56 protein-coding genes and 11 pseudogenes (1 of these 67 only partly in view) are annotated in these 54,336 nt (G+C 69.2%); 31 read left to right on the forward strand and 36 right to left on the reverse strand.

What is annotated here, in order from left to right:
* The 6 genes and pseudogenes from BIV25_RS54150 to BIV25_RS50185 all read left to right on the forward strand — a co-directional run.
* Window positions 1-82, forward strand: a pseudogene (locus BIV25_RS54150) (TetR family transcriptional regulator); the annotation flags it as partial.
* A gap of 154 nt (window positions 83-236) precedes the next feature.
* Window positions 237-776 (forward strand): annotated as a pseudogene (locus tag BIV25_RS49030) (transposase); the annotation flags it as partial.
* Window positions 777-1,388: 612 nt separating this feature from the next.
* The gene (locus tag BIV25_RS00980; RefSeq protein ID WP_071370147.1) at window positions 1,389-3,488 is read left to right on the forward strand and encodes a YcaO-like family protein; all 2,100 of its coding nucleotides are present in this window, start codon (window positions 1,389-1,391) and stop codon (window positions 3,486-3,488) included.
* A gap of 60 nt (window positions 3,489-3,548) precedes the next feature.
* The gene (locus BIV25_RS00985) at window positions 3,549-4,319 is read left to right on the forward strand and encodes a class I SAM-dependent methyltransferase (RefSeq protein WP_071370194.1); all 771 of its coding nucleotides are present in this window, start codon (window positions 3,549-3,551) and stop codon (window positions 4,317-4,319) included.
* 14 nt (window positions 4,320-4,333) lie between these two features.
* Complete coding sequence (locus tag BIV25_RS00990) at window positions 4,334-4,732, forward strand: hypothetical protein (RefSeq protein ID WP_143076560.1); 399 nt, start codon at window positions 4,334-4,336, stop codon at window positions 4,730-4,732.
* A complete protein-coding gene (locus BIV25_RS50185) occupies window positions 4,729-5,574 on the forward strand; it encodes a hypothetical protein (RefSeq protein WP_071370149.1) in 846 nt (281 codons plus the stop codon). Before BIV25_RS00990 ends, BIV25_RS50185 begins: the two co-directional genes overlap by 4 nt.
* Window positions 5,575-5,765: 191 nt before the next feature.
* Here BIV25_RS50185 and BIV25_RS46195 read toward each other — a convergent pair whose 3' ends face one another.
* The 5 genes and pseudogenes from BIV25_RS46195 to BIV25_RS01015 form a co-directional block, all read right to left on the reverse strand.
* Window positions 5,766-6,365, reverse strand: coding sequence for a zinc-binding dehydrogenase (locus BIV25_RS46195; protein ID WP_218158435.1), 600 nt, complete (start codon window positions 6,363-6,365; stop codon window positions 5,766-5,768).
* 217 nt (window positions 6,366-6,582) lie between these two features.
* Window positions 6,583-6,756 (reverse strand): annotated as a pseudogene (locus tag BIV25_RS54155) (transposase); the annotation flags it as partial.
* Between the two features lie 531 nt (window positions 6,757-7,287).
* Window positions 7,288-8,913, reverse strand: a complete 1,626-nt coding sequence (locus tag BIV25_RS01005; RefSeq protein ID WP_071370151.1) for a transglycosylase domain-containing protein — start codon at window positions 8,911-8,913, stop codon at window positions 7,288-7,290.
* Window positions 8,910-9,578: a hypothetical protein gene (locus BIV25_RS50190; RefSeq protein WP_143076561.1), complete on the reverse strand. Its 669-nt coding sequence runs from the start codon at window positions 9,576-9,578 to the stop codon at window positions 8,910-8,912. Before BIV25_RS50190 ends, BIV25_RS01005 begins: the two co-directional genes overlap by 4 nt.
* A complete protein-coding gene (locus tag BIV25_RS01015; protein WP_071370153.1) occupies window positions 9,575-10,036 on the reverse strand; it encodes a sigma factor-like helix-turn-helix DNA-binding protein in 462 nt (153 codons plus the stop codon). The genes BIV25_RS50190 and BIV25_RS01015 overlap by 4 nt, the downstream gene beginning before the upstream one ends.
* A 93-nt stretch (window positions 10,037-10,129) precedes the next feature.
* Here BIV25_RS01015 and BIV25_RS01020 point away from each other — a divergent pair, with 93 nt between their 5' ends.
* Together BIV25_RS01020 and BIV25_RS01025 are read left to right on the forward strand one after the other, a co-directional pair.
* Window positions 10,130-10,651 carry a SigE family RNA polymerase sigma factor gene (locus BIV25_RS01020; RefSeq protein ID WP_071370154.1) on the forward strand — a complete coding sequence of 174 codons (522 nt, stop codon included), beginning with the start codon at window positions 10,130-10,132 and terminating at the stop codon, window positions 10,649-10,651.
* Window positions 10,641-11,297 (forward strand): L,D-transpeptidase, encoded by a 657-nt coding sequence (locus BIV25_RS01025; protein ID WP_071370155.1) that lies wholly within the window; start codon window positions 10,641-10,643, stop codon window positions 11,295-11,297. The genes BIV25_RS01020 and BIV25_RS01025 overlap by 11 nt, the downstream gene beginning before the upstream one ends.
* 524 nt (window positions 11,298-11,821) lie before the next feature.
* Here the strand turns inward: BIV25_RS01025 and BIV25_RS52285 are convergent.
* Window positions 11,822-12,109, reverse strand: a pseudogene (locus BIV25_RS52285) (transposase); the annotation flags it as partial.
* Between the two features lie 180 nt (window positions 12,110-12,289).
* Window positions 12,290-13,762, reverse strand: a complete 1,473-nt coding sequence (locus BIV25_RS01030) for an FAD-dependent monooxygenase (RefSeq protein ID WP_071370156.1) — start codon at window positions 13,760-13,762, stop codon at window positions 12,290-12,292.
* A 41-nt stretch (window positions 13,763-13,803) separates the two neighbouring features.
* On the opposite strand from BIV25_RS01030, the gene BIV25_RS52290 reads away from it, so the two are divergent.
* Window positions 13,804-13,968 (forward strand): TetR/AcrR family transcriptional regulator, encoded by a 165-nt coding sequence (locus BIV25_RS52290; RefSeq protein WP_256255504.1) that lies wholly within the window; start codon window positions 13,804-13,806, stop codon window positions 13,966-13,968.
* A gap of 682 nt (window positions 13,969-14,650) precedes the next feature.
* Here BIV25_RS52290 and BIV25_RS01035 read toward each other — a convergent pair.
* Window positions 14,651-15,043: a nuclear transport factor 2 family protein gene (locus BIV25_RS01035; RefSeq protein ID WP_071370157.1), complete on the reverse strand. Its 393-nt coding sequence runs from the start codon at window positions 15,041-15,043 to the stop codon at window positions 14,651-14,653.
* A gap of 104 nt (window positions 15,044-15,147) precedes the next feature.
* Between BIV25_RS01035 and BIV25_RS01040 the strand changes: the two genes are divergently transcribed.
* The 4 genes and pseudogenes from BIV25_RS01040 to BIV25_RS54165 form a co-directional block, all read left to right on the forward strand.
* Window positions 15,148-15,591 (forward strand): MarR family winged helix-turn-helix transcriptional regulator, encoded by a 444-nt coding sequence (locus BIV25_RS01040; RefSeq protein WP_071370158.1) that lies wholly within the window; start codon window positions 15,148-15,150, stop codon window positions 15,589-15,591.
* A gap of 299 nt (window positions 15,592-15,890) precedes the next feature.
* The gene (locus BIV25_RS50705) at window positions 15,891-16,136 is read left to right on the forward strand and encodes a hypothetical protein (protein ID WP_071370159.1); all 246 of its coding nucleotides are present in this window, start codon (window positions 15,891-15,893) and stop codon (window positions 16,134-16,136) included.
* Window positions 16,088-16,207: pseudogene (locus tag BIV25_RS54160) on the forward strand (IS110 family transposase); the annotation flags it as partial. The gene BIV25_RS50705 and the pseudogene BIV25_RS54160, both read left to right, overlap by 49 nt.
* Window positions 16,208-16,217: 10 nt before the next feature.
* Window positions 16,218-16,820: pseudogene (locus BIV25_RS54165) on the forward strand (transposase); the annotation flags it as partial.
* Between the two features lie 249 nt (window positions 16,821-17,069).
* Here BIV25_RS54165 and BIV25_RS49040 read toward each other — a convergent pair.
* The 3 genes from BIV25_RS49040 to BIV25_RS01065 form a co-directional block, all read right to left on the reverse strand.
* A complete protein-coding gene (locus BIV25_RS49040) occupies window positions 17,070-17,420 on the reverse strand; it encodes a transposase family protein (RefSeq protein WP_071370160.1) in 351 nt (116 codons plus the stop codon).
* A gap of 120 nt (window positions 17,421-17,540) precedes the next feature.
* Window positions 17,541-18,473, reverse strand: a complete 933-nt coding sequence (locus BIV25_RS01060) for an alpha/beta hydrolase (RefSeq protein WP_071370161.1) — start codon at window positions 18,471-18,473, stop codon at window positions 17,541-17,543.
* Window positions 18,474-18,532: 59 nt separating this feature from the next.
* Window positions 18,533-19,543, reverse strand: a complete 1,011-nt coding sequence (locus BIV25_RS01065) for a zinc-binding dehydrogenase (RefSeq protein WP_071370162.1) — start codon at window positions 19,541-19,543, stop codon at window positions 18,533-18,535.
* Between the two features lie 114 nt (window positions 19,544-19,657).
* Between BIV25_RS01065 and BIV25_RS01070 the strand changes: the two genes are divergently transcribed.
* Window positions 19,658-20,257: a TetR-like C-terminal domain-containing protein gene (locus BIV25_RS01070; RefSeq protein ID WP_107485845.1), complete on the forward strand. Its 600-nt coding sequence runs from the start codon at window positions 19,658-19,660 to the stop codon at window positions 20,255-20,257.
* An 89-nt stretch (window positions 20,258-20,346) separates the two neighbouring features.
* Here the strand turns inward: BIV25_RS01070 and BIV25_RS50195 are convergent.
* The 5 genes and pseudogenes from BIV25_RS50195 to BIV25_RS50720 all read right to left on the reverse strand — a co-directional run.
* A pseudogene (locus tag BIV25_RS50195) lies at window positions 20,347-20,562 on the reverse strand (transposase); the annotation flags it as partial.
* An 83-nt stretch (window positions 20,563-20,645) separates the two neighbouring features.
* Window positions 20,646-21,512, reverse strand: a pseudogene (locus BIV25_RS01075) (AMP-binding protein); the annotation flags it as partial.
* 6 nt (window positions 21,513-21,518) lie between these two features.
* The gene (locus tag BIV25_RS01080) at window positions 21,519-21,722 is read right to left on the reverse strand and encodes a hypothetical protein (protein WP_071370164.1); all 204 of its coding nucleotides are present in this window, start codon (window positions 21,720-21,722) and stop codon (window positions 21,519-21,521) included.
* 416 nt (window positions 21,723-22,138) lie between these two features.
* A pseudogene (locus tag BIV25_RS51980) lies at window positions 22,139-22,456 on the reverse strand (transposase); the annotation flags it as partial.
* A gap of 223 nt (window positions 22,457-22,679) precedes the next feature.
* Complete coding sequence (locus BIV25_RS50720; protein ID WP_079176360.1) at window positions 22,680-22,877, reverse strand: PLDc N-terminal domain-containing protein; 198 nt, start codon at window positions 22,875-22,877, stop codon at window positions 22,680-22,682.
* Between the two features lie 423 nt (window positions 22,878-23,300).
* On the opposite strand from BIV25_RS50720, the gene BIV25_RS01095 reads away from it, so the two are divergent.
* From BIV25_RS01095 to BIV25_RS01115, 7 genes are all read left to right on the forward strand, one after another.
* Window positions 23,301-24,230 (forward strand): ATP-binding cassette domain-containing protein, encoded by a 930-nt coding sequence (locus tag BIV25_RS01095; RefSeq protein WP_071370166.1) that lies wholly within the window; start codon window positions 23,301-23,303, stop codon window positions 24,228-24,230.
* A complete protein-coding gene (locus tag BIV25_RS01100) occupies window positions 24,227-24,958 on the forward strand; it encodes an ABC transporter permease (protein ID WP_071370167.1) in 732 nt (243 codons plus the stop codon). Before BIV25_RS01095 ends, BIV25_RS01100 begins: the two co-directional genes overlap by 4 nt.
* Window positions 24,959-24,993: 35 nt before the next feature.
* The gene (locus BIV25_RS01105) at window positions 24,994-26,175 is read left to right on the forward strand and encodes a sensor histidine kinase (protein ID WP_071370168.1); all 1,182 of its coding nucleotides are present in this window, start codon (window positions 24,994-24,996) and stop codon (window positions 26,173-26,175) included.
* Window positions 26,172-26,816, forward strand: a complete 645-nt coding sequence (locus tag BIV25_RS01110; protein ID WP_071370169.1) for a response regulator transcription factor — start codon at window positions 26,172-26,174, stop codon at window positions 26,814-26,816. The genes BIV25_RS01105 and BIV25_RS01110 overlap by 4 nt, the downstream gene beginning before the upstream one ends.
* A gap of 255 nt (window positions 26,817-27,071) precedes the next feature.
* Window positions 27,072-27,275, forward strand: a complete 204-nt coding sequence (locus tag BIV25_RS46230; protein WP_371272974.1) for a hypothetical protein — start codon at window positions 27,072-27,074, stop codon at window positions 27,273-27,275.
* Between the two features lie 116 nt (window positions 27,276-27,391).
* Window positions 27,392-27,562, forward strand: coding sequence for a hypothetical protein (locus BIV25_RS50725; RefSeq protein ID WP_177235114.1), 171 nt, complete (start codon window positions 27,392-27,394; stop codon window positions 27,560-27,562).
* 60 nt (window positions 27,563-27,622) lie between these two features.
* Window positions 27,623-28,273, forward strand: a complete 651-nt coding sequence (locus BIV25_RS01115; protein ID WP_071370170.1) for a nitroreductase family protein — start codon at window positions 27,623-27,625, stop codon at window positions 28,271-28,273.
* Between the two features lie 335 nt (window positions 28,274-28,608).
* Here BIV25_RS01115 and BIV25_RS01120 read toward each other — a convergent pair whose 3' ends face one another.
* The 11 genes from BIV25_RS01120 to BIV25_RS01170 are packed head-to-tail and all read right to left on the reverse strand — an operon-like array spanning window position 28,609 to window position 40,016.
* Window positions 28,609-30,018 carry an alpha/beta fold hydrolase gene (locus tag BIV25_RS01120; protein WP_071370171.1) on the reverse strand — a complete coding sequence of 470 codons (1,410 nt, stop codon included), beginning with the start codon at window positions 30,016-30,018 and terminating at the stop codon, window positions 28,609-28,611.
* A complete protein-coding gene (locus BIV25_RS01125) occupies window positions 30,015-30,539 on the reverse strand; it encodes a GNAT family N-acetyltransferase (protein ID WP_071370172.1) in 525 nt (174 codons plus the stop codon). Before BIV25_RS01125 ends, BIV25_RS01120 begins: the two co-directional genes overlap by 4 nt.
* A gap of 2 nt (window positions 30,540-30,541) precedes the next feature.
* Entirely contained in the window at window positions 30,542-32,062 is a 1,521-nt protein-coding gene (locus BIV25_RS01130) for an MFS transporter (RefSeq protein WP_071370173.1), read from the reverse strand.
* The gene (locus BIV25_RS01135) at window positions 32,059-32,751 is read right to left on the reverse strand and encodes a PIG-L deacetylase family protein (RefSeq protein ID WP_071370174.1); all 693 of its coding nucleotides are present in this window, start codon (window positions 32,749-32,751) and stop codon (window positions 32,059-32,061) included. The genes BIV25_RS01130 and BIV25_RS01135 overlap by 4 nt, the downstream gene beginning before the upstream one ends.
* A complete protein-coding gene (locus BIV25_RS01140) occupies window positions 32,748-33,431 on the reverse strand; it encodes a WbqC family protein (protein WP_071370175.1) in 684 nt (227 codons plus the stop codon). Before BIV25_RS01140 ends, BIV25_RS01135 begins: the two co-directional genes overlap by 4 nt.
* Entirely contained in the window at window positions 33,428-34,366 is a 939-nt protein-coding gene (locus BIV25_RS01145) for a GNAT family N-acetyltransferase (protein WP_071370176.1), read from the reverse strand. The genes BIV25_RS01140 and BIV25_RS01145 overlap by 4 nt, the downstream gene beginning before the upstream one ends.
* Window positions 34,359-35,630, reverse strand: coding sequence for a DegT/DnrJ/EryC1/StrS family aminotransferase (locus tag BIV25_RS01150; RefSeq protein ID WP_071370177.1), 1,272 nt, complete (start codon window positions 35,628-35,630; stop codon window positions 34,359-34,361). Before BIV25_RS01150 ends, BIV25_RS01145 begins: the two co-directional genes overlap by 8 nt.
* The gene (locus BIV25_RS01155) at window positions 35,621-36,616 is read right to left on the reverse strand and encodes an NAD(P)-dependent oxidoreductase (protein WP_071370178.1); all 996 of its coding nucleotides are present in this window, start codon (window positions 36,614-36,616) and stop codon (window positions 35,621-35,623) included. The genes BIV25_RS01150 and BIV25_RS01155 overlap by 10 nt, the downstream gene beginning before the upstream one ends.
* A gap of 52 nt (window positions 36,617-36,668) precedes the next feature.
* A complete protein-coding gene (locus BIV25_RS01160) occupies window positions 36,669-37,838 on the reverse strand; it encodes a DegT/DnrJ/EryC1/StrS aminotransferase family protein (protein WP_079176365.1) in 1,170 nt (389 codons plus the stop codon).
* Entirely contained in the window at window positions 37,831-38,769 is a 939-nt protein-coding gene (locus tag BIV25_RS01165) for a TIM barrel protein (RefSeq protein ID WP_177235115.1), read from the reverse strand. Before BIV25_RS01165 ends, BIV25_RS01160 begins: the two co-directional genes overlap by 8 nt.
* Window positions 38,766-40,016: a nucleotide sugar dehydrogenase gene (locus tag BIV25_RS01170; protein ID WP_071370180.1), complete on the reverse strand. Its 1,251-nt coding sequence runs from the start codon at window positions 40,014-40,016 to the stop codon at window positions 38,766-38,768. Before BIV25_RS01170 ends, BIV25_RS01165 begins: the two co-directional genes overlap by 4 nt.
* Before the next feature lie 694 nt (window positions 40,017-40,710).
* Here BIV25_RS01170 and BIV25_RS01175 point away from each other — a divergent pair.
* Window positions 40,711-41,814, forward strand: a complete 1,104-nt coding sequence (locus tag BIV25_RS01175; protein WP_256255510.1) for an MsnO8 family LLM class oxidoreductase — start codon at window positions 40,711-40,713, stop codon at window positions 41,812-41,814.
* Window positions 41,815-41,967: 153 nt separating this feature from the next.
* Here BIV25_RS01175 and BIV25_RS01180 read toward each other — a convergent pair whose 3' ends face one another.
* Window positions 41,968-42,312: a hypothetical protein gene (locus tag BIV25_RS01180; RefSeq protein WP_071370181.1), complete on the reverse strand. Its 345-nt coding sequence runs from the start codon at window positions 42,310-42,312 to the stop codon at window positions 41,968-41,970.
* A 147-nt stretch (window positions 42,313-42,459) separates the two neighbouring features.
* On the opposite strand from BIV25_RS01180, the pseudogene BIV25_RS46235 reads away from it, so the two are divergent.
* Together BIV25_RS46235 and BIV25_RS01185 are read left to right on the forward strand one after the other, a co-directional pair.
* Window positions 42,460-42,639: pseudogene (locus tag BIV25_RS46235) on the forward strand (helix-turn-helix domain-containing protein); the annotation flags it as partial.
* 136 nt (window positions 42,640-42,775) lie between these two features.
* Window positions 42,776-42,973: pseudogene (locus BIV25_RS01185) on the forward strand (sigma factor-like helix-turn-helix DNA-binding protein); the annotation flags it as partial.
* Window positions 42,974-43,289: 316 nt separating this feature from the next.
* On the opposite strand, the gene BIV25_RS01190 reads toward BIV25_RS01185, so the two are convergent.
* Window positions 43,290-43,925 (reverse strand): DUF3995 domain-containing protein, encoded by a 636-nt coding sequence (locus BIV25_RS01190; protein ID WP_218158436.1) that lies wholly within the window; start codon window positions 43,923-43,925, stop codon window positions 43,290-43,292.
* Window positions 43,926-43,940: 15 nt separating this feature from the next.
* Window positions 43,941-44,507, reverse strand: coding sequence for a hypothetical protein (locus BIV25_RS01195; RefSeq protein WP_071370183.1), 567 nt, complete (start codon window positions 44,505-44,507; stop codon window positions 43,941-43,943).
* A gap of 41 nt (window positions 44,508-44,548) precedes the next feature.
* Between BIV25_RS01195 and BIV25_RS50730 the strand changes: the two genes are divergently transcribed.
* From BIV25_RS50730 to BIV25_RS01210, 4 genes are all read left to right on the forward strand, one after another.
* Window positions 44,549-44,950: a hypothetical protein gene (locus tag BIV25_RS50730; RefSeq protein ID WP_177235116.1), complete on the forward strand. Its 402-nt coding sequence runs from the start codon at window positions 44,549-44,551 to the stop codon at window positions 44,948-44,950.
* 62 nt (window positions 44,951-45,012) lie between these two features.
* Complete coding sequence (locus tag BIV25_RS01200; protein ID WP_071370184.1) at window positions 45,013-45,963, forward strand: hypothetical protein; 951 nt, start codon at window positions 45,013-45,015, stop codon at window positions 45,961-45,963.
* A gap of 99 nt (window positions 45,964-46,062) precedes the next feature.
* Window positions 46,063-46,947: an NAD(P)/FAD-dependent oxidoreductase gene (locus BIV25_RS01205; RefSeq protein ID WP_079176369.1), complete on the forward strand. Its 885-nt coding sequence runs from the start codon at window positions 46,063-46,065 to the stop codon at window positions 46,945-46,947.
* Between the two features lie 218 nt (window positions 46,948-47,165).
* Window positions 47,166-47,603 (forward strand): transposase, encoded by a 438-nt coding sequence (locus BIV25_RS01210; RefSeq protein WP_071370199.1) that lies wholly within the window; start codon window positions 47,166-47,168, stop codon window positions 47,601-47,603.
* Window positions 47,604-47,782: 179 nt separating this feature from the next.
* Here the strand turns inward: BIV25_RS01210 and BIV25_RS01215 are convergent, their stop codons facing one another.
* Window positions 47,783-48,613 (reverse strand): class I SAM-dependent methyltransferase, encoded by an 831-nt coding sequence (locus tag BIV25_RS01215; protein WP_079176370.1) that lies wholly within the window; start codon window positions 48,611-48,613, stop codon window positions 47,783-47,785.
* 73 nt (window positions 48,614-48,686) lie between these two features.
* On the opposite strand from BIV25_RS01215, the gene BIV25_RS01220 reads away from it, so the two are divergent.
* Window positions 48,687-49,295 carry a TetR/AcrR family transcriptional regulator gene (locus tag BIV25_RS01220; RefSeq protein WP_071370186.1) on the forward strand — a complete coding sequence of 203 codons (609 nt, stop codon included), beginning with the start codon at window positions 48,687-48,689 and terminating at the stop codon, window positions 49,293-49,295.
* Between the two features lie 504 nt (window positions 49,296-49,799).
* The gene (locus BIV25_RS01225; RefSeq protein ID WP_071370187.1) at window positions 49,800-50,378 is read left to right on the forward strand and encodes a GNAT family N-acetyltransferase; all 579 of its coding nucleotides are present in this window, start codon (window positions 49,800-49,802) and stop codon (window positions 50,376-50,378) included.
* Between the two features lie 67 nt (window positions 50,379-50,445).
* On the opposite strand, the gene BIV25_RS52310 is transcribed toward BIV25_RS01225, so the two are convergent.
* The 3 genes from BIV25_RS52310 to BIV25_RS01235 are packed head-to-tail and all read right to left on the reverse strand — an operon-like array spanning window position 50,446 to window position 52,800.
* Window positions 50,446-50,691 carry a non-oxidative hydroxyarylic acid decarboxylases subunit D gene (locus tag BIV25_RS52310; RefSeq protein WP_079176371.1) on the reverse strand — a complete coding sequence of 82 codons (246 nt, stop codon included), beginning with the start codon at window positions 50,689-50,691 and terminating at the stop codon, window positions 50,446-50,448.
* A 35-nt stretch (window positions 50,692-50,726) separates the two neighbouring features.
* A complete protein-coding gene (locus tag BIV25_RS01230; protein ID WP_071370188.1) occupies window positions 50,727-52,154 on the reverse strand; it encodes a non-oxidative hydroxyarylic acid decarboxylases subunit C in 1,428 nt (475 codons plus the stop codon).
* 52 nt (window positions 52,155-52,206) lie between these two features.
* On the reverse strand, window positions 52,207-52,800 hold the full coding sequence (locus BIV25_RS01235; RefSeq protein WP_071370189.1) for a non-oxidative hydroxyarylic acid decarboxylases subunit B: 594 nt from the start codon (window positions 52,798-52,800) through the stop codon (window positions 52,207-52,209).
* A 147-nt stretch (window positions 52,801-52,947) separates the two neighbouring features.
* Between BIV25_RS01235 and BIV25_RS01240 the strand changes: the two genes are divergently transcribed.
* Window positions 52,948-53,868, forward strand: a complete 921-nt coding sequence (locus tag BIV25_RS01240; protein WP_071370190.1) for an AraC family transcriptional regulator — start codon at window positions 52,948-52,950, stop codon at window positions 53,866-53,868.
* 36 nt (window positions 53,869-53,904) lie between these two features.
* Here the strand turns inward: BIV25_RS01240 and BIV25_RS01245 are convergent, their stop codons facing one another.
* The gene (locus BIV25_RS01245) at window positions 53,905-54,255 is read right to left on the reverse strand and encodes a hypothetical protein (RefSeq protein ID WP_071370191.1); all 351 of its coding nucleotides are present in this window, start codon (window positions 54,253-54,255) and stop codon (window positions 53,905-53,907) included.
* Window positions 54,212-54,336 carry the 3' portion of a hypothetical protein gene (locus BIV25_RS01250; protein WP_071370192.1) on the reverse strand. Its footprint extends 151 nt past the window's final position, so the window shows 125 of its 276 coding nt (coding positions 152-276); the start codon falls outside the window, past its right edge; the stop codon is at window positions 54,212-54,214. The genes BIV25_RS01245 and BIV25_RS01250 overlap by 44 nt, the downstream gene beginning before the upstream one ends.

Below are 54,336 nucleotides of genomic sequence, written 5' to 3' on the forward strand. Positions count from 1 at the left end.
CCTGACCCGAGCCCAACGACTCCCCCCGGAGCACACCGAACAGAGAGTGGAACTCCTGGTCGACCGCCTCGCCATCCTCTGACACACCATCCCGGCGGGCAGGCGGGGCGGTCGTCAGTCGCACGTATCGGCCGGTGGGCACCGGCCTGCCATTTTCGGCAAGCGGTTCGCCCGCATGCGGAGAACCGGCCCCATAAGACCGTGTCCTACATGGTGAGGCGGTCGTTGGGCTGTGTATGGGGCGGGGTACGTGGAGTTGGATCGTTCCGGACGGGCTGTGGGAGATCGCGAAGCCGCTGATCCGTCCGTCGAGGGTTCGGCCGCAGGGTGGTGGGACGCAGGACACGCCTGGTGAGACCCTGTTCGCCGGGATCGTCTATGTATTGGTCAGCGGCTGCGCCTGGCAGGCGTTGCCGCCGTGCTTCGGCGTCTCGAAGCCGACCGCTCACCGCCGTCCGAGCTCCGTGGACCGGGGCAAGCCGGGTTCCACGATGCACGTCCTGTCGGACGCGAACGGACTGCCCCTGGTCGTCGGCGTCTCGGCAGGCAACACCCACGACAGCGAAGGTCTGAAGCCCATGGCGGCGGGTTACCAAACGAGACACGACCCGCACCGCGGCAGGTAGTTCAAACCCCTGCGCCTCCACGCGGACAATGCCTACGACTGCCAGGACCTGTGGAAATGGTTACGAGGCAAGCGCATTGGAGTCCGCATCGCCCGCGAAATCGCCCGCGAAGTCATCGAGTCCAGCGAACGGTTGGGCCGTCGCAGGTGGGGTCTGCGGCTGTTGGGGCGGACTGCGCGCGCTGGGCAGCGGCTCCCGGATTACGTTCAGTGGTGGTGTCAACGTGCAGGCGTGTTCTGGAAATGCATGGTCCAGCGCTCACCACGTTGTCCGATAGGCGCCGTTGTCTTACCTGCTCCGGGATGCCACCGTCGGTCCGTGCCTGTGCCGCGTCTGGTGAGGTGGCACTTCCGCTGGAGTGAGGAGGACACGATGGAAGAGACCCGTGAACTTGAGGTCGAGATCGTGGGTGAGGAAGAGCTTCCCGAGTTCGCCCTGATGATCGACATCCCTGACGAGGATTGACCGCCTTGCCGAAACTGTCGTTGGCCGGACCGTGCTTCGCCGGTTCGGCCACCGTTGAGAACGCTCCGCTGGGACGATGAGCGAGGAGTGTGTGTGCGGATCGAACCGGATGCCGGGCGCGCGGCGTGCGACGAGGGCCGCTTGAACGACCTGGTGGCCGGCTGTCTGGCAAAGGCGGGCTGCGGCGAGGGAACGTGGCAGCAAAACGATCTGCGTTACCCCGGGCTGCATGCCACAGCCCATCGTTTGCAGCGGTCAGGGCGGGAGCGAGCGTCGCCTGCGGACCCGGCTCGTGCCATGGAGCAGGTCCGCGCGGTGGTGCTTCGGGCCCGGCACAGTGCGGCCCGGGCCCGGTGCACGGCCGAGGGCACAGCGTGGGCCGTGGACCTGGCGCCTCCCGGGGAGGAGCATCTGGAGGAGAGCGTGCTGCGGGCGCTGCGCCAGACTCCCGTACCCGCCGGTGAGGTCGCTGCGCCTGGCGGGGCGCGCGAGGCTGACGACCGCCACGCCGCACGCACGGTGGGGCTGGTCGACTGGAGTGCCGAGCAGCTCGGGGTCTTCGAGGAGGCGTGCCAGGCGTTACGCGCGGCCTGGCCGCAGATGTACGCCGAATTGGCGGTGACGCTACGGCAGGTGGCTCTGCTCGGCGGCCGGAGCGTCGAGGGGTTCACCGACTTCACCGTGCACGGTGCTGTTTTCGTCAACAGCCGGCGGCTGACCGACAAGGCTGACGGGTTGGAGGGCCGGTTCCGGCTCGCGGAGGCACTGGTGCACGAGGGCACGCACAATCGATGCAATGCCGCCGCGGTCTCCGTTCCCTTTCTGGGGGCGACCGGCGCTGAGGAATTGCTGAGCACTCCGTTGCGCGCCGACCCGCGTCCGCTGGGCGGCCTGTTCCAGCAGGTCGTAGTACTGGCCCGGAGTGTGCTGCTGTACCAGCGGCTGCCGGACGGGGCGGCCGTACGCGCCCGCCATGCCCGCCTGCTGGACCAAGGCAGGAGGGGCACGGCCACCTTGCGCAGCCGGAGCACGGTATTGACTGATACTGGCCGGGAGCTGCTTGAGCAGGCCGAGGCGGTGTTTGCGGCGGGTGCCGTGGGCAGGGGCGCCAGCGTGGGCTCAGGGGGCAATCTGCCGCCTCTGACAGGCCGCACCGCCGCCGCGCGTGGCGAGCCGCAGTCTTCGACCACTCGCCGCACCCAGCCGGTCGGTCTCCCCGACTGGCCGGTCCAGGTACTCATCCCGTTCCCCGACGCGCCCTGGATCGTGCTCGGCAGGACCGCCGCGCGCAGCCGTGCGTTCAAGCAGAACGAAGCGGCCGCCGGACGTCCGGTGATCATCGGGTCGGCCCTCGGCACCGACCGCTCGGACGTCGTACAGCGGGCCCGGGGCGAGCTGTTGGAGAGGGTGCACAGTGTCCTCGCCGGGCACCGGGCGCAGGATGAGACGGTGATTACGTCGTACGCGTCGCTGCGGCGGCAGGGACGGCCCGCCTTGGATCCGTGGGCCTGGCCGGAGCTGCGGCGCGGCGCGGATGTGAGGGAGATGGCACTGCCCTGGGTGGCCGGTGAGTCGCTGACCCACGGTGGTCAGGTGCTCGTGCCGGCGTGTGCCGTCCATCTGGCGCACCGCCCGCCTCATGGCTGCCCGGCGCCGTTGCGCCCAGGTTCCACCGGGCTCGCGGCGCACCGCACCGCCGCGCAGGCGCGTGAGCACGCAGCGCTGGAGATTCTCGAACGCGATCTGTTCTGGCATGCCTGGTACAACGACGCTCCCCGTGTGGCGCCGCCCGGCCCGGCCCCGCTCGGCGAGGAGCTGCGACGGGCACTGGACGTGCTGGGGCTGCGGGAGCGCTGCCTGCTGCTGCCCGGCCCCGCGAGCACCATATGTGTGGTGGCGTGTCTGCACGCAGACGACGGCACACAGCAGAGCTTCGGCGCCCGTGCCGCCGCCGGGGATCCGGTGCCGGCCGTGGCGTCCGCCGTCCGCGAGGCGCTGATGGTCCGCTGGAGCATGGGCACCGCGAGCGCCGGTGCTGCGTGGGCCCGGATGCGGGAACACAGGCCGCGGCGGCAGCCGCGCGGCCCGCTGGAGCACGCCCTGCACACCTTCCACCGGCAGGACAGCCTCGCCCCTCTCCTGCACGGCTCCGCAGGTGAACCCTGGCCCGCACAGGCTCCGGCGGCGGGGACAGGGGCGGTGCCGCACCTGCTGGCCGAACGGACCGGCGAGGACGTCGTCGCGGTGGACACCTCCGCCCCTGGAGCGGGGTACGGCGAGCCGGTGGTGGTGCGTGTGGTGGCCCCCGGTGCCCGGCGCCTGCCCGTGACGGAACCGGCCCCGGCGGCACCGCCCGGCGGAGCCGCCCGGCGACACCTGCCGCACCCGCTCGGCTGACCGTGAACGGCCCGCTGTGCGCCCGTCCTGCCCCGATGTCCCCTGGAGAAGCCTGTGTCCGTGTCCTCTCAGGCCCCCGGCCCGGCGGAGTCCGCTGCGGGCTCCTCGTACACACAGCGGTTCGCCGACCGTTATGACGCCTGGTTCGGGAAAGAAAGACTGACCACTGACACCGTCGACTTCCTGGTCCGCCTCATCGGTTCCGGGGCCGCGCTGGAACTGGGCGTGGGCACTGGGCGGATAGCGTTGCCGCTGGCTCGGCGCGGCGTCCGGGTCGAAGGTGTCGATGCCTCGCCCGACATGGTGGCACGGCTGACAGCCAAGCCCGGGGGCGACGGAATCCCCGTGACCATCGGCGACTTCACCCGGCTGCCGGCAGACGGGCGTACCGTCGACGTGGTCTTCGTCGCGGGTGGGACGTTGTTCGAACTCCCCACTCAGGAAGACCAGCTGAGGTGCTTTCGCCATGCCGCACGGCTGATCGGCACCGACGGCGCGTTCGTCCTGGACGCGATTGTTCCCGAGGTCCTGGTCGACCCGAAGTGGTCGAAGGCGCGCGTGGTGCGCAACCGGAGCGAAGATCTGGTCGTGCTCCACCGCCTGTTTGACCGTGCTGCTCAGCGATACGACTCGCACTACGTGATCACACCAGCCGACGGGAGCGACGACGAGCACGTCCATGTCTCCTTCCGCTACGCGGGTGTCGGCGAGCTGGACCTGATGGCGCGGGCCGCCGGGCTGGAGCTGCGGGAGCGGTACGGGAACTGGGCCGGGTCGCCGTTTAGGGACGGTTGTCCCTATCACGTGTCGGTCTACCGGCCTGGCCGGTGAACGGGGGACCTGACATGCCTACGTGGGGCGCCACCGCGCTGACCGTTGCAGCAGTGCCGCTGCTGGTCGCGTTCGTCGTGTGGGGAGTGCACATCTCCCCGAACCGCCCGTTCTCCTGGGGTATGTACTCCGACTCGTCCAAGGGCTTTTTGTGGTCCGGGCCCAACAACCCCACCGTCCTGCCGGTACACCAGCTGCGGATCTCTCCCACGGGCCACTTTCTCACCGCCCCGGAATTGCGGAACCTCCTGGCCGACGGCGCCATCGACACGCCGCTGCGGGGCCTGATCATCGGCTCCGACGGCGGATGGCAGGTGCTCTACGACCCGGCCCGGCACCATCTGCGGCTGACCCGGCTGCCCGCCGGGCACGAGCTCCGCATCCTGGCCGACGCGCTGCGGACGGCACTGTGAACACCGCAGTGTGCGCCGCGGGCCTGCTGCTCGCAACGGCCGTGATGTGGCACGCCGGCATCGTCATGGCCGACGGCCGCACCGTCTCCCGGCACTATCCCGAAGGCCGGGTCTACCGCATGGGCCACGGCTGGACACCTTCCGCCGCATTCGCCGACTACTGCCGCCTCGCCCGCGTCATGCTCGCGGCGGGGGTGATCCTGGCGGTGACGTGCCTCGGCGCATGGCGCGCTCCTGGGCGCGGCACGGCAGCAGCCCTCGGCGCGTGTGCCGCCGTCGTCCTGAGGCTGATCTTCGCCAACCGGCGCCACGCCGGCGTCCGGTACGCCGGGGTGTGCCTGGCGCTGCTCGCGGGCTGCCTCATCGTGGCAGGCGCGGCCTGGGCGGCGGGCGGCCCGGCGTGGACGGCGGCGGCCGGGGCCATCGCCTCCTTCTTCGCCGCACAGCTGTACCTGGTCGCGGGCATCCGAAAACTGCGGTCGCGGCACTTCATGAACGGCGGTGTTCTCATCGACAACCTGGCCTACAACGCCGCCCAGGCCGCCGCAGGCAACCGTGACTTCCTCCCCTGGCCACGGCAGGCCGCACTGGGCGCACTTCTCATCCACCCCGCACTACGCGCCGTCTGCAAAGCCACCGCCATCGCCACAGCCGCCGGAGAACTCACCCTCGGACTCGCCACGCTCGGCCTGCTCCCCGCACCCGTCACCCTTGCCGTGGCTGTCCTGCTACACGCCGGCTTCCTACTGGTCAGCCCACTACGCATCGTGCCATTCGCAGCAGCCTCACTGGGCCTGCTCCTCCTCGCCAGCTCCCACCCACTGCTGTCGACACTTCTGTGAACTTCGTCTGGCAAAGGACTTTCTCGTAAACGTTCTACGGTGTGCTCAGAACCTTCTCCGGCGAAAAACTCCCGTCGGACCGGCTTTGCAGGTGAGTTTCGCGAGCGTCTGTTGCCCAGCGGCGCGAACGGCTCGTTCGGCTTTCGGGGTTGGCTGTGGGGTCCGCAGGGCTCGGTGTCGCCTGCTGTGGTTCAAGCTCTGGGCCCCTGTAGGTTCTGGCAGGACGTTGAGGGTTCTCCCATCGGCGCTTCGCCTGCTCGTGGCCGCGAGGCGCCGATGGGACGTCCTTCGTGCCGACATGCACGGTTACCTCGTGACGACGAGCTTGCCCGTGGTGTGCACGCGGATGAAGTCAGCGCTGCCTGCGGGCCGCGGTCGAGCCGGTACCGGTGTCCGATCGTGGCACGCAGTTCTCCACGCACGGCTGCGTCGCCGACTTCGCGCGTGCCGCCGAGGTCGCCGTCCATGTCGAGGACAAAGTGCATCCCGACATCGTCACGGCCGATCAGCTCCGGCGCCGGCACCGGACAGGTGATGGTGAGCAGGCGGCCGCGGGGACGCAGCGCCGCGGCCAGGCCGGTCAGGCGGTCGCCCGGCAGGGCCGCGTCGACTGCGACGTCGATGCCGGCGGGGTAGTCCGCCTGCTGATAGCCGATGATCTCGGCTGCGCCGAGCTCGCGCAGTACGTCGGTGTCGGCGTCGGTCGTTGTGGCGGTCACGTGGGCCTTCGCTGCGGCCGGCAGCGGAATCAAGGCGGTGCCGACGCCGCCGCTCGCCCCGACGACCAACACGTGCTCGCCCGGTTGCCCCAGACCAGCACGATCGGCGACTTGACCAGTTGGTGGACGCCGTCGATCAGACCGATGTAGTCGCGCTCAGACAGACTACGGCGTTCGCCCTTGCGTCCGGTATGGCGCCGCAACCGATGGCACAGCCGAGTGCACGAGCCCGGGCGCATCGCGAGCAGCCCGGCGACCGAGACCCTCCCCGAGCCTCGACCGCAGACCCTCACGACCGGGGTGATGCCGCGGCGTCCCCATGTGCGCCCCTTCGGCGGCCTGCGGGTGAACCCGGTTTCGTCCTCGAAGCAGATCCGTCCATCGCAGGCCGCCCTGATGCTTTTACCTCCGCCCGGGTCGCCTCCCTCCACGCGGCCACGGCCCGCTCGTGGCGTTCGGCGGCACGCCGCGCGGGGACCTGCGGGGCGAAGCCGAGCCGACGCGTGAGCCGGGGTGGCGCCCGAGACGCTGGAGGAGACGTGGAACTTCCTGCCGATCAGCATGGCCACCCGCACATCGGTCCACACCTGGTGCTCCTCCCAGCCATGGGCGGCCGGCCCCTGGTCGAGGCGCGCGGGCCAGCTTCTCCTGGCACCGCACGGACAGCTTGCAACGCGGCCCATTCGGCCCGCGCGAGCCCCAACGCCGCCACCCCGCCCTGCTTCCATGCGGGTGCCACTGGTAGGCCGACTTGCAGCTCACTCGCAGTTGCCGGGCGACCTCCGGAGGCTTGATCCCTTCGCCGAACAACGCGGCAGCCTCCAGACGCACGGCCTCACGGCGCTGACGTGCCCCCGCTGTAGCCCGCCCCCATCCGCATATCGCATGCCAGACGGACTACTGCGACAGATGACTGCCCGTCAGCGAAACGACAGATCCATCACCCCGAAGAGCTGAGGCCAGTGAGAGCCTGGCCACACGCCTCATCTTCCTCTCACCCGCCTGTCACCTTCTCCCGCACCCGCACCGCCACCCCGGCTGCGAACCCCTTTGCCGCCGTCGCGTCGGGCAGGTGGGCCGGAGTCGCCGCACTCTTGCCTTTCGCCGGGTGTTCCGCGAACAGGGCCACGGTGACGGAGAATCGGCGGTCCGACTCGGTGTGCCAGAGGGTGCGGGTGGCGGTGGCGCCGGACCCCGCGGTGCCGGTGTAGCTGGTCACGCCCGTGGAGGCCGGGTGGGCGGTGCCCAGGGGCAGGAGGTCGCGGGTCTCGGGGCGGGCCGCGTAGAGGGTGTGGCCGCCCCGGCTGATCTTCGCGACCGTGTACGGCTTCGCGTAGGTCCCCTGCGCCGACGCCGTCGCGTACGCCGAGGCCATCTGCAGCGGGGTCGGGGTCGGGGTCTTGACGAGGGAGGCGGCCGCGACCGCGCCGGGCTTGGTGGCCCGTAGCGGAGCGAGGGCGCTGCCCGCCTCCACCGCCCCGGCGACGGCGTCGTTGAAGGGCTGCCTGGCGTAGTCCGCGCCGCCGTAGAGGACGCGGATCGCGCCGTCGCCGGGGATCATCGCGACGACGGCCGTGTGCAGGCGTGTCCCCTTGGCGGGCGGCGGAGCCTGGCCCATCTGCTGCGCGATGTCGTCCTGCGTGTCGATGTCGAAAGTCGTGCGGACCGTGTACCCGCCGCGCGCCAACTGGTCGGTGCTGATACCCAGTCGGTCTGCCGCCTCGGCCGCCGCCGCGTCGATGAGGTACTGGCGCTGCCCGTCGGTGTCGCCCGGCGGATAGAAACGGAACGCCGGGAAGAGGGCCGACGCCCGCTCTTCGGCCGTGATCGTGCCCGCGCCGCGCATGCCGTCGAGGACCCACGCCCACCGCTTCTGCAGCGTCGCCGTCACCTTGGCGTCCGCGCCGACCCGTTCGTAGTACGACGGCAGGTTGATGATCGCCGCCAGAGCGGCGCCCTGGGAGAGGCTGAGGTCCTTCGCGCCGACGCCGAAGTAGTTGCGGGCAGCGGACTCGATGCCGGCTGCGCCCCGGCCGAAGTACACGGTGTTCAGGTACCCCTGGAGGATCGCGTCCTTGGAGCGGGTGCGGTCCAGCTTGAGGGCGATCAGCGCCTCGCGCGCCTTGCGGGACAGCGACTGCTGGGGGGTGAGCAGCGCGTTCTTCACGTACTGCTGCGTGATCGTCGAGCCGCCCTGCCGTTCCGCGCCGCTCAGCGTGGACCAGGCGGCCCGCAGGATCGCTGTCGGTGAGATGCCCGAGTCCGTGCGGAAGGAGCGGTTCTCCGCCGCGATCACCGCGTCCTGCACCTCGCGCGGCACCTTGGACAGGGGCACGTTCTGCCGGTCCACCGGGCCGCGTCGGCACAGGTACTGCCCGTTCGTGTCCAGGAACACCGTGCTCTGGATGACCGTCTCCGGGTGCGGGGCGGGGATGACCGTCAGCTGATACGCGACGACGGCAGCGGTGCACAGGGCCAGGAGGAAGACCAGTACGGCGATGAGTGCGCGGCGGATCCAGCGGGCGCGGCGGCGCCGGGCGCGGACGCGGAAAGGGATCCGGCGACGATGACGTACGGGCTTCTCGTCGCTCTGAACGGGTGCGTCCGTCGTGCTGCTCACCGGCCCACCCCGCCCTGTGTCACGACTGAGCCCCGTGCGTCGTGGATCGTCACACGCGCCTTCAGCAACTGTTCTTTGCCCTTGGGGAGTTCGCCCGTCGCGTACCACGCGCTCCAGCCGGGGCTGCCCGCGAGTGTCAGCAGCGTGCCGGAGGTCGTGCCGAACGGCGCGCGCAAGGTCACGCGGGCCGCGGGCGTCGGGCCCCGGTAGGTGCCGGTCATGAGATAACGGTTGCCCGTCCCCAGCACCGTCATGGTCACCGAGGCCTTGCCCCCGGCCCGTCCTGTGGGCGCCAGGACCAGCCCCGGCGCCGCCGACCAGTGTTCCCCGTCCTTGGCCAGCCACAACTCCACATTGGGCAAGGGCCGTACATGCTCGCCCGCCGCAACGACCCGTACGGTCGAAGCCGCACTGGTGGAGGGCGTCGGTGCTCCGGAGGCTGTCCTCCCGGTCACGCGCGGTACGACGACGCAGGCGATCGTCCCGAGCAGCACAACGAGTGTCGTCAGCCGCCGAACCCGCCGCCGCCTTCTCCACGCTCGTCCCTCGCACTCGATCTCCGCCAGCGGCACCGGCGGCGGCACCAGATCACGGACCTCCGCCGCGAACAACTCACTTAATTCGACGCGTCGCAGGTCGACTTGACGTATCTCGGCGCGGGTCATGGGCGTACCTCCCCGAGGGCCCGGGTGCTCAGGGCGACCAGCCCTCGCCGCGCGTACGACGTCACCGCGCCCTGCGAGCAGCCCAGCGTCTCGGCGATCTCCGACTCGGCGAGTCCGTCGCCGTGGCGCAGCACGAGCACGACTCGCTGTCGGACGGGCAGATCCGCCAACGTCTGTCCGAGCGCGGTGAGTCGGCGATGCCGTCGGGTCGAACGGTGGCGTTGGTGCAGCCGTACCAATGTCCGCCGCACATAGAAGTCGGCGTCGTCCCGCGGCACCCTCCGTCCGCGCGCGTACGTCTGCGCCAGTGCCGTCCTCGCCAGGCCGGCCGCCTCGTCCGCGTCGCCGGTGAGGAGGCGGGCGGTGCGCAGGAGGCGGGGCCAGGCTTCGGTGGCGTAGGCCGTGAAGTCCCCACGCGGAGAGGGAGTCTGGGTGAACGTGGCTCTGGTGCTGGTCATCGTGATCCCTCTGCGGTGTGTTTCGATGTGCGACGTACGGGACCTGTACGCACGGCAGGAACCACCGGGTTGCAAGGGGCGCCAGGAAAAATAATGACGGAGGATGAGTTCGACGCTTTCTACGCCGCCGCGTTCCCCCGGCTGACCGGCCAGCTCTACGCCTTCACCGGGGACCATGGGGAGGCGCAGGACGTCGTCCAGGAGGCGTTCGTACGGGCCTGGGACCGGCGGCGGGACTTCCTCGCCGACGGGGCGCCCGAGGCGTGGGTCAGGACCGTGGCGATGCGGCTGGCGGTGAGCCGGTGGCGGCGGGCGCGACGGTGGCTGGAACTGGTGCGCCGGACGCCGCCGCCCGAGAGTACTCCCGGCCCTGAGCCGCAGTACGCCCATCTCACCGATCTGGTCGCGGCGTTGCGGCGTCTGCCGGAGGCACAGCGGATGGCGTTGGTACTGCACCATCTGTGCGACCTGAGCATCGAGCAGGTAGCCTCCGAGACTGGTGCGCCCGTGGGGACGGTCAAGGCCCGGCTGTCTCGTGGCCGGGCCGCGCTGGCGCGGGAGCTGGGCAACGCATACGCGGAAATCGGGGAGAGGGAGGACGATCATGTCCGATGACCTCGCCACCGGCCTGCGTGAAATCGCCGAGTCCGCCGAGCAGGTGCCGCCGTTCTCCGGCGCCGACGTCCGCCACCTCGCCCAGCGGCGCAGGCGTCTGCGTCGTACGGTCGCGGCTCTCGGTGGGACGGCCGCGGTGGCGGCCGTTGCCCTGGCGCTGGTACTGAACCTTGGAGGGTCGGGTACCGGACGACAGGACGTGCCGGCCACGCGCCCGACGGGCACACTCACGCGGCAGCCGGCTCCCGCCGTCGAGGTGGATCTCTCGTCGCGGCTTCTCGCGGCCGGCGGCCGTAGCATGCCTCTCTCCTCCGGTTTCGTGCGCACCCCGACCCCGACCGGACGGATGACCGTGATCGCCAGGGTGCCTGTCACCGTGGTGTCCGGAGCGGTGGTCGGCAGGCCGGACGGCTTCCGGTACAAGGTGCCGTGGGTGATCCGGCTGCGCGCGAACGACGGAACGACGACGGCCGTCTTCGGCATGATCACCGACGGCAGGGCACCGGGTGTCTTCGACTTGACGTCTGGCTGGATCGGCCTGCGGACGGCCGACGCCAAGTGGCTGTACGACCGGTTGCCGACCGGGTCGGTGGTCGACATCGAGGGCCACGCACCGGTGGTCCCCTGGCCCACACCCTCCGCATGACGGAGGCCGGGGCCAGTCAAGTCCAGGAACACACCGGCACGGTCATTGAGGAGGAACGGCCGCTGCTGGACAAGCACCAATCCAGCCCCAAGGCTTTTGCCCAGCTCCGAGAAGTACGCAAACCGGGCCTGGCCGAGCGGGGGGACGCGGTGAGCGATGGCCCGCTGACGGTGCTGTGTGCCGGGCCGTCAATCCGTCCGTCCCAGCCAGCCTGGCCCCCATTCGGAACCGTAGAACCCGGCGCCCACCCGATTCGGCATTGAGGGCGGTCGCCTCCACTCCGAGCAACAATCCGAAACGGCTCGCCGGATGGACCAGCGAGCCGCCACGAAAGATCGAGGTCAGGGACGGCGATCGGACAGGATCGCCGTCCCGACGTCACCGCGGTGGTTCAGTGGATCCTGGTCTCGTCCATGCGGACCCCATCTTGGTTGTTCGGGAAGGCGTAGCCCGAGTTCTTCTCGATCGGTGTGGCAGACTGCCGCTTTCCGTCCCTGTGCCAGTGACGCGGTTGTTGCTGGTACCGCCCGTAACTCGGCGGGCAGCAAGTCGTGCAGCGCCTGCCATACCCCGGCCTCCTGCCAGTCCCGCAGCCTGCGCCAGCACGTGCTCCCCGAGCCGTACCCCGGCTCCTGCGGCAGGAGCTCCCAGGGGATCCCCGTGTACAGGACGAACCGGATCCCGTTGAGCACTTGTCGGTCATCCGGCCGCTTGCGCCCTGGATACCGGAAACGCCGCTCGACCACCGGCAACAGCGGAGCGATCCGCTCCCACAGCCCGTCCTTGACCTCCGCTGGCCTACGCTGCCTCACGGCGGCCTGCCATTCCAAGGCGTCAATCGCGAGTGCGTGCGCTCTGGCCTGTGGCCCCGCCTTGCGACGCACGCATGGATGTGAGTGCCCCGGCTGAGGCCGGAGTCGCGCGGTGATCCGGCCTGGTCCGCAAGAAAGGGGCTCCGAGCGGGCTCGGCGGGCGGGCTCACAGAGCGGCGTTCAGCGGCGCAGGGTGCGCAGGGCGGTGAGGCAGTCCGCGGCCCGCTGCTGCGGGTCGGTATCGGTGCTGGCCCAGGTGATCCGGGCGTCCGGCCGGATCAGGACGGCGGTGACGTCCCTCCAGATCGGGTGCGCCGCATCGGCGTTGATGGTGGCTGCGCGCTGTTCCAGATCACCCGCGGGGCACGGCGTCCGCGTCCCGCCGAGGTCCAGCAGCAGTGGTCGGCCGTGGTGCATCAAGGGGTGGGCGGTGGGTGCCTGCGCCGAGTCCAGGGCGAGGCCGGCCAGCCGGGTGCCGTTCAGCGGGTGCGCGCCGGGTTCGGTGTCGGCGGGGAGCGGGTCGTCGAATCCGGCGATCCGGCGGGCCCACTGGCGGTTGGTCCGCGGTTCGGTGAGTGCGGCGGACCAGACCTCGCGCAGCGCGATCTGTTCCGGGCTCGCGGCGGCGAACAGGGCGAGCTGCGCGCGTGTGTTGTCGATGACGGCGCGGGCGGCCGGCCGTCGCTCCGTGTCGTAGGTGTCGAGTAGTCCGTCGGGTGCCCGGCCCTGGAGGGTGGCGGCCAGCTTCCAGCCCAGATTGGTGGCGTCCTGGATGCCGAGGTTCATGCCCTGCCCACCGGCCGGGAAGAACATGTGGGCCGCGTCCCCGGCCAGCAGTACCCGTCCGGCCCGGTACCGCGCGGCCTGGCGGGTGGCGTTGCCGTAGCGCGAGAGCCATCGGGGGTTGCGGATGCCCAGGTCCCGTCCCAGTAGCGTGCGGGCCTGCTCGCGCACCTCCTTCAGGGTCAGCGGTTCGCCGGTGCCGTGGTGCATGGTGGCCGTGGAGAGGCCTGCGAGTCGGTGGACGCCGTCGCCGATCGGGGCGGCCAGGAACGAACCGGCCGGCCCGGTGGCGGCGAGCGGCGCGGTGGGCGGGTCGTCGAGTTCGACGTCGGCGAGCCACCCGGTCAGGGTGGTGTCCTGACCGGGGAAGTCGATGCCGGCCGCCTGGCGTACTGCGCTGCGGGTGCCGTCGCAGCCCACCAGCCAGCGGGCCTGCACGGTCCGATGGGTGCTGCCGGCCCGGATCACCGCCTCGACGGCGTCCGGCCCCTGGGTGAGCGAGACGATCTCCTCCCCGCGCAGCACTCGGGTGCCCACGGCGACGGCGTGCTCCTCCAGGAGCTGTTCGGTGACGGACTGGCCGAGCGCCAGCATGAAGGGGTGCACCGCCCCGACTGTGGAGAAGTCCAGCCGGGTGGTCGCCGCGCCGAAGTGGCCGGTGGGTACCGGGGTGCCGCGTTCGATGAACCGCTGCGCGAGGCCGCGGGTGGCGAAGGTGTCCAGCGTGCCGGCCTGCATGCCGACCGCGCGTGACCGTCCGTCCGGTGCCGCCCGGCGTTCCACGACGGTCACCCCCACCCCGTGCAGGCGTAACTCCGCGGCGAGCCAGAGCCCCACCGGGCCGGCCCCGGCGATGAGCACGTCGGGCATGACAACCACTTCCTCTCAGTCTTATCCGTTGGGCAAGTTGGATGGGTGCGACGCGGGGCGAGATCGTCGCCGCCACGCTGGCGGTCCTCGACGAACACGGGCTGGACGGGGTGACCATGCACGCCGTAGCGGCCCGGCTCGGTGTGCAGCACAACACTGTCTGCTGGCACGCCTCCAGGAAGTCGCCTGTTCGAACTGGCCTCTGACGAACTCCTCGCGCACTGTCTCGATGAGTTGCTGCTCAGCGCGTTCCCCGACAGGCTCAAGGAGCTGAGCTGCCTCTGCCGCGCGGCGCTGCTCTCTCACGCGACGCCGCCAGAAGGTTCGCGGGAGTGTTCGCCGCCGGGCGCCGCACGCTGCGCTACGCCGACACCGTGATCGATAGCCTGCTGGCGGTCGGCACTCGCGACGCACTGCCGTGTGGACCCACTGGTCGATCTTCTACCTGCCCCTGGGCCTCACCCAGGAACAGCAGGCCGCCCAGCAGACCGCACCGACCCTCGTTCTGGACCAGGTTCCGGCCGGCACCTAGCCGGCGCTGGCCGCGGTCCGGCCGTACGCCGGCCCCGACAGCTTCGACCAGCGCTTCGCATTCGCCCTCGACCTGGCGATCGTCGGCCCTCCCCGGGTCGAGGGGCTGGCCGGCTGGCCTGCGCGTCCTCATCGTGGTCCGAGCGGAAGAATCCCGAGCCATAGGTGCCGCAGCCCAGGTCGGGTGATTCACTGTCCGGATTGCATGATCAGGCAGTTACTGGTCGCGGTCGCGTAGGTTCGCCCGCTCGTGCCAGTGACCTGTTTTCGGCCGGCGCGGTGCGTCGACCGAGGCGGACGACCATGCGGAGCGCGCCCAGGCGCCCGGTGGTGGTTGAAGACGGACGCAGGAACTTACTAGCGGGCGCTGCCGATGTTGCGGTCGGCATCAGAGCCCTGCAACATCAACGTGGTCTCCTCTATGCGGCTGAACCGGCCGTCAGGGGCGAGGTCGGCGAAGACGTAGACCTCCGTGGTCACGGTCGAGCCGTCCTTCTTCGTGATGTACACGGTGTGCCTGTCGGCGTACTTGCTGCCCTCGTACAGCTCGTCGTGGACCTCCACGCGGCCCTCCCTGACGAGGCCGCGCACATGGGTGATGTGCTTGATGAACGCGGCGCGGTCGTCCCACTGCCCATCGGTGCGCTGCCGGTACTCGGAGGTGAAGTGCTGGTCGGCGGCCTCCTCCACGGTGAGGTCGCGGTTGAAGATCAAGTCGGTGAGGGCGGCCTTGATGCCGGTGCGGTTCATGGAACTTCCCTTCGAGGGCAAGAACTTTGAGAATGCGTGCGCCGCGCACGCTTCGAAATGACTGTAGCACTCAATGCGTGCGCGGCGCACGCTATTCTTCGGGTATGAGTAACGAGGTAGGACATGAGATCGCCGACGTGCTGGGCATACTGTTGCGCCGCACCACTCGCGCGCAGCTGCACAAGAAGCTGACCGAGGGCATGGGCGAGGCGGTGGACGAACTGACGTACCCCGTACTCAGCGCACTCGCCCGCACCGGACCCCGTAGCGCCGCCGAACTGGCCCCCGACGTCGGCCTCGACCGCTCCGGCGTCACCCGTCGGGGCTCCCGCCTGGAATCCGCCGGTCTCGTCCGCCGCCAACCGGACCCCTCCGACCGGCGCGCACACCTGCTGGTCCTCACCGAACAGGGTGAACGCGCGGTAGAAGAGCTGCGCACACGGCTGGCGGCCCACATCATGGCGAGCCTGGCTTCGTGGGCGCCCGGCGAGGCTGAGGCGTTCGCCCGAAACCTGCGCCGCTTCACGCTGGAGGGCCCGTTCACCTGACGGGTCGGAGGGCAGCCTCGGCAAACTTGCGTACGATCGACAGCCCCAGGCTGCTGCCGCCGGTCCGCCTGCTGCGTGACTGTCGGCAGGCCAGAACCTGTCGAGGAGGTACTGGAGATCGCCGGGTGGCCCAGGCTGCCTTGTCCAGGATCTGCCGGCTTGTGGTCCCGGGCGGTGACTGCTGTCATCGGACCGATGAGCCTGTCCCGACAAGGGCCTTGCCGCATAAGGCGCCGTCACAGTTCTGACAGGTCACCGATCCGGCGTCGGCCACAGCCCCGTGCCGATTGAGGAGCCGCGTGACCGATACCGGCATGACCCAGCCGACCCTGCCCGCGCTGTCTGAGGAACCGCGGGCGGAGGACGTGATCCTGGGCGTGGACACTCACAAGGATGTGCACGTCGCCGCGGTAGTCACCGCGCTCGGGGCGCTCCTGGCCCACCAGGAGTTCCCGGTTGCCGTCAACTGCTCTCCTGGGCACGCACTTTCGGTGTTCTGCGTCGAGCAGGAGTGGAATGCACAGGCTTCTACGGAGCGGCACTGACACGCTTCCCGAGCCAGGAGAGCATCCAGGTCGTCGAAGTCAATCAGCCTGACCGCGCTCTGCGCCGCAGGCGTGGCAAGACTGACGCCGTCGACGCGGAGGCCGCAGCCCGCGCGGTGCTGTCCGGACGCGCCGGTGATCACCGCGTGGAAGGACCGGCATCGCTTGGTCAGCGGTCATCAGGTCGCTTACGACATGCGGGAGACCGTGAACGCGATCCGCCACCAGGGTCGGATCGGCTGCCAGTAGGCCCACCTCCCACACGACCTGCTGCAGAAGAGTGCGACGTACTACTACTTCGCCGCCTGGCGGGACGACGGAACCGACCAGGTCATCCATGAGCTCATGCGCTGCCAGGTCCATGAACGCGCCCACCGATGAGAGGACCCGCCCCTGGTGGTCCTGGACACCCAGGGTGTCCACGTGGCCGTCGGGGTCCCCACCGCCACGACCGGCTACGATCCGGCCAAGCGGGTGCCGGGCCGCAAGCGCGGCGTGGCCGTGGACGTCCTCGGCCTGGTCGTCGCGGTCGTCGTCCTTGCCGCGAACGTCCACGACAACACCGCGGGCATCGTCCTGCTGGACCAGGTCGCCGAGCACACCGGTGACACCGTCCACAAAGCCCTGGTCGACCAGGGCTTCAAGAACCAGGTCATCGACGTCAAGGTCGTGCAGCGCGACCCCGGGTGCGGGTCTGTCCAATCAACGGCTGGTCTTGGTTGTTGACGGTCAGTGGCTGGTGGGGGTGAGGCGTCCTTCGAAGGCGATCTGGAAGGCGTACAGCGGGGCCTTCCAGTGCATCGTCCAGCGGCGCCGGCCCTTGCCGGTCGGGTCCAGGCTCATCAGCGCCCTCAAGCGAGTGATCTGCCGCCAGATCTTCAAGATCCTTGAGCACACCGACCCGAACCGGCTCGGCAACGTCGAAGAACTTGCTCAAGCGGCTTGACACGACATAGCAGCCTCGGGGGTGAAGCTCCGTGGCTCGATGACGTCGGCGAGGCTGCGCAGCGGGATGCTTGGCGCGATGGTGCAGCCGCGTTGCACGAGCAGCGGCCGGACTCCGCCCATGGCGCGGGTCGTGGTGGAGCGGTCCACCCCGAACCGGCAGGCCGGGACGTCATGAGTGGTGCCAGGGCGCAAATTCACGAGCATGGCAAGCAACCGGTCGACGAAGACGAACCCTGTGCTTGACGCCGGCTCCCACAGCTCGGCGCCGCGGTCGAGCCGCGAGGCGAGCCTGATGCCGCATGTGCCGCAACGGCCCCACTTCAGTGATGAGTTCACCGATCACGTCCGGCGACAGCAGTGACCAGGTACTCCGCGACAATCACGCGCCCCAGCCCTTACCGGGCACAGTTCCCGGCTACCTGTACGTCGAGCCATGGTCAACTGCCCGCGAGGTCGTCAGAGGCGCTGCTTGAGTTGGGTGTACAGCTCGGTGACTGCGGCGTCGGCCGCGTGCGAGACGGCGAAGAGGTTGAGGAAGCCATGGATCAGTCCGGGGTAGGTGCGGGCGAAGACGTCGACGCCGGCGTTGCTGAGTGCTTTGGCGTAGGCGTTGCCCTCGTCGCGTAGTGGGTCGTACTGGGCGGTGCCGATGACGGCGGGTGCGAGGCCGGTGAAGTTCTTGGCGCGCAGTGGCGAGACCTGGGAGGAGCCGCGAACGTCGGGGTCGTCGCCGGCGTAGAGGTGTTGCAGGTCGTGGACGTCCTGGGTGCTGAGGGAGTAACCGACCGCGTTCTCGGTGCGGGAGGGGTATTCGTCGATGAAGTCGGTGGCGGGGTAGAGGAGGAGCTGGGCGGCGAGTGGGCGGTGCTCGTCGCGGAAGGTGAGGGCGACGGTGGCGGCCAGGTTGCCTCCGGCGCTGTCGCCGGCCACGGCGAGGCGGTCGCGGTGGCCGCCGTAGTCGTCCATGTGGTCGGCGGTCCAGCGGGCCGCGGCGAGGCAGTCGTCGTGGGCGGCGGGGTAGGGGTGTTCGGGGGCCAGGCGGTAGTCGACGGCTACGACCACGGCGTTCGCGTCGCGGCACAACCGTCGGGTGACGTGGTCGTGGGTGTCGAGGTCGCCGGTGAGCCAGCCGCCGCCGTGGAAGAAGACGACGGTGGGGACGGGGCCGTCTGCTTCGGGGCGGTAGACACGCACGGGGATCGGCCCGGCGGGTCCGGGAACGATGCTGTTCTCCACTGTCCCGACCTGGATCGGCTCCGGCGGCGCGACGGTGGCGCACAACTGCCGGTTCGTCTCTCGCAGGGTCTGCGGTGGGGTGGCGGTGATCCGGGGAGCGGGGTGAGTGTTGACTTGGTCGAGCAGGGCTGCGATCGAGGGGTCCACGGGCATGGAGGCGACCTTTCGGCGTTGGGGTGCGCCCCAGGGACGCGGGGGAGATTCGGGGTGTGTCAGGGGCGCAGGATCAGCCGGATCGGGTCGCCTTCTTTGGTGTGCAGGCGTCGGACGGCCTGGGTGGCGTCAGTGAGTGGCAGTACGTCGGTGACGGAGCGTGAGAAGTCCAGTCGGCCGCCTTCGGCCAGGGCGATCAGCTGTGGAACGGCGTCCTGGGCGGAGCCGTAGTGGCCGAGGATCTGGTGTTGCAGATAGCTGAACCGGGTTCCGTCGGCGACGGTCAGCGGTTTGTCGGTCAGTCCGACCAGGACCAGGCGTCCCTTGGGCGCGAGGACGGTCAGGGCCTGCTCGCGGACGGCGGGGGCACCGGCGAAGTCGAAGGCGGCCTCCAAGGCCCGATGGCCGGTGGCGGCCAGGACCTGCCCGCGCAGCTGCGGGTCGTCGGGGTCCAGGGCCAGGTCCGCGCCGAAGTCCAGGGCGCGCCGGCGGGCGGCCGGGGAGGGGTCCATGGCGATGATCGGGTAGGCCCCGACGGCTCGCAGCAGCTGGACGGCATGGGCGCCGAGCCCGCCGATGCCCCACACGCCCACGGCCTGCGCAGGCCGGATCCGGGCGGTGGTGGTGATGGCGCCCCAGGGGGTGGAGACCGCGTCCGGGATGATCGCCGCCTGTTCGAACGGTATCGAGTCGGGCAGTTCGCACAGGGTGTCCACGCTGGCGAGGGCGTACTCGGCCCAGCCGCCGTCGTAGTCGACTCCGCGGGTCAGGACCAGGCCGTCGCGGGTTTCGCCGGCCTGCAGTACGACCCGCTGCCCGGTCGTCCAGCCGGTCACGTCCGGTCCGAGCTCGGTGATGGTACCCGCGACCTCGTGTCCGAGGGTGACGGCCTCCTCCCGCAGGTGGGCAGGGGTGAGGGTGCCGTCGATGAGGTGGACGTCGGACAGGCAGACGCCTGCGGCCCCGACTTCGACCAGCACCTGTCCGGGGCCGGGGACGGGCCTGGGCACGTCTTCGATCGTCAGGGTGCGTGAGGGGATGTGCAGCCGCGCGGCGCGCATGAGCTCCATGTCGGGGTCCTTCCGTTCCGGTCAGCGACCGACAGATATTGCAAGTCGACTTGCTTTGGAAGGTACGCCTCGCGCCGCCGTATCGCAAGGAGGCTTGCGATATGCTGACGTGTCATGACGGGTGAGAAGGAGGCGCAGCCGCTCAGGCGCCGGGGTGAACGCATGCGGCAAGCGGTGCTGGCCGCCACCGTCGACCTGCTCACATCCGAGGGCCTGACCGCGACCACGGTGGCCGCCGTGGCGCGCGCGGCCGGGGTCCACGAGACCTCCGTCTACCGGCGCTGGAAGACCCGCGAGAACCTCATCTTCGACGCGCTGGCCACCCACTCCGATCACGCCCTGCCGACACCCGACACAGGCCGTGTGTCCACAGACCTGACCGCACTGTTCACAGCGCTGGCGCGATACCTCGCGACACCCGCGGGTACCGCGCTGCTGCACCTCGGCACGGTGCGCGGCGAGGACGACCTCGAAGAGGGACGGCGCTCCTATTGGAGCGTCCGTCTCGAACGCGCGGAAGTCCTGGTCCGGCGAGGCATCGACCGAGGAGAACTGGCGGCCGACACCGATCCACACCTGCTGGTGGAAGCCATCGCGGGCCCCCTGCTGGCACGGGTCCTGCTCACCGCCGAGCCGCTGGAGGAGACCATGGTTCCGCGTCTGGTCGACTTGGTCCTGGACGGCGCACGGGCTCGCGATCAAAGCCAGCACTAGCTACTTGCCCCTGAAAAAGTGTTTTGCCTGGTGACCGGGCCGGCGCTGCAGGATGGTGCTGTGCAGCGGGCCGGTCGGTGGCATGTCCCTCACGGGCTGAGGACGGTCATCCGCTGGAGGTTGTGGGCGAAGATCCCCAGTCCGGCCCAGGTCTGGGCGCCGGCCAGGCGGCGCAGGCGTGCGCGACGGAAGCCGAAGCTGTGCTTGAGGTGACTGATACGGGCCTCGACACCGACTCTCCCGTTGCGCATGCGCCGGAATGGGCGACTCTGCTCGTACTCACGCCGTGCCTTTCCAGGTTTTCCAGTAGGTCTTCGAGCTCGGCCCGGGTGCGTCCGGCGATCGGCGAACCGACCGCCACGTCGTCCTGTCCGCTCCATACCGGGAGCGGCCGCAGCCCGTCATCCAACACGAACACCCGTGTGTTGGAAATGGGCCCGCCGATATTCACGCCCTCGCCAGGGATCAGGGGATCTGACAGGGTCGCACACACGGTTGTCTCGGTCGGCCCGTAGCCGTTGATCAGGCATCGACCCGTGGCCCAGTGGGCCGCCAGGTCACTGGCGAGCGCCTCACCCGCGGAGACGAGGGTCGAGACCGTGCCGAGATCCTCGGGTGCCATCAGAGAGAGCACCGCCGGCGGGAGGTTCGCATGCGTGATCCCGTGGCGTGCTGTCAGCCGCGGCAGCTGCGCGCCGAGCAGGTTTTCGGCTGGGGCCAGGACCAGGCACGCACCCGCGCATAAAGCCATCAGCAACTCCCAGACCGCCGCATCGAAGCCTGCCGAGGCGAATTGCAGCACGCGGCTGGAGGTGTCCACCGCGAAGTGCTCGTGAACAGCAACCAGGTTCACCGCACCGCCATGCGAGACCACCACGCCCTTGGGCCGGCCCGTCGAACCAGAGGTGTAGATCACGTAGGCCGTGTTCGCCGGTGCTAGTGCCCGCCGGCGGCCCGGCCCGGCCCGGCCACCGGTTCGCTCGGGGACACGGCCAGGTGCGGCATCGATGAGCGTGACCGCAGCGCCTCCCGGTACCAGTCCCACCGTGTGCGAGGCGGCCAGCACCATCACGGGTTCGGCGTCATCGAGCACGTAGGCGATCCGCTCGGCGGGAATGACCGGGTCGATTGGCAGATAGGCCGCACCGGCCTTCCACACAGCCAACAGGGCGAGCACGAGGTCGATGCCGCGTTCCATCATCACCGCGACCAGGGCCTCCGGACCGACACCCTGGGCAGTCAGGTGGCGGGCGATCTGATCTCAGCGCGCATCAAGCTGCTCGTAGGTCAGCTTCGTCTCTCCGTACACCAGGGCAGCCGCCTCGGGGGTGCGGGCTGCCTGGGCGGTGAACAATTCCGGCAAGGTAGCCGAGGATAGAGGGCGGGTGGTGTCGTTCCAGGCGTATACGGGATCGGCTGCGGGATCGCTCGACGGAACGTCGGTGCCGAGATGGGTGTCAGACATGACAGCTGGAACCCTTCAGTAATCACATGAGGCGGAAGCGTGGAAGCAACCGCACTGTCTCTGTCTCCGCGTTGCAACATTGTTGTCAGCATTGATCACCCTAACCTCGATCTTTCGCGAGGGTCCGCCGACGAAGTCGGTGCGCCCTCTCGCATTCCCGAGTTGATGATGGGCAGGCCGGCGGTCCGGCAGTCGCGTCTGGTGGGCGCCGGGTTCCACTGCCCGGGGCAGGTGATGTTGTCGTCGGGACGGTGGAAGGTTGCTGGTCAGCCTGGGTTGGGCAGGAGCGCGAGCCTCCCGAGGGCGGCGGTGATCTCGCCGGTCAAGGGCCCGTTCTGGGCGAGGCGGAGAATCCTGCGTCGGCCGGTATCGACGAGTTGCGCCACCGCAGAGAGCGGGCGGATTCACAGGCGGCGGGGCTTACGGCCCTCCTTCACGCGACCTAAAACGGTCAGTTCGTAGTTGAGCTGAGCGAGGTTTCCCTCGTCGCGCCAGGCGGCGTAGTAGGCGAAGACGGTGCCGTGGTTCGGGAAGTCGAGCGGGAGGTATTTCCGGGGGATTCCGGTGCGGTTGACGTAGAGAATCGTGTTGAACACGTCGCGGAGGTCGACCTTGGCCGGCTGGCCGGCGGGCCTGCGGTCGAGCCGTGCTTTTCTCCAGGCCGTCAACGCCGGCTCGATCAGGGCCCATCGGGCGTCGGACAGGCCGCTTGGGTAGGGATTGCCCTGGCTCACGGCACGTCGTGATCACGCACGCGCGGAATGATCTACTTCCTCGCGGGTCCGGCGTTTCTGTAATGTACCCAAATCAGACGGACTCCGAGCGATAGAAGCGAGCCAAACGGGCGCACAGGCCGACCTCGGAGGAGGCGCAGACAATCACCTACGGCATGTAGCTGTGCAAAAGGGGTGGGTGGCATAAGCGAGTTACCAACACGCAGCATGCCTGAACGCCCACTCAGACCAGTGCGGACTTCTTGCCCACTAGGTGCCAGAGCAGGCTGCCCGCAAACGGCAATGCGAAGATCACTACAACCCACACTGCTTTGGCGAGCAACTGCAGCCTCGAAGTCACTGCGCCCCGCAGCGCACTGACGATGAAGATGCAATAGGCGACGAACAGCACAATCATTACGAGCGTGGCGATGGAGTGCATGCCGACAGCGTGTCCTTCTCTGTGGAGTGTCTCGCTATGTATGTGTGACTGCCGCGGCATGCGGTTGCGCTCTGACACCTTATGTCGTCGCGTTGACGATGCCGTGGCACGGCCGGACTCCCGGTAACGAGCGGGCTGCCGACTCGGCTCTTGCTCACGGTTGCCGCCGACGCCCGCCCGGGGCGGCAAGGAGAAACCGATTGCGCCGAGGCGCTGGGTGGATCCGGTTGCTTCCATGCTGTGCGATCAGCCCCGGCGGGACGTCACCTTTTCCGCTGCTCCCAGTTGGACGAAAGTCGTAGGCGGGCTGACCGATCGCGTGACGCGGCGGCCCGCGGGGCCGGCGGAGGCTTGCGGGGTTCGTCGGGGTGGGCGTACTGACAATCCGCCCGCCGCGTCCGCTGCTTTCTGGTGAGGAGAGCGATGATCACTGTTCAGGGACTCGGCAAGCGCTACGGGGAGACGGTCGCCGTCGACGGCCTCTCCTTCACCGCGCGGCCCGGTGCCGTCACCGGGTTCCTCGGCCCCAACGGCGCTGGTAAGTCCACCACCATGAGGCTGATGCTCGGCCTGGAGCACGGCGCGGGCCGGACCACCTTCGGCGGCCGTACCTATCGTGAACTGGCCGACCCGGTGGGCACGGTGGGAGTGCTACTCGATCCCGGGTCGGTGCATCCGGCCCGCAGCGCGTATCACCATCTGCGGATGGTGGCGTCCGGGGCGGGAATCGGCGAGCGGCGGGTGCGGGAGGTGCTGTCGCTGGTGGGCCTGGACGGCGTCCGCCGCCGCCGGGCCGGCGGCTTCAGCCTCGGCATGCGCCAGCGGCTGGGGCTGGCCACCGCCCTGCTCGGCGACCCCGAGTACCTCGTTCTGGACGAACCGGTGAACGGCCTCGACCCGGAGGGGGTGCACTGGACCCGGGCCCTGCTGCGCGACCTGGCCGAGGAGGGCCGTACCGTCTTCGCCTCCTCTCATCTGCTGTCCGAAATGGCCCTGACCGCCGACGACTTGGTGGTGATCGGTCGGGGCGGGCTGATCGCGGCCCGGCCGGTACGGGAGTTCATCGCCGCGTACACCCGCTCGGAGGTGGTCGTGCGCACATCAGACGCGGAAGCCCTGCAGGCGGGACTGGGCGCGGAGGGCGCGACCGCGCGCCGGGAGGGACCGGACACGGTCGTCGTCGACGGCCTGGACGCCGACCGGGTGGCGGAGGTCGCGGCCCGTGCCGGAGTACGGGTGCGTGAGCTGCACACGCGCGAGAGCAGTCTGGAAGAGGCATTCCTTGCCGCCACCGCCGAGGCCGGCCAGTACAGCGCCAGGCGGCGCGAGCTTGAGAGGAAGGCGGCGGCATGAGCGTCGGCGTGTCCAACTCCCCGGGCCCCGTCCTCCCGGCCCTCCGCTACACCTGGGCGGGATTGCGCACCCTGCGGTCGACCTGGGTGCTGAGCGGCCTTGTGGTCCTGCTCCAGCTCTGTTTCGCCCTGGCCGACAGCCGGGTCGGCTCCACCGGCACCGAGCAGTTCATCAAGGGTCTGTCCCTGATGCCCCCGCTCACCGCGGTGCTGATCGCGGCCCTCGGGGTGAACACCTTCGGTATGGAATACCGCCACCGGACGATCGCCACAACGGTGCTCACCCTCCGCTCACCGGCCCGGATCGTGGCCGCGAAGGCCTTGGTGGTGGCCGCCGTGGGCACGGGGACCGCCGGGGTCGCCGCCGCAGTGGACTACCTGGGCGTGCTGACCATCGGCCAGACCTCGCCCGACTCGGGTCGGGCGTTGGCAGCGGCGGGCGCTACCGTCCTGTATGTCACGCTGACCGGGCTGGTGGGCCTGGCGGTCGCCGGGCTGACCAGAAGCGCCGTTGCCGCGCTGTGCATCGCCGTGCTGTGGCCGGCGGTGCTGGAGCCGCTGCTGGTGGCCGCCCTCCGCCTCGATCCACGGGTGGTACCGTTCACCGCGGCCAAGCGGCTGGCCGAAGCGGGGGCAGGCGAGCACGGCTACGAGGCCCTGCCGCTGGTGGCACTGACGGCCCTGCTGCTGGCCGGAAGCGCCTTGGCCCTTTCCCGGCGGGACGTTTGATCGGAGAGGAAAGCCGGGCCGGAAGGGACGAGCACATGGAGAGTCCGGGAGCGTCGCCGGGCCCTGCCCCGACCCGGCGCCGCAGGTGGCTGGGCTGGTGGGGCGGCCGGTTCCGGTCGCTCTGCTTCGACGTGCTGGTCACCGTCATGGTCCTGGAAGGCGTATCCGTACACCATGCGGCGTCTGCGCTGCTCGCCATGTGTGCCCTCGTTGTCTGTGCTCCGGCGCTGCTGCTGCGCAGGCGGTTCCCGTGGCTGGCGGTCGCCGCGACGGTGACGGTGGCCTTTACCGGTGCGGTGAGCTGGATGGCCTGCGTCGCCGGGTACACGGCGGCCCGGCGCTGGGGGCCGGGCCGGCGGCTCTGGATCGCGAGCGGACTTCTCAGCCTCGCGATGATCCCCGGCTACTACCGGGCGCTTGCCGGAAGCTCGGACCGGCTCGCGTACGTCGTGGTCGTACCGCTGCTCGCCGTGGCAGCCTCGGTGCTGCTGGGACTGTGGGTGTTCCAGCGGGATGCACTGCTGGCCAGTCTGCAGGACCGGGCCGAGCAGGCGGAACGCGAGCGGGATCTGCTCGCCGAACGCGCGGTCGAGGCGGAACGGCGTCGTATCGCAAGGGAGATGCACGATGTGGTCGCGCACCGGGTCAGCGTGATCTCCCTGCAGGCCGGCGGCCTGTCGGTGAGCGCTCCGGACGATCGGACGGCACAGATTGCCGAGGTGATCCGCCGTACCAGCGCCAGCGCTCTGTCCGAACTCCGTGAGGTGCTCAAGGTGCTGAGGGTCCACCAGCCGATGGACTCCGGTTCAGGGTCGCCCTCCCTGGACGGCATCGCCACGCTGGTGGACGACGCCGCCGCGGGAGGTGCGAACCTCCGGGCAGACCTCCCCGATCCGCTCCCGGAGGTCTCCGGAGCCGTGGGCCGGGCCGCCTACCGCGTGGTCCAGGAGGCCCTGACCAATGCCACCAAGCACGCCCCGCACGCGGCGATACGCGTCACGCTCGACGTGGCGGAGGACCGACTCGAGGTCACCGTCACCAACCGGCGCGGGGCCGGCAGCCACACCTTCGCCGTCCCGGGATCCGGTTACGGGCTGATCGGTATGCGGGAGCGCGTCACTTTGGCCGGGGGAACACTGCGCACGGGCCGGACAGACGACGGCGGGTACCGTGTCCGGGCGGTATTCCCCCTGGGTACGGATGAGGTTGCGGCGTGAGCGTCAAGGTGGTTCTGCTGGATGACGAGGAGCTGGTGCGCGAAGGCATCCGGCTCATCCTGGACGCGGATCCGGAGATCGAGGTCGTCGCCGAGAGCGGCGATGGATCGGCCGTCACGGACCTCGTCGCCTGCCACCGCCCGGATGTGGTGCTCACCGACATCCAGATGCCGCGCGTCGACGGACTGGAGGTGACCCGGCGTATCACCGCGCTGCCCGAAGCCCCGGCCGTGGCCGTCCTCACCACCTTCGACCTCGACGAGTACGTCTACACCGCCCTGCAGAACGGCGCGGCGGGTTTTCTACTCAAGGACACCCCACCCCGCGAACTCGCCCGCGCAGTCCACGTCCTGGCGCAGGGCGAGGCAATGCTCTCGCCGAAGATCACCACCAAGCTGCTCACCGAGTTCTCCTCCCGCGCCCCCGCCCAGGCGGCGAGGTCCCGGCTGGAGGCCCTCACCCCACGTGAACGCGAGGTCGCAGTGGCGGTCGCCCAGGGCATGAGCAACGCGGAGATCGCGCGCCACCTCTATATGAGCCAGTCCACGGTGAAAGTCCACATCGGCCGCATCATGACCAAACTCGACGCCGCCAACCGCACCCAGGTGGCGATCCTCACCCACAACGCCAACCTGGCCTGACACAACGCCAGGTCTGCCCGCACTGCTGCGGACGTTCGGCTCCGACGCCAACCCAGACACCGGCCCGGCCACCGTCAGTACGGGCCATGCCCCAAGGCTGGGTATTCAAGGGCATGCCGATCAGTAACTCGCCGTCTTGATCTCCGGTTTGGGGATGCCGAGGTGCGTTGTGAGGTCGTCGAGGGTGGTCAGTTGCGTCGTCGGCGCGACCGAAGCGACCTCGCACGGTTCATCAACCCGGTCATTCGCGGGTGGATGGTGTACTACGGGGCCTTCTGCCAGTCGGCCTTGTCTCCCCTCATGGGACGCGTCAACGCCTACGTGATGCGGTGGATGCGCAAGAAGTTCAAACGGCTGCGGGGCAGGAAGAAAGCCCAGTCGGCATGGAACCAAGCCGTAGCACGGCGAACCCGGTTCTTCGCCCAGTGGGCCTGGACCACACACGCTCCCCGCGTCTAGTGACCAGAACGACAAGAGCCGTACGACGAGAGATCGTCACCTACGGATCTGTGAGGGCCGAGGGGTGGGAATCCCCTCGGCTACTCGGCGGTCAGGGCCCGACCCTTCGCCGGTGGGTGCACGAGAACCTGTCCGACGAGGCGACCCGCTCCAAGGTCACCACGCTGCGGGAAGAACGTCGAACCGGGCTCGGAGGCCCAGCCCTCGTCGCGGGTGACCGCACCGTCGCGACGACAGGAATCAGCTTCGAGCGCATCAGCGACCTGCTCGCCCGCGGCACGAACTAGCCCAAACCCTGCGAACCACCGCTCCACGCCCACTCATTGCAAGACGAAAGGCAGATCGACATGAATCTCGACAAGCTCATGAACAAGCACCTCACCAGGTATTTCGACCCCAGCAAGACCATTCCGGAGGACACCCTTCAGCAACTGCTGAGGTTCCTGCGCTCCACGCCGTCATCGGTGAACGTACAGCCCAACCACTTCTACGTCCTCGCCACGCCCGAAGGCAAGGAGCGGCTCGCCGACAACCTGGGCGGCGAACGATTCAAGGACAACGCCGAGAAGATCCTCAACGCGTCGCACACCATCATCCTCACCACCCGGGCAGATCTGCCCGACAGCCACCTCGAGGCGGTGTTCACGAAGGAGAGGGCCGACGGCCGGTTCCTTGACCCGTCCAAGCAGCAGCTGTGGGAATCCATGACCCGGGACTTCCTCAACCTGCGCACCTACGGCTACAAGGACCTGAACGACTGGATGGAGAAGCAGACCTACATGGCGGTGGGCCTGACCGTGATGGCGGCCGCCGAGTTCCGTGTCGAGGCCACGCCGCTGGAGGGGTTCGACCCGGCTAGTGTCGACAAGGCGTTCAAGATCCGCGAGCGCGGACACGGCACGACGGTGCTGCTGGCCCTCGGCTACCCCGACCCGGAGAGGGTGTACACCACCCCGATCTCGCGATTCGACACCGACCAGCTGTTCACCTTCATCTAAACCGGGAAACCAAAACCCACCACACATACAAGGAAAGGGAATTTCCATGAAAGCCATTGTGGTCACCGACCAGGCTGCGGGACGTGCCGGAATGACGCTGCTGGAGCGGCCTGAGCCGCTCGCAGCGATCAACGACGTGATCGTTCAGATCCATCATCGCTCTCGTCGTGCTCACCCTCGCCGGAGACAAACCCGTCCTCCCCGGCTGCCCAACTACCAGCAGGATGACCCACACATACGGCAGGAGAGCCCTTTATCAGGTACGGCGGCGATGCCTCCACGGTATCCGGTGCCGACCGTACCAGGTCGTACGGTCGGCCTGACCGTCCTGAGTGTCAGTGCGGGTGGACGAGGTGATCCGCCTCCGCCCGGCGACCGGCGCCCGAGTGAGGGGTCACTGTATGGCCGTCGCCGTCGTAGACGTACAGCCTGGCGTGATCGAACTGGGCTGTGAGCGATCGTGCCCAACTCAAGGGTGTCGCCGGGTCGTGCGTTCCGTTGGCGACCAGGACGGGGGGCGAGCCATGGACGAATTGCGGTGTCGGTGGATTGGCGGCTGCGACGGGCCAGGCGAGGCAGGTGGTGGCCCATGTCCACATTTCGGAGTACCGCCAGGTCAAGGGAGCCGCGGCACGCAGAAGACGTGCTTTGGCCCGCAGATCGGGCAGGTTCTTCACCTCGGACGGGAAATCATGGCATCCGACGGAGATGTAGGCGGCCTCCTCGGGATCGGCGGCGATCACCATGTCGGTCAACGGGCGGACGTCGGGCCGGGCAGCGGTGGCCTTCGCGAGGACCCTGGCCAACTCCGGCCATTCGGCCCGTTGGTAGAGGCGCACGTACATGGCCTTGGTGACGGTCTCTCCGCTGATCCGCCGGCCGTCGCGGCCGGCGACCTCGCCTCGGTCGGCGCGGGCGGTCAGGGCGCGGAAGGCGGCGGGTACGTTGCGGCCATGGAGCGCACAACCCGTGGTGCGTGCACACCATGTGGCGAAGCGGTGAAAGGCATCCTCCGTCGAGGCGGCTTCGTCCAGGGCCGCCCGCCAGGTGGACCGGGTGTGATCCACGGCACCGTCGAGTACGGCCGCGCGGACGTGGCGCGGGTGGAGTGCGATGTAGGCCGAGAAGAGTTCCGTGCCGTAGGAGCCCCCGAGCAGGGAGACGGTCCGCTCGCCCAGGGCCACCCGGATCGTCTCGATGTCGCGTGCCGCGCTGATGGTGTCCACGTGACGGATCAGCGGCCCGGTGCGGCGGGCGCACTCGGTACCGGCCCGGCGGTTCGCCTCGAGGAGCCGGTGATAGCCGGTCTGTGTGGTCGGGAAGGAACTCACGGAGCGGTCCTTGAGCGGTACCGGGCACCGCACCGCAGTGCTGCTTCCCACACCGCGCGGGTCGAAGCCGATGATGTCGAAGCGCTCGTGGAGGACGTCGAACTCCGGCCCTGGTCCGGCCCCTTCGGCGGCGACGTCCTGGACTCCCGACCCGCCGGGGCCGCCGGGGTTGGTCAGGAGTACCCCGATCCGCCGGGCTGGGTCGGTGGCCCGCAAGCGATCGACCGCGATGTCGATCTGCGGCCCGCCCGGTCGCGACCAGTCGAGCGGCACTGTGACGGTGGCGCATTCCAGCCTGGCCGGTGTGTGTTCGGTGTGGCAGTCGTGCCAGGCGATGGCGGCGCTGGTCGTCGGCGTGCCTGCGGGAACGGCCGTACCGGCCAGGACGAGGATGGCGGTCAGTAACGCTCTCACGCGAGTACCTCCTGCTCTGCCTCGGCGCGGTGGTCCGCGAGGGGCCGGCTCATCGCGATGCGGGGCGCGACCTCGACGCCGGCCTCGGCCTCCTCCTGCCAGACGCGCTGCAGATCGGGGCCCCACTGCGAGCGGTCCAGGTCGGCGAAGCCGCGTGCGCGGTACCACGGGGCGTTGAAGGGTACGTCGCGGAATGTCGTCAGGGTGATGGCCGGAAGACCTCGTGAGAGACCGTGCCGGACGACGGCGTCGAGCAACAGGCCGCCGAGGCCCTGCCGCCCGTGCTTCGGGTGGACGGACAGCTGGGCGAGGTGGAGGTTGCCGTCGACGGTCGTCACCGTAGTGAATCCGACGACCGGTTCACCGGTCACGAAGACGTGCTCGGCCTCGCGGACCGTCTGCGCCGGATCGTCTGGGGGCAGCAGCAGTCCGTGCTCGGCGAACAGTGTGTCGGCGGCGATGCTGACCTCGACGAGCGTTTCGAGGTCGGAGGTGCGGAACGGACGGACTTCTCTGGACATATTCAGCTCCTGGAGGGGCGGCGAAGGCAACTGAGGACAAGACAAAGGACAAGTAGGCCGAGGCTGAGGACGGTGACGGCACGCAGTCCCGCCACGAACGCGTGGTGAGCCGCTTGTCTCAGTATCGCGCCGTCCGCTGCAGGGAGTTGCCTGGCAGCCTCCCGCGCGGCGGCCATCGAGGGCCTGGCCCGGTCCCGCAGCCCGGCGGCGACGCCGGTCGTGGAGTCGATCACCGCCGCGTATACGGCGCCGGCGATCACTCCGGGTATCGCGACGCCGAGGGCGGTACCGACTTCGAACGCCGTGGCGTCGATCGACGCGGCACCGCCGGCTCGTTCGGCGGGAACTGCGGAAAGGGCCGTTTCGGAGGCCACGTTGACCGCCACCTGGAACCCCAGGCCCAGTCCCAGGAAGCACAGGAGGAACAGGACGGGCCGGTCGGCCTCTCCGGCCATGAGCAGAGGGGCGCAGGCCAGGGTGGCGACGGCAAGTCCCGCCCGAAGGGCTGCGGGCACGCCGAGGCGCCCGACAACGAATCCGCCCGCCAGGCTGCCCGCCATCGTGGCCAGTGCCAACGGCATCATCCGCAGCCCGGCTTCCTGAGGGCCGAGTTCGAGGACGTACTGGAAGTACTGGGCGAAGAGCACCTCGAGCCCGCTCACGCCGATCACGGCGAGGAGGACACACATGACCGCGACCGTGAAGGCGCGGTCGCGGAACAGCGCGACGTCCAGCAGCGGGTGCGGATGCCGGAGCTGCCGTCGGACGAACGCGTACAGGCCACCGGCGGCCAGCATCCCCGCGGCGCAGTCGGTGACGCTCGGACCGGACCGCGCCGCCTCCTTGATCGTGTACACGAGGGCGAACAGGGAGAGGGCCACCAGGACCGCGCCCGCCACGTCGACCGGGGCCGGGGCGGTACCACGGTGGCGGGGCACCAGCCACGCCACCGCGGTACAAGCCACCGCCAAGGTCGGCACGTTCACCAAGAACACCGCTCCCCACCAGGAGTGCTGGACCAAAGTCCCGCCCACGGTGGGCCCCAGCGCCGAGCCGACCGATCCCACGGCGGTCCAGGCACCCACGGCGAAGACGCGTTCCTTGCGTACGTGGAACACCTGGCGGAGCAGGGCCAGCGAAGCGGGCAGGACGAACGCGCCCCCGACTCCCATCGCAGCGCGCGCGGCTATCAGTACGCCCACCGAGCCCGACGCGGAGGCGATGGCTGAGCCGAGAGCGAAGACCGCCAGCCCGGCGAGCAGGCATCGCTTGTGACCGAACCGGTCCGCCAGGGAACCCGCCGGCACCAGCACTGCGGCCATGACCAGTGAGTAGCAGTCCAGGATCCAGAGCACCTGGGTCGAGTCTGCTCCCAGATCACCGCTCAGGACCGGTACGGCGATGTGCAGTGCGGTGTTGTCCAGCCCTACGGGGAACAGTCCCAGGCACAGCGCGACGAGGACCGCCCATCGTCGGTGGCCGGTGGCCTTCGGGGACGCGGTTGCGGAGGCGGTGAGGTTCACGAGGGATTCTGCCCCGGTGCCCAGCTGCCGCGAATCACCGTGAACGCCTCGGCGGCGGCCGTCCCGGCGGCCGCCCCGAAGAGTTCGGCCTGGTTCCGCATGGCCCGAATCGACCTCGGGTGGGGGAACTCCCGCAGCTCCGAGGAGTAGCACTCCATCGCGGCGAGTTTGGCATCCAGCGTGTCCGTGACATCGACGTAGATGCTGGGCTGGAAGGCCGGGCGCCCGGCGTAGCCGGCCTCCGTGGCGGACAGCGTGGAGAAGGCGAACAGCCAGCGTACGGGGCTGACGTGGGGACGGCACGCGATCATGCTGGCACGCGCGGCGAGTTCGTGGTCGACGTTGAGGTCCCCGGAATGGTGTGTGTAGACGATCTCGGGAGCGAACTCCTCGACCACCGCGGTGACGCGGCGAGCCAGTTCGAGCAGGGGGTAGGTGTCGAGCTGGTTGTCCCGCAGATCCAGCCGCGACCATCCGGTGACGCCGAGCGTGGCCATCGAGGCAGCGGTCTCGTCGATGGACAGGGCCTGGCTGCCCGAGGGATCGGGATCGGCGGCCCTGGATGTCTTGCCCTCGGCCAGGATCAGCACATGGACCTCGTCACCCGCGCGCACGTGCCTGGCCAAGGTGCCGCCGGGGCCGATCACTTCGTCGTCGGGGTGGGCGACGACGGCCAGAACCTTGGTCATGTGGTGCCTTTCACTAGGGTGCGGCTCTCGGGGCCGCAGTTCATCAGGAGATCGAGGACGGAGAGGTGGGACTGGAACCCGGGGTGCAGCTGGGGGTATGCGGGGTGGTCGTATTCGAAGATCTCCAGCCGCACGCTGGTGATGCGATCCCATTCCAGGTAGTCCCTGGCGTGCACGCCCGCGACAAAGGTGTCGGCCGAGAACTTCTCGCACAGCGCCGGGATGACGGAGGTCCGGTCGAACGCTCCCAGGTCCAGTTCCGAGCTGCGCCACAACGTGCGCTCAAGGCCCAGCTCCTTCATGCAGTATTCGATGAAGGGGACGCACAGCTCGGTGATGGTCGCGTAGGACCGCGCGTAGTAGTCGGCGAGGAAGTCGGCGTGATCGGCGAAGTACGGTGCACGCCGGTACGCCATCTGGATCGCCTTCCAGTGCCGGCGCCGCCATCCGTCGTCGACCACCTCGATCACGTTCAGGGTGCGCTCCGCGCGCAGGTCGGCGTGGGACACGGGGACGGTCAGCCACTCCGGGCCGTTGGCTGTGCGGATCTTGTTGCGGTTGACGGTGCCTCCCCGGTCGAAGCGGCTCAGGTCGTGCAGGACGAACGCGTCGGCGGCGGCCATCTTCGCGAAGTACCCGAGCCAGGGAAGGTAGGCGGGCTGATGGGCGGTGAGGATCACGGCTTCGGCTCCTTCTCCCAGCGGACGAGTCGGGTGGGCCGTGCCAGACCGCCCCAGTCCGTCTTGAAGCGTTCCTGTCCGGGTGCCGCGGCCGACCCCAGATCGACCAGCTGTATCCCGCGGTGGGACAGGGCGGTGATGGCTTCCCACAGCGCGAGGTATCCGGCATTGGTCCGCCGGCCTTCGGCGGAGATGGTCTGCATGACGTGGTAGGCCGTCCGGTCTCCCACGGCGAACACGCTCGCGGCCTGCACACCGTGGTCGTCCCGGGCGACGGTGACGAGGGCGCTCCCGGTGCTGCCGTCGAGCAGGAAACGGAAGTCCGCTTCGGTGTAGCGGTGCGTCACGTCATGGCGTCCCATCGTGTCGCCGTACAGCTCGACAAGCCGGGAAGCCTGGCCGGGCTCGCCTTCCGCGGCGTGTACGCCCAGGGCGCGGGCGCGCCGCACGGCCGTGCGCATGCGCCCCTTGGCTCGGGCCCACACCGCCTCCAGACCGGACGTCAGGTCCAGCAGGTAGGTCAGCCGTCCCGTCGTCGTCGTCCAGCCACCGGTCCACCGGTCCACGACGTCATCGCCGGGCGGCAACAGGGCGTGCAACCGGGCGAGTTGGAGCGTTGCACAGATCGACGCGGCCAGCGCGGGGAAGGGCGGCAGCGCGGTTCCCCGCCATCCGGCGGCGGGGTACACCATGCCGTATCCGAATCCGCCGATCTGTGCCCCGGCCGGCCGCCTGCAGAGCGGGACGAGAAGTTCTCCATGGTCTGGCCAGCGCACCGCGAGGGGGTTGAAGCCCAGCTCCGGATCGGCCACGGTGCCGAGATTGATCCACGGCAGTGAACCGAACGGCAGCACACGCTCGGCGGTGTCGATCCGTTTGGCCCACTCACCCGTGGACAGTGGCGTTACGTCCACCGTGACGGGCTGCTCAAGCATGCTCCGCCTCCCGTCGTACCGCCGCGTCGGCGGCGAGGAGAGCCTCGGCGAGCCGCCCTGCGGTAAGCCGTGGCTGCCGCTGTCCGGGCACCGTGAGAATGCGCGGCCACAGGTGGTCGGCACCGGGCATCGGCCCGGTCGCGTATGACGCGTAGGGAGCCATCCTGTGCAGCGGGTAGTAGTTCCACCCGCTGGGAATGCCCGCCCCGGCCAGGGCGCGTGCGAAGGCGTGGCGATGCCCACGCCGGTCGAAGACGAGATCCAGGCCCGGGGTGAGGCCGGGTGCCGGGAGCGTGAACCGGCATGCGGTCAGGCGTGGCCCGGCCATCGCACGCACCCGGTCCGCGAAGTCCGCCGCGGCCTCCCCGGCCTCGGCGACCCGTGCGAGCAGCGTCCGGGCCGCCGCCGTCTGCCAACGGTTCGACGGGGCGGTCCGGATGCACTCGGGCCGATCCGGCAGATGGTCCGCCTTCGTCTCCGACCAGCCGGGAGCACGCCGACCGCGTCGTTCGACCGCCCTGCGGACCCCCACCGGGGCGTGAACGACCGCATGGTGCGAGGCCGCCAGGCGCAGTGCGGCAAAGCCCGGGCCGGATCCGACCGGGCGGCCGGCCGGGTGGGTGCGAACGGCAGGACGGGCGGAGAGCAGCACCGCGCCTCCACCGATGCCACCGAGCGGCTTACCCATGCCGAAGCTGAGCACGAGAGGACAGTCCGCCGTAGCGAAACGCCCCAGGACCGGTCCGGACGGGATCGCCTGAGCCAGGTCCAGGACGGGCGTGGCGCCTCGTTCGGCGACGAGGCCCGCGTGGCGCTCCCATTCGTCGATGCCCAGGCCGTTGGTGAGGACGACGAGCCGACCCGCCAGATCGGCGGAGGCAAAGTCCGTGCCGGTCTCGTGGTCGAAGTCGACCAGCACCGGTGTGGCCCCGGTGGACAGGATCGCGTCCACCACCGCCGGGCAGTTGAAGGTCGACACCACCACCTCGGTACCGGGGCAGGCTCCCAGGTGCTCCAGCGTCCACCGCAGCGCCGACCGGCCGGACGCCGCGAAGACGCATGCCCTGCGGGCGGATGCGGACAGGAGTTCCGCGGCGAGCCGGTCACGGGTGGTCCGGGGCCGTGCGGCGCCCAGCACCGTGCCGGCCAGCCGGGACGGTGTCATCCGCCCAGGGTGGAGATAGGCCTCGGGTGCGTCGGGCGGAGGTGGGTAGCGCAGGTCCTGGGCGTGCTTCTCCTGACCGTCCACGTGCGTCAGTCCCACGTCGGCCAGTCCTCGCGCGTGATGCGCATCGGATGGCTGCCGCTGCCCTGCCTGATCCATTCGACCGTTTCCCGGAGCCGCTCATCGAAATCGTTCACCGGCTCGTAGCCGACGAGTTCGCGTGCCTTGGCGAGGTCCGGGCGGCGCAGCTGGATCTCGGGCGCAGTGTGCTCCACGTGGACGACGGGGGTGTCGGAACCGCTCACCTCGTGGATGCGGTGGGCTAGTTCCGCGACAGTGAGATCCGTGCGGTCGTCCCCGATGTTGAACGCCTGTCCCTCCGCCGCGGGATGCGTCAGGCAGCGGACGAGGCCGTTGGCGAAGTCCTCCACATGGCACCATGCCCGGCTCTGGGAGCCGTCTCCGTGGACGCTGACCGTCTCACCGGCGACGGCGCGGGCCGCCATCGCTCCCACCGCATATCCGCCGGTGCGCAGGGGGCCGTAGACATTGAACGGCCGGACGATGGTGAACGGGAGGCCGCGTTCCGCGTGGCAGGAGTAGACCAGGGACTCAGCCGCGATCTTGCTGACTGCGTAGGACCAGCGAGGATCGTCGGTACGCACGGAGAGCCAGCCGTCCTCGGCGGCACCCTTCGCATCGGATCCGTAGACCTCGCTGGTGCTCAGGAGCAGGAAACGGCGGGTGGATCCGTTCCGTACCGCGTAGTCCAGGGCGACCCTGGTGCCGTCGATGTTGACGCGCAGTGTCTCGGTCGGTTCGTTGCGCACCTTGGTGACGCCGAGGAGCGCAGCGGCGTGGATGACGTAGTCGACGGGCCCGAATGCATCGAGCGAGCCGGGCCGGGTGATGTCGGCCCGGCCGATGCTCACCCCCGGGTCCTCGGTCAGGCCGGACATGGCCAGGGAAGACCCGTCGAGGTCACGGTTGTCGACCAGGACCACGTCGTGTCCTGCTCTGCGCAGCCCGGCGGCCACCCAGGTCGCCAGGAATCCGAAACCGCCGGTGATGAGTGTGCGAGGCACCTGCCCAGCTCCTTGTTTCCGTTGAACGATGTGGATCACTTGCACTCCTCCGTCAGGTACGGGCGAGCGACTCGACGGCGTCGATCACCCGGTCCTGGTCGGTGTCGCCCAGCCCGTACCAGAGCGGAAGCGACAGCAGCCCCGGGAACGCCTCGTCCATCACCGGGAACTCCGTGCGCGGTTCGCGGGCTCTGTCGCGGAAGGCACCCAGCCGGTGCAGTGGCGTGTAGTGCACCTGGCACCGGATGCCGCGTTCCTGGAAGAGCGCCAGCACGTCCCGCTTGGCCAGTCCGAGCCGGCGCGTGTCGAACACCACGGGGAAGAGGTGGTGCGCCGAGCCGTCCCGCTGCCGTCCCGGAACGCTGCGCACCGCCGGCAGTGTCGCGAACGCCTCGTGGTAACGAGCGGCAAGCCTGGCCCGCTCCCGGCGCGCTTGGGCGGCTCGCCGGGCCTGCACAGCACCCACCGCCGCATGGAACTCGGACAACCGCAGGTTCATGCCCGGGAACTCGATGTCGTACGGCCACGGGCCGCAGTCATCGTGGGTGGGGACCGGGACCATGTTGTGGTTGCGGAGCCGACGGAGCCGCTCCAGCAGCCGTTCGTCACGGGTCGCGATCGCACCACCCTCACCCGAGGCGATGGGCTTGACCGGATGGAAGCTGAAGTAGGCCGCCACGGAATACTCAGAGGATCCGATGGGGGCCGAAGGGTCGCCGTAGTGCCCGCCGACCGCGTGGCAGGCGTCCTCGACGAGGTCCGCGCCGTAGCGCCGGCAGACCGCCGAGACGGCGGCCATGTCACAGGGGTGCCCGGCGTAGTGGACGGGCAGGACGACGATCTTGGCGTACCGGCGGTGCACCCGGTCGAGCAACCCGGCCAGGCTGTCGGGGCAGACGTTGAGGTCGGACGCGGTGACGTCGCACAGTCCGACCTCCCAGCCCAGCAGCCTCGCCGATGCCGCCCCGGCTGCGAAGTTGAGCGTGGGGGTGACGAGCAGCTTCGGGCCGGCCACCTCTTCGCCCAGGAGGTGAAGCAGGGCAAGGATGGCGGTGGTTCCGCTCGACATGGTGACCACGGGTGTACCGGTGATCCGCGTCAGTTCACGCTCGAATTCCGTGACCTGTCCGCCGTTGGTCCATGAGCCGGACTCCAGCACCGCTTGCAGTGCTGCGGCTTCGTCCGCGTTCCAGTACGGCCGTGCATAAGGTATGTCAGCCACGGGGGCCCTCTCGCATCTCGTGCAGTCCGCTCAGTTCCGAGCGGGAATTGACCCAGTCCAGCGTTTCCCAGCAGTTTTGACGCCGCAGGTAGTCGGTCTCCTGCACCTCGAAGACCACGCCCACCCCCTCCGGTGCGGCATCGATCGTGTTGCGCAGCATGCGGCTGAGGAGCGCCGTGTCGACCTCACCGCGCTGTGGCGTGGCCCCTTCGAAGCACTCGCCGCGCCAGAAGGGCATCGCATGGCCGGTGAACGATCCGAAGTGAACATGTTTGACCGGCAGTGGAGGTAGGTCGAAAGGTCCCATCTCAAGGGCTTTCCGCTGTAGTTGCGCGATCGCGGCAGCGGTGGTCCAGGTCACCGCCCAGTGGCACACGTCCCAGGTGACGCCAAGCCGTCGTGAGCCGAGTTCGAGAAGAACCCGGAAATCCTCAGGGTGGACGAAAACCGAGTCGTAATCGACCCCTTGAGTGCCGATGACGGGCAGGTTCTCGATGCCGACCCAAAGCGGCGCGTCACCAAGGTACGCGTCCAGTTCCGCGAGCTTCTCCGTCACCCGCGACCGGGCGCCCGCGAGATCGAAGGAAAGCCAATTCTCCTGGGCGACAAACTGGTTGGCGTGCAGCACGATGCCGTCGGCCTGGTGGACCGCCGCCATGTCGCAGAATCTGCGCAGAGCGGCAAAGGAGCGGGCGTCATGCACCCAATCCGCATTGTCCGTGGGAAAATGCAGGGTCAGCTTGGGGACGCCGAGTCGCCGAGCGCGCCGGAGACTCTCCTCCAGCGCCCGCCAGTGCTCCTCCCCGGTGAGATCTCTTCCATCGAAGACATAGGCTTCCAGCCCGCCACCACGAGCCACCCACTCCTCGTCGATCTGTTCGTGCCGGAGCCCGTCGAACGTATGCTGCCAGACGACCCTCGGCACGCTCACAACTGCTCCACCTTGGGAGAGTCGAATCGACCGCGGCAGTCCAGGATCAATCGCGCATTCTCGAAGACCAGGCCGTAGTCGATGTCGTCGTGATCGGTGACCAGCAGGACGGCGTCCGCGTTCGCGCACTCCTCCACCGTCAGCGGCACCCGGCTGAACGAACCCGCCTCCCGGCTCTCCGGAACCCAGGAGTCGGCCACCCTCACCTGCATGCCGCGAGCGGCAAGCAGATCGCTGATGGCATAGGTCGGCGAGTTCCGCGCGTCCGCGACATCCGGCTTGTACGCCAGCCCCAGCACCAGGACGGTCACGCCCTCCACACTCTGGCCACGGTGCTTCAGGGCTGTCACCAGCCGTTCGACCACATACTCCGGCGCCGCGTTGTTGACCTGCGCGGCAGTGGTCAGCAGGGCGCTCGGGCGGCCCACGGAGCTGAGCGCGTGGTTCAGGTAGTGGATGTTGTTGGGCAGGCAGTGGCCGCCCACGCCGGGCCCGTGGAAGAACGGCATGAAACCGTAGGGCTTGGACGCCGCAGCCGTGACCACCTCGCGGAAACTGACGTCCATCTCCCGAGCGGCCCTGCCCAGTTCGTTGGCGAACGCGATGTTCACGTAACGGAAGGTGTTCTCGAATAATTTCGCGAACTCCGCTACCTCAGAACTGGAAACGGGAACCACATTCCGGAAAACAGTCTCGTAGAAACTGCACGCCTCGGCCGTCGCCCTCTCGTCCAGACCGCCGATCAGCTTGGGTATCTCCGCGTATTGGGCGTCGCGACCGGGGTCGATGCGCTCCGGGCTGTGCGCGAACCACACGTCGATCCCGGCACGGAGCCCCGAGAGCCGCTCGAAAAGCGGCGCCACATGATGGCGCAGCGCACCGGGGTAAACGGTCGACTCGACCACTATCAGTGCGCCGGACCCGGCGGAGTCGGCGACGGTTGCCAGGGCGCTGTCGAGGAGTCGGAGATCTGGCTCGTCGGATTCTGTTGTCGGCGTCGGGACGGCGATCAGATAGACGTCGGCCGCCGAATGATCGCGGAGATCACGCACCGGGAAGAACCGGCCGCCCGCAGTTGCCTCGCGCAGGTCCTCATCCGAGACGTCGACGATATACGAGCGGCATTGCTTCAGTGCGTTCAGCCGGTCGCCGGCGGATTCGACAGCGAGAACCGTATGTCCCGCGGTGGCGACAGCAAGGGATAACGGGAGACCCACGTACCCCTGTCCAATGATGGCGACGCGCATGTTCAGGCCCCTGTTCGCAGGTAGCTGGCGGAATGGCTGGTATTGCACGGCCGCCTACAGAGCGTCGGTGCGTGCCTAGCCATAGCCAGATCATTGGAATGCGTTAGCCAGGCCTTTGTAAATGACCATGGTGCCCAACTGCACAGATTTGAGTCACGATGCATTCTCGCCGGGACGGTCGGCCGACTGGCGAGAACTGCTCGGCTGACTGCATCGCGACAGGGCCCGGAGCGCTACCGTGCGACGGGTGTGGCCGCCTCGCCGTCGCACCAGCCTGCCTGTATTACTGGGAGTCGGGACGCGAACGGAGACGCAGGGAGGCAAGAGGGCAGCGACGTGGGAGGCACACAGGATGCGGAACCAGACCGTCCGGAAAACGGTGGAGTAGAACCATGTTCATTGGGCAATGTGGTTTGAGGCAACCCGCCATGAGTGACCGGATCTGCCTCTCAGCCTGAATCCGCCGCGCGATACTCGGTCTGTGGGCAATGAAAAGAGATGAGGTGCCTGCTGACCCGGGATGATGGGAGTTCCTACGCCCACACCAGTCCCACGAAGCAAGGCACCTCGTAAGCGAAAGTCTCCCACAGACCCGCGGAGCTCTTCGCCGCGTTCGACGACCCGGACCTGATCGCTCACGTTGGGCTGGTCCCGACGATCCGGCTGGCCGAACGGGTGCGGTCTGCCCCGACTGGTGGCCGAGAAGGTCCACCTGGCCGGTGCGAAGAACGGGGCCGGTACGGCCACCGACGCGAAAGCCGTGTCGATCGTGGGCGGCATGGTCGCCGGGGCGGCTTCAGCACCGGGTGCGAATGGGTGGTGTGGTGGCAGCGGTTGGTTGTCAGCGGGAGACTGTGGCCGGGTGCGCGGCGGGGTAGCTCTGCTTCGTGTGGGAATGACAGCCGGTACGGTGTGGTCCGATCCCACCCCCGAAAACGTCCGCGACGGCTTGTCCACTGTCGCTGACGTGGACCACCATTCGCCCGCGATCGGCGCGTTCCCACCGGTGGTGCTGATTGCTCATGCGGCAGCCTCGACCTCAGCTATCCGGCTCGGCTCGGGCGGAGTGCTGGCGCCCAACCATGCGCCCATCACGCTGGCGGAGCAGTTCGGCACACTCGCCGCGTTGCACCCGGACCGCATCGACCTGGGTATCGGCCGCGACCCTGGCACCTTCGACGAGGCCACCGCGCGGGAACTGCGCCGCGGAGCCGGACCGGCGACGGACGCGCAGTACCACGACGACGTCGCCGCGATCCTGTCCTTCCTGGTCGACGAAGTGGCACGCGGCCCGCTGCCGGAGCCATGGCTGCTGTGCTCCAGTACCGCAGGTGCCGCCCTCGCCGCACGACTCGGCCTGCCGAGCGCCGTCGCACACCACATCCGGCCAGACAACACCTTCACGGTGCTGGAGCGCTACCGTGCGGCGTTCATCCCGTCCCGCTGGTGCGAGCAGCCCCGGGTCGTGGTGTGCGTGGAGGCGATATGGGCCGAGACCGAGCAGGAAGCGACGTGGCGAGCCGGGCCCATGGACGTCGTCAAGGCCGGGCTGCTCAAAGGTCTGAGCGAGATCCCCTTCCCCACGCCCGCGGACGCCGCCACCCATCCCTTCACGGCAGAGGAGCGACAGGCACTTGCCGGTTTCCGTGCACAGCAGGCGTGCGGGACGCCCGAGGCCGTCGTACGCCGGCTCGCGCAACTGGCCGCCGATACCGGAGCAGACGAACTCATGCTGACCACACCTGTCTACGACCTCGACGCCCGCGTGCGTTCTTACGACCTCATCAAGAAGCACTGATTGGCAGCCGTCACGGGCCTGCTGCGGGCGGCGCCCCTGATCCGTCCGCGGCCGGTGGGCCCCCGGGGCAGCGAACGCGGCTGCCCCGGGCCTGGGGGCTGGCACGAGCAGCCGCAAGCGCGGGGGACTTGAGGGGGCCGGCGTAGGCGATGTTCAGGTCGGCGTTGCGGGTGTCCCGGTGTCCGGCTGCTGCTGGGTGGGCGGGTCGGCCGACTCCGGCGGTGTACGAGGCGCGTTGTCGGATTGGGCCTGCCGGATGTGTGCCAGGGCCTGGAAAGCGTGCCGTCTGGGAATCTGGTCCAGGAGGCGGTCTTCCTGGCGTCCTCGGCGTGCTTCGTTGCGTGCCTGGACCAGAGTGAGGATGTGCTGGGGGAAGTTCTGGATGACCGGGCGGACCAGGATGGGCAGGGCGATGCCCCACCAGGGAGCGCCGGTCAGCGCGGTCAGTGCGCTGGGCGCCAGGTTGATGAAGGACTCGGTGAGGCGGGGCGTGATCATCGGGGCTCCGAAGTGCAGGGGCAGTGTGGGTTGAACGGACTGTTCTGGCTGGTGCGAGGACAAGGTGCCTCGTGCTGTGGTTACTGACCTTGCGGCGTGTTGTCGTTGAGGGCTGACGATGTGTGATCGTCGCGGTATGCCGGTTGTGTGAGATATCCGCAGGGTGGTGGGCTGACGCCTGAACGGCAGGCGTTTCGCGAGCGGATCCGGCTGGAGGCCGCGGAGCGGTTCGCTGTGGGTGCCTGCAGCGCCGAGGTCGCCGAGGACTTACGGGTGAGTGTGCGCTCGGTGCAGCGCTGGCGCCGGGCCTGGCACGACGCCGGCACCGAGGGACTGCGCTCTGCCGGGCCCGTCTCAAGGCCCAAGCTGAGCGAGGCACTGTTCACTGTGCTGGAACTGGACGACGGTCCCGAGCGGGATGCCGTGCGCGGCGAACTCGTCGCCGCCCGGCTGCCCATGGCCCAAGGCCGGACTGCGCCGGCTGCCCGAGCGGGAGCGGGCCATCCTCTACATGCGCTTCTTCGAGGACGCGACACAGAGCCGGATCGCCGACCGGTTCGGCATCTCCCAGATGCACGTCTCCCGGCTGATCAGCCTCAGCTGCGCGCGCATCCGCGCCGAAGCCCTGGCGGAGAGGCCCGTCGGTCACCTCGCGGCATGACACCAAACTGCCCGCGCACGGGGGGCCGGATGCTGATACTGCATGGCGTCTTCACACGGGTGAGGGCCCGGGGCGTGTGACGGCAGTCCGGGCCCTCGTGCGGGATCGCGCCGGCGTGGGAGGACGTCTGCAGCGCGATGATGCCGATCTCGAATTTTGGGTCTGGGCGGAATTTCGTGACGGTCACGATCGCAGCAGGCCACGGGTGCGGAGGAGCCGGAAGGATCCTCGTCCGTACATCTGCCGCTTGATCGTCTTACGACGCGGTACGCGGTAGCGGACACGGTGAGGTCTGCTGCGAGCGGTTCCGGGCCGGCTATCCGATTCCTGCGATCAGGGCTGTGACGGACAACGCCAGAGCACCGAGGCCGCCGACGATGCCCGCGATCTCGGCATCCCGGCGGTCAGCCGCCCCGCTCAAGTGAGTGCGTGCGGCGAATACGAAGGTGAGCCCACCAGCCACGAACCAAGGTCCCCATAGGTAGGTGTACCAGCGGCTGACCGGTAGCAGCTCCGGGGCGAGTTCGATGACGTGCGCCTGGACAAGCAGTCCCTGCCCAACGAACAACGCTCCATGCCAGACGAGCAGCACCCCCGCGCCCCACGCGGACAACTGCAGAAGGCGATTCATGCCACGTCCCCACGTGCGGCCGCGCACCAGAGCCAGGCCAAGCATTCCGCCGACGACCTTGAGTACTCCGGTCACCCACAACACCGTGATGAAGCCGGGATTTCGATCTCGTGCCAGCTCGACCAATGACGGTGAGATCGTGGACGCGGCTCCAGCCAGACCGCCCATCGCCCAGTAGAAGCTGGGAACGGCGAACGCGAACCCCCACACGGCAGCGGCATACCCAGGCCATCGGGCCGGGGAGCTCGCCGTTTCACGACGCAGACTCATGATCGCAATTGTGCCCTGTCCGTCAATGCGCCATAACAGCGGACTGGCCATGACATGACGGCAGCCTCACGGGTTGGTGATGTTGTGACGCACTACCGGACCCGCGCGGCTTTGTCCCACCCTGCTTTCTGCGGCCTTGATCGAGCACATCTCGGCGGACTGATCGAGGAGTTGGCGGCCCCGTGGATGGCCCGGCGCGAGTCCACGCTGCGTGAACGCCAGGGCGGCGAACGCAAGCGCGCGGCGGGTGCCGGGCCGGATCACCAACTGGTAGAACAGCCTGGAGTCGTTGGGGCCCGACGAGGATGACGGGCAGGCGCGGTTCGTGGTCCTGGAAGGAGTCGCAGAGCCGGTAAAGATAGAGACGAGGTCGTTGCGCAGCAGGTGGGCGTTGTGAATGACGACCGCCGGCCGAGGACGTCGCGCGAGTTCTTCCTCGATCACATCCTGCAGCCGCGCCGCTTGGTGGGGACGGGGCGCCGCGGGGTGGAGCTGGTCGTACAGCGAGGAGAGGAAGGCGGGCAAAGTGCCCGGTGCGGTGCCGACCACGACGACCGGCTCGGCTTCCGCATGATGCAGGGCGGGCTGGACGACGGCTTCGCTCTGGGCGCCGTCTGGCGCGATGACACACATCAGCGCGCGCCTGCAGCACGTACCTCAAGTTCTCCTGCAGCGTGGCGGACGCTCTGTTCGGCACCATCTCGCTCATCGGCACCTACCGCGACACGCTCGTCGCAGCCGCCGCCAGCCCCGTTCGGCGCCGTCCTGTCCAGTACCGATGCGCCTGCCAACGCCCGTGGCTACCGGCGCCTGTTGGACTTTGCCTGCAGCTACGTCCACGGCCGCGGCTGCTGGTGGCCTTGGAAGGCATCGGCAGCTACGGCACCGGACTGGCCGCCTTCCTCAACCAGTCTGGTGAGCGCGTCGCGGAAGTGCGCCGGTGCAAGCGCTCCGCCGTCCGTGGCGGTCGCAAGACCTACATGATCGACGCGATCCGCGCGGCCAAGGAAGCTGGGGGAGTCCGGCCGTCACCGATGTGCGACTCCAGGCTGACCCCGGATACGGCTCGAGCGTGATGCGGTGGTGCCGGCCGACCGATGAGAGTGAGGAGCCTGACGAGCGGAATCAGGGGGAATCCATGGACGGTTGGGACCGGGCGGGGCGCGTGGCCGGTTACGCGGCGGCGCTCGTGATGGCGCCGTATCTGTTGATCAAAGTGTCCTGGGTGGCGGGGTCCCTCGCCGGGCTGCTGCCGATCGGTAGCAGCTTCGGCCGGACCGGGTGGGTGGTACTGAACACCGCGACCATCGGCATGTCCGCTCTCGGCATCCTCATGGCACTCGCGCTTGTACGGCCCTGGGGAATGCGGTTACCGGGTCCGCTGGTTGCTTTCGTCGCCTGGGTGGGCACCGGGTTCCTCGTGCCGATGTTGCCCTACGCCGTGGCTGACTCGCTGCTCGGGTCCTCCAGCGCCGGGCAGCCGCACCAGGACGGTCCCGCCATGCCGGGCTGGGAAGCCGCGCTGATCCAGACCAGCTTCGTCGGCATGGGACTGGGTCTGGCCGTCGCCCTGCCCGCGTATTTACGACGACGCTGGCCAAACGTGTTCACCGGGCCGACCGACGAGGGAGGCGCCGGGAGCACGGACGAGGGCCGCTCGCGCCGTGGGGAATGGGCGGCGGCCGCCGGCACCCTTGTCGGCCTGGTCTGGCTCTACTGGGCAGTCGGCGGCACGGCCGGAGTCGCGCACCCGGCGGACCGGGCCGCGAACTGGCGCGTGCTCACCGGTGTGTGCGGGGTCTGGGCGCTCACGGCTGCCGCCGCCACTTGGGCACTCGGCCACGGCACCACCCGGCTGCCCCGCTGGGTCCCGCTGGCCTTCGGCTGGCTCGGTTCGGGCTCGCTGTTCGCGTGGAGCGGCTGGAAACTGCCGTTCACCCTCTACTTGTGGACGGCGCATCCCCACGGTGCGTCGCTCCCCGAGAATCCCGCCGTCACCATCGCCCTGCACGCCATCGCCGTGACGGCGGGCACGGTCATGCTCCTCACACTCACCCGCACCCCCGCCCGTCTTCCGGTACCGAGCTGACTGAGGGCCAGGGCAAGCGACCACTGCGCCTGCACACGCGCTACGACTGCGCCGTACCGACATCACCAGTGCGGTCATACCACCGCCCGGACCGTGTGCATGGGCGACGAGCAACGAGTGATGGTCTACGACACTCTGGTGTACGCGGCGGGCAGCCAGGCACGGCTCGACGAGGTGCCGGGAGCAGCCGAACACGCCCACGCCGTCGCCAGCCCCGAGCAGGCGACCCGGTTGCGGCACCGGATTGCCGAGATCGAGTCCGGCGGCACGGTCGCCGTGGTCGGCGCAGGACTTACCGGGCTGGAAACCGCCTCGGAACTGGCCGAGAGTCATCCCGGGCTGCACGTCCGGCTGTTCACCGATGCCGATGACGTCGGATCCCGGCTGGCCCCGCGAGGCCGGACCCATCTGCGGCGCGCTCTCGACCGGCTGGGCGTCTCGATTCATCCCGGGACCGTCGTCATGTCCGTACGGGACAACGGCGTGGACACCCTCGATGGCAGGGCGTTCGCCGCCGACGCCGTCGTATGGAGCACCGGGTTCTGTGCGCCGGACCTGGCTCGCGAAGCAGGGTTCGCCACGGATGGCGGTGGCCGGATACTCGTTGACGCCACCCTGCGCTCGGTCTCGCATCCCGAGGTGTACGCCGTCGGTGACGCCGCCGCAGGAGCATCGGTGAGCGGAGAACCAAGTCGAATGTCCTGCCAGGCAGCACTGCCCATGGGCCGTGGCGTGGCCGATGTCGTCGCGGCTCGGTTGACGGGCCGGGAATCGGGGCCGGTCCGGATCGGCTACGTCTTCACCAACATCAGCCTGGGCCGGCGCGACGGTGTCGTGCAGTTCACCCGCGCCGACGACCGCCCGCGCAGGTTCGTCCTGACAGGCCGCGCTGCGGCAGCGTTCAAGGAGGCGGTTGTGCGCAGCACGGTACGTTCCGGGCTGCGCGGCGCGGAGCACCGTCCAACACGTGGGGGTCAGCCCTGACGGGATGAGACGTACCTTCCTGGTGGATCGATCGACAGGTCGTTGAGTAGGGCGGAGGTTGCGGTGTCGGTGGCGAAGGCAAACCCGTGGTTGCGGTATGCGACGAGGACGCCGGCACGCCAAGCGGCATCTGACTGCCGGATGAGATCGCCCGAGGGAGCGGGCGGCGGATGTTCGAGTCGTGGGCCGACCCGCTGCGCGACTGTGACCGCCGGGGGATGGAGCCCGCACCCTCGCGGTCTGGCTCACGTACCCGGCTGCGCACCCATCCCGCGGACAAGGGCATGCGCCGCAGCATGGGCGAGCGAGATTTCATCGCGCTGATCGACGGCGCCCACCAACTCGTCAAGGCGCCGATCGTGCTGGTGCGGGATCGGCTGAACACCCATGTCTCCCGCGCGATGCGGGACTTGATCGCTGAGCGTGAGTGGCTGACAGTGTTCCTGCTGCCGCCCTACTCGCCCGACGTCAATCCGGTCGAGGGCGTGTGGGCGCACGTCAAACAGAGTCTGGCCAACCTCGCCGCCGTCGCCCTCGACCGCCTGGAGACGCTCGTCCGCAACCGGCTCAAACGTCTCCAGTACCGGCCCGGCACCCTCGATGGCTTCATCGCTGGAACCGGCCTCGGCCCCGGCGAACGGACGGCATCACCTTGATCAGCCGAAGTCAGTAGCAGCGGGCCGATGGGTGATCTTTAGCAATCGTATGGCTCGCCGGGACGGACCGATGGACTGAGGTCCGGTGTAAGGAGCCGGAGAACCTGCCCCGCCTCTTTGGGGGCGTCGCCGAGCGCATGAGTCTGCTCGTGCCCGGCGACGCCCGACGTTTGCGGCGGTCAGGCCGGTTCGGAGCGGGTCGAGGTGATCACGACGGATGTGTAGGGCATGGTGGCGTGGCCGCCGAGCTTGTCGATCGCGGTCCCGGCGCTGTCCAGGACCTCGGCCATTTTGTCTGCGGGGAGTTGGGTGAGGCCGCCGAAGGTGGGGAGTTGGTCGAGCCACTCTTCTCGGGAGTAGGTGCGTTCCCAGGCGAAGCGCCATTGTTCGGGCTCGCTGAAGTTGCCGGTCTGCCGGATCCCGTCGGCGATTTTCGCGAACAGTGGCTGGTATGCGTCCACGGCCGATCCTCTCAGCAGGCCGGGGTTGAACGGGGAGCCGGGGGCGACCCGTTGGAGTGCTTCGGCGAGGGCGTCGATCACCTCGGCCGGGAGCTGGGGGACGTGGTGGAAGGGGGCGAGTCGGCCGCCGGGCCGGAGCACCTGGGCCGCCTTGGCCGCGCCGGCGACGGGGTCCACCCAGTGCCAGGCGGTGCCGGCGATGACCGCGTCGAACTGCCGCCCGGCCGGCTGCCAGTCCTCGAACCTGGCGACCTCGACCTCGACACGGCTGCGTCGCGCGAAGGCGGCCATCCGCTCGTCGGGCTCGACACCGAGCACCGTGCAGCCGGCCGCCTGGAATTGCCGGGCCTCGATGCCGGTCCCGGCTCCGACGTCGAGGACGTGCCGACCGGGGCTTGCCGCGACGATCCTGTCCACCAGGGCCTTAGGGTACGGCGGTCGGGCGCGGTCGTAGCGTTCGGCGTCCGCGCCGAACGACTCGGCCGTCTGCCGGTGGCGGTGGGGCTCGGGCCCGGACTTGTCCGGCTGTCCCTGCGATAAAGTGGGCATGCGCCCACACTAATGGGCGGTTGCCCACTTGTTAAGGCGGGGCGGCGCGGAAAGGGAGACAATGCCGTCAGGGGTGCACATCCACAATGTGCGCGGCCAGTTGTTCGAAGCTGCCGAGCGCGTCCTGCTTCGGGACGGGCCCGACGCGTTGACCAGCCGGGCGGTCACGGAGGAGGCGAGCTGCGCCAAGGGCGTGCTGCACCGGCACTTCACCGACTTCGACGCTTTCCTGGCGGAACTGATCCTCGACCGCGTCCGCGGCATCGAGGACCGAACCACGACTCTGCGCGCGGCCGCCGGCACCGGGAGCGTGGTGGACAACCTCGCAGACGCATTGCAGGACCTCTTTGGGCCGGTCACGGTGGCAATCGTCGCGCTCATCACCTTCCGTGACGGCCTCCGCGCCCGGCTGCGCGAGGCCGGTCAGACCGGCATCCCGCTGGCCGTGCAAGGCACCGCCATGATCGCCGCGTACCTCATCGCCGAGCGGGAGTCGGGACGCCTGGCCGGTGACGCCGACATCGACACACTCGCCCCCACCCTCGTCGGGGCCGGGCACCTGCTCTTCGCCGACCGGACAAGTGCCCCGCCGCAGACCGCCGCCGTCCGCAAGATGGTGACCACCGTCATCGCCGGCGCCTTGCCACCACCCCAGTCGCAGGTCGGGCCACCGGTCAGGTGACCGGAGGATCGCGCCGCGTCCATGAGGCGAAGAGGCCGGATGACCGAGAAGCTCCCGGGACTCACCCGGCCGGATGACGTGGCAAGGTATCGGAGCCTCGAGCGCCGGCGGCATTGCCCAGCACTTCACTTCTGGCACGGCCATCACCTTTGTGGCCGCCGTCTCCATCGCCATCACCGTCTTCTCCCGGCCCCTCGTGGTCCGTGCCCGAGCCGTCCGCGTCCGGGCGGCCAACGCATGGAGTTCCCACGGCGGTGCGAACGGCGGGCGCGGCCAGACGCGCCCGCCGCGTCTCGCTACTCGTCGAACCCCTCCGGCGGGCCGCAACCAGCCTGCTCGGCCCAACCGAAAGGCCACCCAGGCATCACGTCAAGTGCCGCCCTCTGGGGGACGCTCGGTCGGGCCGATGAGCGGACACGTCGTTATTCCAGCCCGTCGAGAAAACCCGTTGCGAGTGGCCGGCATCGGATGTCTGATTGGTCGGCCACCGGCCAGGGAGGGAACATGAGGGCGTCGCTGCCCACCCCCTCGTTGCACACCGCTCGTCTTCGACTGCGTGCCTTCGAAGACGCGGATGCGAACAACCTCTTCGCACTGCACAGCAGCGCCCACATCCTGCGTTACTGGGACTCGCCACCGTGGACCGAACGCTCGCGCGCCGAGAAGTTCATCACTGCTTGCCGGCGGATGGAACAGGAAGGCACCGGGGCACGGTTGGCCGTGGATCGTGTCTCCGACGGGGCGTTCATCGGCTGGTGCACCCTGAACAGGTGGAATCCGGAGTACCGCAGCGCGTCGCTCGGCTACTGCTACGACGATGCAGCGTGGGGCCACGGCTACGCGAGCGAGGCCGCGCGCGCTCTGCTCGGGTGGGCGTTCGACACGCTGGACCTCAATCGCGTCCAAGCCGAGGCCGATACGCGCAATGTGGCTTCTGCCCGCGTGCTGGAGAAGCTCGGCTTCGTGCGTGAGGGGACGTTGCGCGAGGACTGCGTCGTCAACGGCGACGTCTCCGACTCGTGGGTCTACGGGCTGCTCAGGCGGGAGTGGCTGCCGTCGTCCAAGCCGGTTCCGACCCACTGAGTACCGTCGCTCGGCACCCGGTGTCGGCCAACCCCGCCAACTGATCACTGCGCCTCATCCACACACATCAACTGTGGCCTGTCAGTGGTGGGATGGCAGGGACCTCGATGGCGTTCGCAATGGCTGCCTCAGTCAGCCTGAAGGCCTCGGGGTAGGCGTCGCGGCGGGAGCGGCGGTCGGGCTCTGAGGTCCGCCAGGTGTAGAGGCAGCGGCCGCACTGGAGCACGTCCCACACACCGAGAACAGGGGAGGCGAAGAGCTGTTCAATCCTCTCGTGGGCGCAGCGGGGGCATTCACTGGGCTTGGCAGGCACGGAAGTTGTCCTTTCGGCGGGCTTCGGGGCGGGGGTCAGTGGCGGTCTGCGATGAGGTGCTGGAGGCGGGTGGCCCATTCGGCGGTCTCGGGCAGGTCCTTGGCCGGGGTGGAGAAGTTGCCGCGGATGTCGGGATCAATCGGGGTGGTTGCATCGATGATCATCTTGCTGGTGATGCCGGCGGGCTGGGCGGCGGGCGCGAGTTCGAGGACCGAGAGGTTCGGGATGACGACGACGTCGTCCTTCGGGTTCACCTTGGCGGACATGGCCCACATGACCTGCGGCAGGTTGAAGGGGTCGACGTCCTCGTCGACGAGAATCACCTGGGACACGTAGCCGAGCCCGTGCGGTGTCGTCATGGCGCGCATGCCGATAGCCTTGGCGAAGCCGCCGTACCGCTTGGCTGTGGAGATGATCACCATCAGGCCGTGCGTGTACATGGCGTTGACGGCTTGTACTTCGGGGAACTCGGCGCGCAGTTGCTTGAGCAGCGGTACGCACGTGTTGGGTCCGACGAGGTAGTCGCACTCGGTCCACGGCATGCCGAGGTAGAGGGATTCGAAGATGGGATTCGTGCGGTACGAGACGCGGTCCACGCGGATGACTGGCATGCGGCGGCCGCCAGAGTAGTGACCGGTGAACTCGCCGAAGGGGCCCTCGATTTGGCGCTTGCGGGACTCGATGACGCCTTCGATGACGACCTCGCTGCCCCACGGCACGTCGAAGCCCGTGAGTGGCGCGGTGGAGATCGGTGCGGGCGCCCCGCGCAGGGCGCCCGCCATCTCGTACTCACTCTGGTCGTACGCCATCGGCATCCCGGCGACGATCGCCATTACGGGGTCGTTGCCGAGGGTGATGGCGATGGGCAGGTCCTCGCCCTTCTCCTCGGCCTTGCGCAGGTGCTGGGCGACGTCGTGCATGGGGACGGGCTGGAAGGCGAGCCGGTTGCGGCCGATGACCTGGATGCGGTAAGTGCCGACGTTCTGCTTTCCGAAGTCGTCGGGGTCCTCGGGGTCGCGGGACACGACGGCTGCCTTGTCGATGTAGAAGCCGCCGTCGCCGTCGTTGAGGCGGAACAGGGGCAGCACGGAGAAGAGGTCGACCTCCCCGGCCTCCTGGGCGTTCTCGCGCCAGGGTGCGTCTTCGCGACGCTCGGGGGTGACGGGGAAGGCGTCCCAGCGGCGTGCGAACTCCTCGACCTGCTCCTTGACCGGGGTATTCCTCGGAAGTCCGAGGGCGAGCGCGTGATTGGCCCAGGAGCCGTGGACGTTGAGGGCGATGCGGGCGTCGGTGAACCCCCTGACGTTGTCGAAGTACAGGGCTGGGGCATTCTCACCGATGCGGCCTGTGGCGTTGGCGGCGGCCGCGAGGTCGGGTTCGGGCAGCACCTCGTCGGTGATGCGCAGCAGCTGCCCTTCTCTGTCCAGGGCATCAAGGAAATTGCGCAGATCGTCGTAAGCCATAATCGATTCCTTTGCGTCGTACGGAGACGTGCTGGGGCCGGTGGGACGCAGGTCAGGTGGCGCCACGGCTCGCGGTGCGGGCCGCGCGCATGCCCGCCCAGCGCTCGGCGGCTGGCGCGGGCAGGCCGAACTGGTCGAGGATGCGGGCCGTGATGTGGTCGACGATGTCGTCGACGGTCCGCGGGTTGTTGTAGAAGGCAGGCATAGGCGGCACCAACTGCACACCCATCCGGGCGAGTTCGAGCATGTTCTGGAGGTGGATCTCGCTGAGCGGCGTCTCGCGCGGGACCAGGACGAGCTTGCGGCGCTCCTTGAGCACCACGTCGGCGGCTCGCGCCACGAGCCCCTCGGCGTAACCAGCCCGGATCCCCGCGAGGGTCTTCATCGAGCACGGCACGATCACCATGCCGTCCGTGCGGAACGAGCCGGAAGAGATGGTGGCCCCCTGGTCCTCGGGCCGGTGCGTGACGTCGGCGAGCCCGGACACGTCGGCCGCAGACAGGCCGGTCTCCAGCTCGATGGTCGTGCGCGCCCACCGGGACAGCACCAGATGTGTCTCCACGTCCGGCAGCTCCCGCAGATGCTCCAGCAGACGGACACCGAACGGAGCGCCCGTCGCGCCGGTCATTGCTACCACCAACCGCACCGGACCACTCCCAACATGTCGCTGACCTGTGGTTTCACTCTAGGAGGCGGTACGGAGGCCGAGGCGGTAGGCTCGGGACTCGCGATGGGGAAAAATGGACACTCTTCACGGCGCCGCGATGTCAGGGAGCTGGTCTACACCCCGACCGTGGGTTCCGCGGCCGGGGTCGAGGTGATGGAGCTTGCCGACCTGTACGAGCGTTCACGCCGCCACGGCAACGACCCGTACGCGCCGCTGCAACCCGCCTTCCACCAGTTGATCGGTACCCGCGCGCGGCCGCTGCGGATGTGGGTGGACTTCGTCGAGCATGAGCTGCGGCCCGGGTCCTGGCTGTGGATCCGGCCGGGTCAGGTGCAGCGGTTCGTACCCGACCTGGTGGCGGCCGATGGAGTGGTGGTGCTGTTCCAGCCGGGCTTCCTGCCGCCGGCCACGGTGTCGGCGGCGCACATGGACCCGCCGTACGAACAGCGGCCGACCACGCCCGACGGCCCGGCCGCGGAGGGCCTGCAGCGGGCACTCGACCACCTTGCGTACGAGTACGGGGCTATGTCCTCGCTGTCTCTGTCCGCGCACACAGAGGTACTGCGCGCGCTGCTTTCCGTTCTGGTGGTGCGGCTCGCGCAGGCGCGCGGCCCGGCACCCCTGCCGACCCCGGCGTCCGAGACGTTCCGCCGCTTCCACGCAGCCGTCGAGCAGAACCATGCGGTGACCCGGCGCGTGGAGGACTACGCGACGGCACTGGGTTACAACCCGCGCACCCTGAGCCGCGCAACGCTCGCCGCGACGGGCCGGACCGCCAAGCAGTACGTCGACGACCGCGTGCTGCTCGAGGCTAAGCGGCTGCTGTGGAACAGCGGACTCGCGGCGAAGGAGGTGGCAGAGCGGCTCGGATTCACCGACGCCAGCGACTTCACCAAGTTCTTCCGGCTGCGAGCGAGGATGACACCGGGAGCGTTCCGCGGGTCAGTAGAAATTGCACCAGCTGCGCCGCGCGAGGACGCAGCTGACAGGCCCCGCTGCGGACGCCCGGACCCCTGCGCGGCGGATCCGGTGTCACCGGGCTGGTAGCCTCCCGGTCCGGCATACCCCAACCAGATCCGCATGCTACCGGGGCAGCAGTGGCACCCAGCCGGGCCGACGGACGACGACCGCCGGCACGGCGCGTCGCGTGAGTTCTTCCTCGATCTCGGCCTGCAGTTGTGCCGCTCGCCGGGGGCGGGGGACTGCCGCGATGAGCTGGTCGTACAGCGAGCTGAGGAGGGCCGGCAGGGTGCCGGCCGTGGTCCCGGCCACGACGACCGGTTCGGCGTGAGCGTGCTGCAGGACGTCCTGGACGAGGGCTTCGCCCTGGCCGCTGTCGGGAGCGATGACGCACATCAGCGCGCAGGCCTGCAGGACGTGTCCCAGGTTCTCACGTAGCCCTGCCGCGGCTTCGTCGGGCACGGTCTCGTTCATCGGCACCTCCACGGGAGTGACCGTATCCGGGCAGTGCACCGGATCCGAGGTGGTCGGTCATCTCCGCGTCCAGGGCCCGCT

The organism is Streptomyces sp. MUSC 14, from assembly GCF_001866675.1.
Lineage (GTDB): Bacteria > Actinomycetota > Actinomycetes > Streptomycetales > Streptomycetaceae > Streptomyces.

Excerpts from the sequence above, each read along its gene's own strand:
- BIV25_RS01035 (WP_071370157.1), bottom strand. The coding sequence starts at position 15,043 with ATGAACCGCACCGGCATCAAGGCCGCCCTCACCGACTTGATCTTCAAC.
- BIV25_RS01060 (WP_071370161.1), bottom strand. The coding sequence starts at position 18,473 with ATGCCCGTGGACCCCTCGATCGCAGCCCTGCTCGACCAAGTCAACACT.
- BIV25_RS01020 (WP_071370154.1), top strand. The coding sequence starts at position 10,130 with ATGACGGAGGATGAGTTCGACGCTTTCTACGCCGCCGCGTTCCCCCGG.
- BIV25_RS01070 (WP_107485845.1), top strand. The coding sequence starts at position 19,658 with ATGACGGGTGAGAAGGAGGCGCAGCCGCTCAGGCGCCGGGGTGAACGC.
- BIV25_RS01245 (WP_071370191.1), bottom strand. The coding sequence starts at position 54,255 with ATGAACGAGACCGTGCCCGACGAAGCCGCGGCAGGGCTACGTGAGAAC.
- BIV25_RS01040 (WP_071370158.1), top strand. The coding sequence starts at position 15,148 with ATGAGTAACGAGGTAGGACATGAGATCGCCGACGTGCTGGGCATACTG.
- BIV25_RS46230 (WP_371272974.1), top strand. The coding sequence starts at position 27,072 with ATGGTGTACTACGGGGCCTTCTGCCAGTCGGCCTTGTCTCCCCTCATG.
- BIV25_RS01190 (WP_218158436.1), bottom strand. The coding sequence starts at position 43,925 with ATGGCCAGTCCGCTGTTATGGCGCATTGACGGACAGGGCACAATTGCG.
- BIV25_RS01205 (WP_079176369.1), top strand. The coding sequence starts at position 46,063 with ATGGGCGACGAGCAACGAGTGATGGTCTACGACACTCTGGTGTACGCG.
- BIV25_RS01170 (WP_071370180.1), bottom strand. The coding sequence starts at position 40,016 with ATGCGCGTCGCCATCATTGGACAGGGGTACGTGGGTCTCCCGTTATCC.
- BIV25_RS01105 (WP_071370168.1), top strand. The coding sequence starts at position 24,994 with ATGGAGAGTCCGGGAGCGTCGCCGGGCCCTGCCCCGACCCGGCGCCGC.
- BIV25_RS01115 (WP_071370170.1), top strand. The coding sequence starts at position 27,623 with ATGAATCTCGACAAGCTCATGAACAAGCACCTCACCAGGTATTTCGAC.
- BIV25_RS01135 (WP_071370174.1), bottom strand. The coding sequence starts at position 32,751 with ATGACCAAGGTTCTGGCCGTCGTCGCCCACCCCGACGACGAAGTGATC.
- BIV25_RS01200 (WP_071370184.1), top strand. The coding sequence starts at position 45,013 with ATGGACGGTTGGGACCGGGCGGGGCGCGTGGCCGGTTACGCGGCGGCG.
- BIV25_RS01145 (WP_071370176.1), bottom strand. The coding sequence starts at position 34,366 with ATGCTTGAGCAGCCCGTCACGGTGGACGTAACGCCACTGTCCACGGGT.
- BIV25_RS01125 (WP_071370172.1), bottom strand. The coding sequence starts at position 30,539 with ATGTCCAGAGAAGTCCGTCCGTTCCGCACCTCCGACCTCGAAACGCTC.
- BIV25_RS50190 (WP_143076561.1), bottom strand. The coding sequence starts at position 9,578 with ATGACCCGCGCCGAGATACGTCAAGTCGACCTGCGACGCGTCGAATTA.
- BIV25_RS01195 (WP_071370183.1), bottom strand. The coding sequence starts at position 44,507 with ATGTGTGTCATCGCGCCAGACGGCGCCCAGAGCGAAGCCGTCGTCCAG.
- BIV25_RS01080 (WP_071370164.1), bottom strand. The coding sequence starts at position 21,722 with ATGTCTGACACCCATCTCGGCACCGACGTTCCGTCGAGCGATCCCGCA.
- BIV25_RS01215 (WP_079176370.1), bottom strand. The coding sequence starts at position 48,613 with ATGCCCACTTTATCGCAGGGACAGCCGGACAAGTCCGGGCCCGAGCCC.
- BIV25_RS01095 (WP_071370166.1), top strand. The coding sequence starts at position 23,301 with ATGATCACTGTTCAGGGACTCGGCAAGCGCTACGGGGAGACGGTCGCC.
- BIV25_RS01025 (WP_071370155.1), top strand. The coding sequence starts at position 10,641 with ATGTCCGATGACCTCGCCACCGGCCTGCGTGAAATCGCCGAGTCCGCC.
- BIV25_RS01065 (WP_071370162.1), bottom strand. The coding sequence starts at position 19,543 with ATGGAGCTCATGCGCGCCGCGCGGCTGCACATCCCCTCACGCACCCTG.
- BIV25_RS01225 (WP_071370187.1), top strand. The coding sequence starts at position 49,800 with ATGAGGGCGTCGCTGCCCACCCCCTCGTTGCACACCGCTCGTCTTCGA.
- BIV25_RS01100 (WP_071370167.1), top strand. The coding sequence starts at position 24,227 with ATGAGCGTCGGCGTGTCCAACTCCCCGGGCCCCGTCCTCCCGGCCCTC.
- BIV25_RS52290 (WP_256255504.1), top strand. The coding sequence starts at position 13,804 with ATGGGTGCGACGCGGGGCGAGATCGTCGCCGCCACGCTGGCGGTCCTC.
- BIV25_RS01015 (WP_071370153.1), bottom strand. The coding sequence starts at position 10,036 with ATGACCAGCACCAGAGCCACGTTCACCCAGACTCCCTCTCCGCGTGGG.
- BIV25_RS01180 (WP_071370181.1), bottom strand. The coding sequence starts at position 42,312 with ATGATCACGCCCCGCCTCACCGAGTCCTTCATCAACCTGGCGCCCAGC.
- BIV25_RS01210 (WP_071370199.1), top strand. The coding sequence starts at position 47,166 with ATGGAGCCCGCACCCTCGCGGTCTGGCTCACGTACCCGGCTGCGCACC.
- BIV25_RS00980 (WP_071370147.1), top strand. The coding sequence starts at position 1,389 with ATGGAGCAGGTCCGCGCGGTGGTGCTTCGGGCCCGGCACAGTGCGGCC.
- BIV25_RS50720 (WP_079176360.1), bottom strand. The coding sequence starts at position 22,877 with ATGCACTCCATCGCCACGCTCGTAATGATTGTGCTGTTCGTCGCCTAT.
- BIV25_RS01230 (WP_071370188.1), bottom strand. The coding sequence starts at position 52,154 with ATGGCTTACGACGATCTGCGCAATTTCCTTGATGCCCTGGACAGAGAA.
- BIV25_RS01030 (WP_071370156.1), bottom strand. The coding sequence starts at position 13,762 with ATGCCCGACGTGCTCATCGCCGGGGCCGGCCCGGTGGGGCTCTGGCTC.
- BIV25_RS00990 (WP_143076560.1), top strand. The coding sequence starts at position 4,334 with ATGCCTACGTGGGGCGCCACCGCGCTGACCGTTGCAGCAGTGCCGCTG.